Source organism: Halomonas sp. 25-S5 (assembly GCF_029889845.1).
GTDB lineage: Bacteria > Pseudomonadota > Gammaproteobacteria > Pseudomonadales > Halomonadaceae > Halomonas.
In genome coordinates, this window is record NZ_JARANV010000004.1 from 170,685 (window position 1) to 218,015 (window position 47,331).

Consider the following 47,331-nt stretch of genomic DNA (forward strand, 5'->3'; position numbering starts at 1 on the left):
GAAGGAGCGCAGCCGCTCCAGGTCACCGGCCAGGGCCTCACGGGAGTACTCGTCGCTGGAGAACCAGCCGAAGAACCAGCCCGGCTTATCCTCCAGCTCGAAGACCTCGCGCAGCTCGTCATCGGCGAAGTCACGGTTGCCGACGATGTTGATCTGGCGGATCTTGGCCACCGCCCCCTCATCGATGTCGATGTTGACCTGGACCTGGCCCTCGCCGACTTCCTCGACGGAGGTGTCGATCCGCGCGCTGTAGCGCCCCTGGGATTGATAGACCCCCTCCAGTTCGCGCTGGATCTCCTCGAGGGTGGAGAGCTGCAGCACCTGCCCCTCATCCAGCCCGGCCTGCTTGAGGCCGTTGCGCAGGTCCTCGTCGGCGATCTGCTTGTTGCCCTCGATGTTGAGGCGCGCGATGGTCGGGCGTTCGACCACCTGGATGATCAGGACGTCGCCCTCGCGGGCCAGGCTGACGTCCTCGAAGAGGCCCGTGGCGAAGAGCGACCGGGCCGCCTCGGCCAGTTCGCGCTCGTCGACCCGGTCGCGGGCGCTGACAGGAAAGGCATTGAACACGGAGGCGGGCGAGACCCGCTGCAGCCCCTCTACCCTTATGTCGGAAACGTCGAAAGGTTCCGCCAGTGCCGCCTGGGCACCTACGAGCAGCAGCGCCGCCAGTCCGATGGTCTTGATTTTCATGCAGTCGATTCGCTCGCGTTGATCTGCCGTCCTGTCCAGACAGGCACCTTATACATTTGTACTGGCCACTGACAAGCCAGCGCCCGACTACCAGAGCCGCATCAGGTCGAAATACAGCGCCATCAGCATCAGGGTGCCGACCAGCGCCAGGCCGATGCGCAGGCCCACGGCCTGGACCTGTTCGGACACCGGACGACCGCGCACCACCTCGACCAGGTAATAGAGCAGATGGCCGCCGTCGAGCACCGGGATCGGCAGCAGGTTGAGCACCCCCAGGCTGATCGAGAGGTAGGCCAGGAAGCTGACGAAGCTCTCGAGGCCACTGCGCGCCGACTCGCCGGCAATCCGGGCGATGGTGATGGGCCCGGAGAGGTTCGACGGCGAGATCAGCCCTACCACCATCTTGCGGATGGCGCCCAGGGTCAGCACCGTCATCTCGCCGGTGCGCGCCAACGACTGCCCCACGGCGGCCAGCGGGCCGTAACGGATCTCGCGACGGTACTCGTCGGGCCAGCCGACGGCCTCGACGCCGGCGCCGATGTAGCCGATGGACACGCCCTCCTCCAGCTGGTTGCGGCCGGGAGTGACGGTGATCTCGCGGCGCTCGCCGTCGCGCAGCACCTCGAGGGTGAGGGGTCGGCCGGGACTGGCGCGGACCCGGTCGACGAAGGCCATCCAGTCCGCCACCGGCTCACCGTCCACCGCAACGACCTCGTCGCCCACCTGCAGGCCGGCCTCGGCGGCCGCTTCGCCCTCGACCAGCTGGCCCAGCACCGCCGGGATCTCGGGCTGCCAGGGGGTCAGCCCCAGGCTCGGCAGCGGCCGGGGCGGATCCTGGCGCACCAGCCACTCCTCGACCGGCAAGCGATAGGTCCGCGGGTCGGCGGTGGCCTCGTCGCGGGCCTTGACCTCGAGCTCGCCGCTCTCGCCGATGGCCGCGATCAGCTTGAGGTTGATCTCGTCCCAGGAGCGCACCACCTCACCGCGGACCGCGGTGATCTCCTGGCCTGTCTCGAGGCCGCCGCGGCTGGCCGGGGAGTCCGGCGCCACGCTGCCGATCACCGGCGCCACCGTGGTAGTGCCGGCCACGAACAGCGCCCAGTAGGCGACGATGGCCAGCAGGAAGTTGGCCAGCGGCCCGGCCGCGACGACGGCGATGCGCTGCCAGACCGTCTTGTTGTTGAAGGCCTGCGACCGCTCGGCGGGATCGACGGGCCCCTCGCGCTCGTCGAGCATCTTCACGTAGCCGCCCAGCGGGATCGCGGCCACCACGAACTCGGTGCCGTGGCGGTCGACGCGGGACCAGATCGGCTTGCCGAAGCCCACCGAGAAGCGCAGCACCTTCACGCCGCAGCGCCGGGCCACCCAGAAGTGGCCGAACTCGTGGAAGGTGATCAAGAGGCCGAGCACCACGATCACGGCCAGCACGTTCTGGATCAGGCCCAAGGCAATCTCCTTGCAGTCAACAATGTAAAGGCGCGCGCATCATTGCCGCGCCAGCCAGGCGTGTGCCGCGCGCCGGGCGAGGACATCGGCCTCGAGGATGGTCTCGAGGTCCCCGGCCGGTGCGACCAGGCGCTCATCGCGCACCCGAGCCACTAGGTCACCGATGCCGGTGAAGCCGAGGCGGCCGGCCAGGAAGGCCTCCACCGCCACCTCGTTGGCGGCATTGAGCACCGCCGGCGCGGTACCGCCCGCGGCCATGGCCTCCCGGGCCAGGCGCAGGCAGGGAAAGGCCGCCTCGTCGGCGGGCTCGAAGTCGAGTCGCGCGACCCGGAAGAGGTCCAGCGCCTCCACCCCGGCGTCGATACGCTCCGGCCAGGCCAGCCCGTAGGCGATGGGGGTCCGCATATCCGGGTTGCCCAGCTGGGCGATCACCGAGCCGTCGCTGTAGGCCGCCATGGAGTGGATCACGCTCTGGGGGTGCACCACCACCTGAATCTGGTCGGGGCGAGCATCGAACAGCCAGCACGCCTCGATCAGCTCGAGTCCCTTGTTCATCAGGGTGGCGCTGTCCACCGAGATCTTGCGCCCCATGGACCAGTTGGGGTGGGCGCAGGCCTGGTCCGGGGTCACGCGGGCCAGGGCATCTCGCGACCAGCCGCGGAAGGGGCCGCCCGAGGCGGTCAGCAGCAGCTGCGTCACCCCGTGGCACCTCAGGCCACCGCGATGCTCGACGGGTAGACACTGGTAGATGGCATTATGTTCGGAATCGATGGGCAGGAGGGTCGCGCCATGGCGCGTCACGGCGTCCATGAACAGCGCCCCGGACATCACCAGGGCCTCCTTGTTGGCCAGCAGGACGCGCTTGCCGGCCTTCACCGCGGCTAGCGTCGGCAGCAGGCCGGCGGCACCGACGATGGCCGCCATCACGGTATCGACCTCGCGGGCCTCGGCTACCTCGACCAGCGCCTCCCGGCCGGCCCGCACCTCGGTGGCGAGCCCCGCCTCGGCCAGCTGCCCGCGCAGCCAGGAGGCGTCCTCCTCGGCATCGAGCACGGCCACTGCTGGCCGGTGGCGCCGACACTGGGCCAGCAGCGCTTCTCGTGAGCGGTGGGCGGTCAGGGCGTGCACCCGGTAGCGTTCGGGGTGGCGGCCGAGGACGTCCAGGGTGCTGGTGCCGATGGAGCCGGTGGCGCCGAGCACGGTCACGCGGCGCAGGGTCACAGCAGCCCCCCGTGCAACAGCGCGAACAGCGGCACCGCCGCGGTCAGGCTGTCGACTCGGTCGAGCACCCCGCCATGGCCCGGCAATAGCTGGCTGGAGTCCTTGATGCCGCGATGGCGCTTGAGCATGCTCTCGAGCAGGTCGCCCAGCACCGAGGCCAGGGTCACCACCGCCGTCGCCAGCAGCAGCATCAGGCCACCGGCGACTCCGAGGCCCTGCCAGGCGGCGAAGCCGACCGCCAGCAGCGAGGTGACGGCCAGGCCGCCAGCCACGCCCTCCCACGTCTTGCCGGGGCTGACGCTGGGGGCCAGCTTGTGTCGGCCGAGGGCCCGGCCGACGAAGTAAGCACCGATGTCGGCGCCCCACACCAGCAACAGCACGAACAGCAGCCAGACGGCACCGCCCTCGCGCAGCACGCTGAAGCCCACCCAGGTCGGCAGCAGCACCCAGAGCCCCATGGCCAGGCGCATGCCGGTCGAGCGCCACTGCGCCAGGCGCGCTGGATAGCCGGTCACCCAGTAGAGGTTGGCCAGCCAGCCCAGCGCGCCCAGCCACAGCGGCCAGGTCGACAGCACGGCCCCGGTCGCCCAGCACAGCGCCATCAGCACGGCGAGGCCCACCACCGGGAGCAGGCGACGGCTCGGCGGGCTGATGCCGGCGAGGTTGGCCCACTCCCAGGCGGCGAGCAGCACGATGGCGGCGGTGAATAACTGGAACCCCTCACCCTCCAGGCCGAACAGGCCCAACAGGGCCAGAGGGAGCAGCCAGGCCGCGGTGAGGATCCGTTGTCTAAGCACCCTGTGCCTCGATCTGTTCGTCGGTCATGCCGAAGCGCCGCTGCCGTCCCTGAAAGTCGGCCAGCGCACGGTCGAAGGCGGCGCCATCAAAGTCGGGCCACAATACGGGGGTGAAATGCAGCTCGGCATAGGCCATCTGCCAGAGCAGAAAGTTGGAGATGCGCCGCTCACCACTGGTGCGGATACACAGATCCACCGGCGCATCCCCGGACAGGCTCACCTCCTCGTCGAGGGCCCGCTCGTCGATCGCCGCGGGGTCGAGCTCGCCGGCGGCGACCCGCTCGGCCAGCCGCCGGGCAGCACCGGCGATGTCCCAGCGCCCCCCGTAGTTGGCCGCGATCACCAAGTGCAGGCCGGAGTTGTCCCGCGTCAGCGCCTCGGCGCTGGCGATATGCTTCTGGATCGAAGCGGAGAAGCCGCTGCGGTCACCGATCACCGACAGGCGGATGCCGTGCCGATGGAGCTTCCTGACCTCGCGCTTGAGCGCCATGAGGAAGAGCTCCATCAGGGCATTGACCTCGCTGGCAGGCCGCTTCCAGTTCTCGCTGGAGAAGGCGAACAGCGTGAGGGTCTCGATGCCGCGCTCGGCGGCACGGCGGATGACGGCGCGCACCGCCTCGACGCCGGCATGATGGCCACGCACGCCGGACAGGCCACGCGCCTTCGCCCAGCGGTTGTTGCCGTCCATGATGATGGCCACGTGGCGCGGCAGGGGCGCCTCGCCGGCGGTAGGCCCGTCGTCGGGGGTGGCCCCGGAACGGGGAGAGTGCGGTGACGTCATGATGTCTCGCATGGCGGGTAAGAGCGTGTAAGCCGGCGAACCGCGGACGCCTCACCCGCGGTTCGCCGAGGGGCGATCCGTCGCCGGCGGCGCCGTTCGCCGGTGCCGCCCGCCGTCCTCAGACCTGAATCAGGTCGTGTTCCTTGGACTCCAGCGCCTTGTCGATCTCGGCGATGATGCTGTCGGTGAGCTTCTGGATGGCCTCCTCGGCCTGGTGCTGCTCGTCCTCGGTGATCTCCTTCTCCTTGAGCAGCGACTTGAGGTCGCCGTTGGCATCGCGACGCACGTTGCGCACCGCCACCCGGGCATGTTCGGCCTCCTGGCGGGCCTGCTTGATGTAGCCCTTGCGCGTCTCCTCGGTGAGCATCGGCATGGGCACGCGGATCACGTTGCCGGCGCTTGCCGGGTTGAGGCCGAGATCGGAGGTCATGATGGCCTTCTCGATCTTGGGCACCATCTGCTGCTCCCAGGGCACCACGGCCAGGGTCCTGGCGTCCTCGACGTTGATCGAGGCCACCTGATTGAGCGGCACCTGGCCACCGTAGTAGTCCACGGTCACCGCATCCAGGATGCTGGAGTGCGCCCGACCGGTACGGATCTTATTGAAGTTCTGGTGAAGGCCCTCAAGGCTCTTCTTCATGCGACTCTGCGCATCCTTCTTGATGTCATCGATCACTGTCTCACCCTCTGTCAATCAGCGTGCCTTCCTTGCCACCCACCACCAGGTTCAGCAGGGCACCCGGCTTGTTCATGTTGAAGACCCGCACCGGCATGTCATGGTCCCGCACCAGGCAGATGGCGGTCAAATCCATCACCCCGAGCTTCTGGTCGAGCGCATCATCATAGGACAGCTGCTCGTACTTGACCGCCTCGGGGTGCTTGACCGGGTCCTTGTCGTAGACCCCATCGACCTTGGTGGCCTTGACCACCACGTCGGCGTCGATCTCGATGCCGCGCAGGCAGGCCGCGGAGTCCGTGGTGAAGAAGGGATTGCCGGTGCCGGCCGAGAACAGTACCACGTCGCCGGACGTCAGGTAGCGGATGGCGGTCCGGCGGTCGTAATGCTCCACCACGCCACTCATCGGAATCGCCGACATCACCCGCGAACGAATGTTGGAGCGCTCCAGGGCATCGCGCATGGCCAGGGCGTTCATCACCGTGGCCAGCATGCCCATGTGGTCACCGGTGACCCGATCCATGCCCGCCTCGTGCAGGGCCGCCCCGCGGAAGAGGTTGCCGCCGCCGACGACGATGCCGACCTGGACGCCGATCCCCACCAGCTGGCCGATCTCCAGCGCCAGGCGATCCAGCACCTTGGGGTCGATGCCGAACTCGGCATCGCCGGTCAAGGCCTCGCCGGAGAGCTTGAGCAGGATACGCTTGTATTTCGACACCTCGGCGCGGGTCTTCTCGGGCTTGCTGGGGGCGGGCTGATCGGCACTGGTCATGGGGTATCTCCCGGGTTCTCGACGCATGGTGGTGGATGGCCGGATTCACCGGCCGGATACACGAAGGCGTGCGCTCGCGCGCACGCCATCTTCACACTGGAACCTGTGACCTCAGCTGCGCTTGGCCTGTTCCATCACTTCCTTGGCGAAGTCGACATCTTCCTTCTCGATGCCCTCGCCCACCTCGAAACGGGTGAAGCCGACCACCTCGCCGCCGGCCGCCTTGACGAACTCGGCCACGGACTGGTCCGGGTTCTTGACGAAGGGCTGCTCGGTCAGGCTGTTCTCGGCCAGGTACTTCTTCAGGCGGCCCTGGACCATCTTCTCGGCGATCTGCTCGGGCTTGCCGGCCATGTCGGGCTGGGCCAGGATAATCGCCTTCTCGGCGTCCAGCTGCTCCTGGGGCATGTCCTCGGGACGCGCCACGGCCGGGCTGATGGCGGCGACATGCATGGCGACGTCCTTGGCTACCTCGGCGTTGCCGCCCTGGAGCACCGTCAGCACGCCGATGCGGCCGCCATGGACGTACTCGCCGACCAGCTTGCCGTCGCCGGCCTCGACGACGACGCAGCGACGCACGCCGATGTTCTCGCCGATCTTCTGCACCAGCTGCTCGCGGGCGGTCTCGAGCTCACCGGCCATGACGGCGGTCACGTCCTCGCTCTTGGCGGCGAAGAAGGTGTCGGCGATCTTCTCGGCGAAGGCCTTGAAGTTGTCGTCACGGGCGACGAAGTCGGTCTCGGAGTTGATCTCGACCATCACGCCGTAGCTGCCGTCCTCGGCCACGCGGGTGACCACGACGCCCTCGGCGGCGGTGCGGCCGGCCTTCTTGGCGGCCTTGAGGCCGGAATTCTTGCGCAGGTTCTCGATGGCCTGCTCGATGTCACCATCGGTCTCGGTGAGGGCCTTCTTGCACTCCATCATGCCGAGCCCGGTACGCTCGCGCAGTGCCTTGACCTGGGAGGCGCTGATAGCTGCCATGGGTGTCACCTCTGAATATCTCGGGAAGTGGACCGGACCCTCGCAGCGGAGAATCCGGTGAATTCGTAGAAGAAAGGGGGCCGCGGCCCCCTTCTCGTCTAACCGGCATCGATGGCATCGGCATGACAGGCCGCCCACAGCCGCCGATCAGACGGGCCGCGATCACTCGGCGGCGCTGTCGCTTTCCTGAGCGGCGGCCTCTTCGGTCACCTCGACGAACTCGTCGGGGCGACCTTCCTTGGCACGGGCGCAGGCGTCGGCGACGGCCTTGACGTAGATCTGGATGGCACGGATGGAGTCATCGTTGCCCGGGATCACGTAGTCGACGCCATCGGGATCGGAGTTGGTGTCCACCACGCCGATAACCGGGATGCCCAGCTTGTTCGCTTCGTTGATGGCGATGCGCTCATGGTCGACGTCGATCACGAAGAGGGCATCGGGCAGGCCGCCCATGTCCTTGATACCACCCACGGACCGCTCGAGCTTGTCCTGCTCGCGGGTCGCCATCAGCACTTCCTTCTTGGTCAGCTTCTCGAAGGTGCCGTCCTCGTGCATGGCCTCGAGTTCGCGCAGGCGCTTGATGGAGACGCGGATGGTCTTGTAGTTGGTCAGCATGCCGCCGAGCCAGCGGTGGTTGACGAACGGCTGGCCGACGCGATTGGCGTCTGCCTTGATGATCTTGCTCGCGCTGCGCTTGGTGCCGACGAACAGGATCTTGTTGTTGGCCGCGGCCATCTTCTCGACCACATCGATGGCCTCGTTGAGGGCCGGCAGGGTGTGCTCGAGGTTGATGATGTGGATCTTGTTGCGAGCGCCGAAGATGAACTTGCTCATCTTCGGGTTCCAGTACTTGGTCTGGTGACCGAAGTGAGCACCTGCTTTGAGCAGGTCACGCATGTTGACGTGTGCCATGGATGACTCCTGAAAAATCGGGTTAGGCCTCCACGCACCCCATGGATCCGACCGCCGCGTCATCGTGAGATGACCACGACAGCACCCGGGACCATGTGACGGTGCATGTGTGATTTCAAGGCATTGCATTGATTAAGCGCACTTCCCGACCTCGCCGAGGCGCCGAGGGGTCGGCAGGGCTCCGCGATTGCAGGAAAGCGCGCAGATTTATACCATGGATGACCTCTGAGATGAAGTCGTCCGATGTTCGAGCCCGCCGTTGTCCGGGCGACACCACCCCCGATTCGAGATTCCATGAACGTACCCATCAAGACGCCCGACGAGATCGAGAAGATGCGCGAGGCGGGCCGCCAGGCCGCCAGCGTGTTCGAGATGATCCTCCCCCACGTGACGGCCGGCGTGAGCACCGGCAAGCTGGACCGGCTGTGCCACGACTACATCGTCGACGAGCTGGGTTCCACCCCGGCGCCGCTCGACTATCACGGCTTCCCCAAGTCGATCTGCACCTCGATCAACCACGTGGTCTGCCACGGCATCCCGGATGACGCCAAGAAGCTCAAGAAGGGCGACATCATGAACATCGACATCACCGTGAAGACCGCCGACGGCTATCACGGCGACTCCAGCATGATGTTCATCATCGGCGAAACCATCCAGGGCGAGCGCCTGTGCCGAGTCACCCAGGAGTGTCTGTACCGCAGCATCGCCCTAGTGCGCCCGGGCGTGCATCTCTCCGAACTGGCCCGCGCCATCCAGTCCCACGCCGAGGCCAACGGCTATTCGGTGGTGCGCGACTTCTGCGGGCACGGCATCGGCGCCGGCTTCCACGAGGATCCGCAGGTCCTGCACTACGACGGCTACGCCCCCGAGGCCGACATCGCCCTCGAGGAGGGCATGTGCTTCACCATCGAGCCGATGATCAACGTTGGCGACCATCGCACCAAGGTGCTGCGCGACGGCTGGACCGCCGTGACCAAGGACAGGAGCCTGACCGCCCAGTGGGAGCACACCCTGCTGGTCACCGCGACGGGCGTGGAGGTGCTCACCGCCCGTGGCGACGAAGACCTCTCCTTCCTCGACCGCTGAGTCGACCGCCATGCTCCTGCACCACTACCGCTTCGTCCCCGACGGCAGCCTCTTCGACGTCGAGGCCTTCCGCGCCGAGCTCGCCGGCGAGCGCTCGCCGATCACCCCCTTCAAGGCCGCGCTGCGCGGCCTCCAGGCCCGCCTCGACGAGCGTTTCCGCGCCGGCGCCGACATCCGCGACCTGGTGCACGGCCGGGCCTGGTGCCTGGATCGCCTGCTGGCCATCGCCTGGGAGCAACACACCTGGCCCGATGACGGGGTAACCCTGCTCGCCGTGGGCGGCTACGGCCGCGGCGAGCTGCACCCCCACTCCGACATCGACCTGCTGCTGCTGCTCGAAGAAGACGACGACACGCCGTATCGCGAGCCGCTGACGGCCTTCATCACCTTCCTGTGGGACATCGGCCTGGAGATCGGCCACAGCGTGCGCTCGCTCGCCGACTGCGAGCGCGAGGCCGAGGCCGACGTGACGGTGATCACCAACCTGCTCGAGACCCGTACCCTGGCCGGGCCCGACGGCCTGCGCGAGGCGATGCAGGCGCGCCTTTCCACCGACCGGCTATGGCCGGCGGACCGCTTCTTCGAGGCCAAGTGGCAGGAGCAGATCAGCCGTCACTACCGCTACAACAACTCCGAGTACCACCTCGAGCCCAACATCAAGAGCTCGCCCGGCGGGCTGCGCGACATCCAGATGATCGGCTGGGTGGCCAAGCGCCACTTCGGCACCCAGCGCTACGAGGACCTGGTCGCCGGCGGCTTCATGAACGACCCGGAGCTGCGCATCCTCAGCCAGGGCCAGGCCTTCCTGTGGCAGGTGCGCTACGCCCTGCACATGCTCACCGACCGCGCCGAGGACCGCCTGCTGTTCGACCACCAGCGCACCATCGCCGAACTGTTCGGCTACCGCGACACCCCGGAACGCCTGGCCGTGGAGCAGTTCATGAAGCGCTACTACCGCCATGTCACGGCGCTGGCCGGGCTCAACGACATGCTGCTGCAGCACTTCGACGAGGGGATCCTGCACGCCGGCGAGGCGCTCACCACCCTCCCCCTCAACGAGCGCTTCGAGATCAAGGGAGGCTATATCCAGGCGCGCTCGCGCCATGTCTTCCGCAAGCGTCCCTCGGCGCTGCTCGAGCTCTTCCTGCTGATGGCCGAGCACCCGGAGATCGAGGGGGTACGCGCCGACACCATCCGCCTGATCCGCGACCACCGCCACCAGATCGACGATCTCTATCGCGACGACCTGCGTCACCAGAGCCTGTTCATGGCCCTGCTGCGCTCCGGCGGCAACGTGGCCCGCCAGCTGCGGCGCATGAACCGCTACGGCGTGCTCGGCAAGTACCTGCCCGAGTTCGGCCAGGCGGTGGGGCTGATGCAGCACGACCTCTTCCACATCTACACGGTGGACGCCCATACGCTGCGCCTGCTCAAGTGCATCCACGGCTTCCGCAAGCCCGAGGCCAAGGAGGAGTTCCCGGTCGCCGCCAACCTGATCCACCAGCTGCCCAAGCTGGAGCTGTTGTGGATCGCCGGGCTCTACCACGACATCGGCAAGGGACGCGGCGGCGACCACTCCACCCTCGGCGCCCGGGATGCCGAGGCCTTCTGCGAGCGCCACGGGCTCTCCAGCCGCGACACGCGCCTGGTCAGCTGGCTGGTGGAGCACCACCTGATGATGTCCATGGTCGCCCAGAAGCGCGACATCACCGACCCCGACGTGATCGCCGACTTCGCGCGCCTGGTCGGCGACGAGACCCGGCTCGACTACCTCTACGTGCTGACGGTGGCCGACATCAACGCCACCAACCCGACCCTGTGGAACGGCTGGCGGGCCTCGCTGCTGCGCCAGCTGCACAGCGAGACCAAGCGCGCCCTGCGCCGCGGCCTCGAGAACCCCCTGGAACGCGACGACTGGGTGCGGGAGACGCGCAGTGAGGCCCACTCGCTGCTCGCCTCGGTGGGCGCCGACATGGCCCGGGTCGACCGGCTCTGGGAGTCGCTGGGCGAGGACTACTTCCTCCAGTACGCGCCCAGCGAGATCGTCTGGCAGACCCAGGGCATCCTCGGCCATGGCGACAGCCAGCTGCCGCTGATCCTGATCAACGCCCCCATCGACGACATGGCCGAGGGCGGCACCAAGGTCTTCATCCACACCCGCTCGGTGGACGACCTCTTCGCCGCCACCGCCGCCGCCATGGACCAGCTGGGGCTATCGATCCATGACGCCCGCATCGCCACCTCCAGCAACGACTGGACGCTGAACACCTTCATCGTGCTGGACGACCACGGCCAGGCGATCCGTGACCGCGAGCGCATCGAAGAAATCCGCCGCCACCTCGTGGAGGAGCTCGACGACCCGGACGACTACCCGCAGATCGTCACCCGGCACACCCCGCGCCAGCTCAAGCACTTCCGCGTGCCCACCGAGGTCAGCATCGAGCAGGACCCGGCCAACGAGCGCACCCTGCTCGAGCTGGTCGCGCCCGACCGCCCCGGCCTGCTGGCCCGGGTGGGACGCATCTTCATGGAACAGGACATCGCGCTGTCGGCGGCCAAGATCGCCACCCTGGGCGAGCGGGTCGAGGACGTCTTCTTCATCACCGACAAGGCCGGTGCGCCGCTCACCGACCCGGGACGCCAGCAGCGCCTGCGCGAGCGCCTCATCGAGGTCCTGGCCATCCCCGGCTGACGCCGCCCGACGGACGCGCGGGCGGGCCAGCGTTTGAGGCCGCCCCGGGGCTTCCCTATAATCGACGCCCTGCCCGCCCGCGCGCCGCCGGCATGCGGGCCATTACCGACAACCACGCCGGACGCTGGCTTCTGTCCCAGGCGCATCTGGACACCCATGAACCCCGACCTCGACGCCCTCAAGTCCTACCCCTTCGAGAAGCTCGCCGCCCTCAAGGCCGGCGTGACGCCGCCCGCGGGGCTCTCGCACATCCCGCTGACCATCGGCGAGCCGCAGCATGCGCCCTTCGCGGCGGCCCTCGAGGCGCTCACGGCTCACCGCCAGGGCTTCGCCCGCTACCCGGCCACCGCCGGGACGGCCGAACTGCGCGCGGCGATCGCCGGCTGGGCGATACAACGCTTCGGGCTGGCGGGGCTCGACGCCGACGACCAGGTGCTGCCGGTGAACGGCACCCGGGAGGCAATCTTCGCCTTCGTCCAGGCCGCGCTGGATCGCACTCGCCCGGCGAAGGTGGCGATCCCCAACCCCTTCTATCAGATCTACGAGGGTGCCACCCTGCTCGCCGGCGGCAAGCCGCTCTATCTGGACGCCACGGCCGAGAACGGCTTCCGGCCGGACCTGGACAGCGTGCCCGCCGAGACCTGGCGCGACGTCCAGCTGGTGTTCCTCTGCTCGCCGGCCAACCCCAACGGGGCGGTGACGCCGTTGGCCGAATTCGAGAAGCTTATCGCCCTCGCAGATGAGCACGATTTCCTGATCGCCTCGGACGAGTGCTACTCGGAGCTCTACCTGGACGAGGCCGCCCCGCCGCCGGGGCTGCTCGAGGCCTGTGCGCGCCTCGGCCGCCACAGCTACCGGCGCTGCCTGGTGTTCCACTCCCTCTCCAAGCGCTCCAACCTGCCGGGGCTGCGTTCCGGGTTCGTCGCCGGCGATGCCGCGCTGATCGCCCCCTTCAAGCGCTACCGCACCTACCACGGCTGCGCCATGTCGCTGCCCGTCCAGCAGGCCTCGATCACCGCCTGGCACGACGAGGCGCACGTGCGCGCCAACCGCGACGCCTACCGCGAGACGTTCGCCGCGGTCACCGAGGTCCTCGCCCCGGTGATGGACTTTCCCACCCCCCGGGCCGGCTTCTACCTGTGGCCGGCGGTGCCCGGCGGGGACGACGCGGCCTTCACCCGCGCGCTCTACGCCGAGACCAACGTCAGCGTGCTGCCCGGCCGCTACATGGGCCGGGTCGGCAGCAGCGGCACAAACCCCGGCAGCGGCCGGCTGCGCCTGGCGCTGGTCGCCGAGGTCGAGGCCACGGTGGAGGCCGCCTGGCGCATCCGCCGCTTCATCGAGAGGAGTCCCCGATGCTGACGCTCTACGTGATCAAGAACTGCGACACCTGTCGCCGCGCCCGCAAGGCGCTGGACGGCAAGGGCATTCCCTACCAGGTCCATGACTTGCGCGAGGACGGGCTTTCCGAAATGCTGCTGGAGCACATCCTGCACCGCGTGCCGGTCATGGAGGTGCTCAACAAGCGCAGCACCACCTGGCGTCAGCTCGATGACGAGGAGAAGGCCGACATCGACGCCAACACGGCGCGCGAGCTGATGCTGGCCCACCCCACCCTGCTCAGGCGCCCGCTGCTCGATACCGGCGACGAGATCCTCGTCGGTTACCGCGACGGCGACTACGACTCACGCTAGGGCCTGCCAAGCCCTCCCCACGCTTCCAGAGGACACCTTCCCATGCTGAGCTTTGCACTCGGAATCGGCACCCAGAACACCCAGGGCGACTGGCTGGAAATCTATTATCCGGCCCCGCTGCTCGACCCCGACGCTGGCCTGGTAGCCGCCGCTGCCAAGGTGCTCGACGCCCCCGCCGGCAACGCCGCGGTCAGCTTCCTGCCCGAGCAGTGCGGCGAGCTGGCCGGCGCGCTGAAGACCGCCGGCCACGAGGAACAGGCCGAACTGGCCGAGTCCCTGGCCGTGAGCCAGCGCCCGCTGGTGGCCATGTTCCTGGACGTGGACACCCCGCCCCAGAGCGCCCCGGAGGTCTACCTCAAGTTGCACCTGCTCTCCCACCGCCTGGTGAAGCCCCACGGCCTGGACCTCACCGGCATGTTCGGCCTGCTGCGCAACATCGCCTGGACCGGTGAAGGGGCAATCGACATCGAGGAGCTGCCGGCCCGCCGCCTCAAGGCTCGCCTGGAAGGGCGCCCCCTCTCCGTGGACTGCGTCGACAAGTTCCCCAAGATGACCGACTACGTGGTGCCCGCCGGCGTGCGCATCGGCGACACCGCCCGGGTACGCCTGGGCGCCTACCTCGGCGAGGGCACCACGGTGATGCACGAGGGCTTCGTCAACTTCAACGCCGGCACCGAGGGGCCAGGCATGATCGAGGGCCGCATCTCCGCTGGCGTGATGGTCGGCAAGGGCTCGGACCTCGGCGGCGGCTGCTCCACCATGGGCACCCTCTCCGGCGGCGGCAACATCGTCATCAAGGTGGGCGAGGGCTGCCTGATCGGTGCCAATGCCGGCATCGGCATCCCGCTGGGCGACCGCTGTACCGTGGAGTCCGGCCTCTACATCACCGCCGGGGCCAAGGTCACCCTGCTCGACGACCAGGGCCAGGAGGTCAAGACCGTGGCCGCCCGTGAGCTGGCCGGTCAGGACGACCTGCTGCTGCGCCGCAACTCGCAGAACGGGCGCATCGAGTGCCTCACCAACAAGAGCGCCATCGCGCTCAACGAGGCGCTGCATGCCAACAATTGAGCCGCCCGCGCTCTCCCCGACCCTGGCCCTCGCCTTCAAGCTGATCCGGCGTCCCTCGGTGACGCCGGATGACCTGGGCTGCCAGGACCTGATGATCGAGCGCCTCGAGGCGCTCGGCTTCCAGGTTGAGCGCCTGCCCTTCGGCGACGTGGAGAACTTCTGGGCGACCCGCGGCCACCATGGGCCACTGCTAGCCTTCGCCGGCCACACCGACGTGGTGCCCAGCGGCCCCCAACCCCGCTGGGACTCCCCGCCCTTCGAGCCGTGCCTCGACGAGGACGGCATGCTGCGGGGGAGAGGGGCCGCCGACATGAAGGGCAGTCTGGCGGCGATGGTCACCGCAGTGGAGCGCTTCGTCGCGGCCCACCCGGATCACCACGGGCGGATCGGCTTCTTGATCACCTCCGACGAGGAGGGCCCGGCGGTGGATGGCACCCGCGCCGTGGTCGAGCACTTGCGCGAGACCCACGAGCGGCTCGACTACTGCATCGTCGGCGAGCCCTCCTCCACCGACCGGCTCGGCGACGTGATCAAGAACGGTCGACGCGGCTCGCTGGGCGGGGTGCTGCATGTCAGGGGCATCCAGGGCCATGTGGCCTACCCACACCTGGCGCGTAACCCTATCCACCAGGCGCTGCCGGCGCTGGACGCCCTGGCGCGGGAGCACTGGGACGCCGGCAACGCCTTCTTCCCCGCCACCAGCTTCCAGGTCTCCAATATCCGCTCGGGGACCGGCGCCACCAACGTCATCCCCGGCGACATCGAGGTGGTGTTCAACTTCCGCTTCTCCACCGAGGTGACCCACGAGCAGCTGAAGCAACGCACCGAGGCGCTGCTGAATGCCCATGGCCTCGACTATCACCTGGACTGGACCCTCAACGGTGACCCCTTCCTCACCGCCGAGGGCGAACTAGTGGAGGCCGCCGTTTGCGGCGTGGAAGATGCCCTGGGGCACCGCCCCGAGCTCTCCACCGCTGGCGGCACGTCAGATGGTCGCTTCATTGCCACCCTGGGCAGCCAGGTGGTCGAGCTCGGCCCCTGCAATGCCACCATCCACCAGGTCAACGAGCGGGTGCTGGCCTCGGATCTCGATGAGCTGAGCCGCGTCTACGAGGCGATCCTCGCCAGACTCTTCGTCAATGGCACGGCCCGGCCCTGAGGCGCCCATGCAAACCTATCCCGATATCGAGATCTACCTGGCACACTGCGACATCGCGCGTCTGGATGCCTGGCTCCGGCAGGCCATCGGCGCCGAGCCGCTGTCGCCCGCGGGCAAGCGCCAGTGGCGCACCCTCGGCCACGCCGCTGCCGGTGAGGTGCCAATACTGGTGGTGGAGAAGGCCGCCGACGGCTTCGCGAGCCTGTGGCTCGACAGCCCGGAGACGCCCTGGGAGACCGACGCGGCCTGTGCCCGGGAGGCCGCCCGGCGGCTCGAGTGCGAGGTGCGCTGCTCGCTGGGCGGCTGGCAGCCCGGCGACGACCCGGACCGCTTCCTGCAGGTGCTGCCCGACGGCACCGAGCAGGCGATCGACTGGCCCGACTCCGGCCAGTGACCCCGAAACGACATCGCCCCGCAGGTGCGGGGCGATGTCGTTGGCAGTGAGATAACGCGCCGAGCGCAGGCGCTTCGATTCAAGTAATCACGGTGACGTCGTCGGCCTGCAGCCCCCGCTCGTTCTGGATGACGTGGTAGCGCACCTTCTGGCCCTCGGCCAGGGTGCGATGCCCCCGCCCACGGATGGCCCGGAAGTGCACGAAGACATCCTCGCCATCGTCACGGGTGATGAAGCCGTAGCCCTTGTTGACGTTGAACCACTTGACCTCGCCGATCTCGCGATCGTCGTCCTCGACCTCGGCCAGGTTGACCAGCTGGGGCGTCAGGGCGTTGACCGCCAGGGTGGCGACCAGCAGTACCAGGAAGACCGCGGCGGCGGCGGCGAAATAGACCACGGCCACGCCGCCGACCTGGAGGCTTTCAAACAGCTCACGGGACAGCACGCCGCCGGTGAGATGGACGAACAGGGCAATCAGCAGCGGGGCCGGCGCGGCCAGCAGCAGGCTGATGAGACTGCAACGAAACACGACCTTTCGATTCATGGACCTGTAAGACTCTCTTGTCGGGGGTGAAAGGAAGGAAGAAACCATCATGATCATGAAGGCGCCACGATGAACAGCGACACCCAGCGCGAGGATTCTACCATGAGCACCGATACGACGCCTGCCGAGCTGGCACGGCGCTTCGAGGCCCTGGAGAGCCGTATCGCCTACCAGGAGCACTGGCTCGACACCCTGGACGCGGCCGTGGCCGGCCAGGAGCAGCGGCTGTCACGACTCGAACGCCTCAATTCGCTGATGCAGGAACGACTGCGCGACCAGCAGCGGGCGCTGCACGACAACGACACGACGACGCCTGGTCCCGAGGACGAGGTGCCGCCGCATTACTAGCCGCTTCGCGGCAGCTGGAAGCTGGAAGCCGTAAGCCGTAAGCCGTAAGCCGTAAGCCGTAAGCCGTAAGCCGTAAGCCGTAAGCCGTAAGCCGTAAGCCGTAAGCCGTAAGCCAACGCAATGTGGCACCACCAAGGCTTACGGCAAGGGTTTTTCTTACAGCTTAAAGCTTATAGCTTACAGCTCCCGGCGAAGCCGGGTCAGAGCTCGTCGAGATAGCGCTCGGCGTCCAGCGCGGCCATGCAGCCGGTGCCGGCGGAGGTCACGGCCTGGCGGTAGACATGATCCATGACGTCGCCGGCGGCGAACACGCCCGGCACGCTGGTCGCGGTGGCATTGCCGTCGAGACCGGACTGGACCCGGATATAGCCGCCGGCCATCTCGAGTTGGCCCTCGAAGATGCCGGTATTGGGGCTGTGGCCGATGGCGATGAACAGCCCCGGGGCGGCGATCTCCTGGGTCTCGCCGGTCTCGGTGGACTTGAGGCGCACGCCGGTCACGCCGCTGTTGTCGCCCAGCACCTCGTCCAGGGTCTGGTTCCATTCCAGCACCACGTTGCCGTTCTCGGCCTTCTCGAACAGCTTGTCCTGGAGGATCTTCTCGGCACGCAGGCTGTCCCGGCGGTGCACCAGGGTCACCTTGGAGGCGATGTTGGAGAGGTAGAGCGCCTCCTCCACGGCGGTATTGCCGCCGCCCACCACGACCACCTCCTGGTTGCGGTAGAAGAAGCCGTCGCAGGTCGCGCAGGCCGAGACCCCCTGCCCCATGAACTGCTGCTCCGACTCGAGGCCCAGGTAGCGGGCACTGGCGCCGGTGGCGATGATCAGGGCGTCACAGGTGTAGGTGCCGTTGTCGCCCTTGAGCGTGAAGGGGCGATTGCGCAGCTCCACCTCGTGGACATGGTCGAAGAGCACCTCGGTGTCGAAGCGCTCGGCATGGCGCTTCATGCGCTCCATCAGCTCGGGACCCTGGACGCCGGACTCGTCCCCCGGCCAGTTGTCCACGTCGGTGGTGGTGGTCAGTTGGCCGCCGGCCTGGATGCCGGTGATCAGCAGGGGCTTCAGGTTGGCCCGGGCCGCGTAGACGGCCGCGGTGTAGCCGGCGGGGCCGGAGCCCAGGATAATCAGGCGTTCGTGACGCGCGTCGCTCATGAGATGACCTCGTGAAGTCGGGAATGGCGCAGTGGACTGGGCAATGCCGACACGCGCCGGCATGGCGCAGCCCGCGGCGAGGGTCCAGGGCGGGTTGCCGTCAGGCGAGGCGGGGCGCGGGCCCGAATCTCGCGGGTCGTGCCATGCTAGAGCACATCGTCATCACGCCCCAGGTCGAGGGAGACCAGCTCGCCGCTGGCCGGCGACACCTCGATGCGCAGCTGGATCGGCGCACAGCACTGCGGGCAATCCTCCCAGGTGGCATGGCTGCCCTGGGAGAGGTCGACCAGCAGCTCGAACGGGGTATCGCAGTAGGGGCAATGCACGGCCCGCGACTCGAGTGCTTCCTCGTGCATCCAGACCTCCCGTGACCATAATGCCGTATTGCAGCAATATGAGGGGGCGGGGGCGGCATTTCAAGGGCATCGACCGTCACGCTCCCCGGGCGGCGCTTGAAAAGGCCAACTATCATGACCATGTCATCAGCAAGGTACCAGGATGGTGCCCTCACTCCCCGCGATGCGAAAGGAGGACAGACAGCATGAGCAACGAATCCACACCGGATACCCTGCAGACGCTGGACGCCGGCGGCACGACCTACCACTACCACAGCCTGGCGAAGGCCGCCGACGCGCTGGGCAACATCGACCGCCTGCCCAAGACCCTGAAGATCCTGCTGGAGAACCAGCTGCGCTTCGCCGATGACGAGAGCGTCTCCCGCGAGGACATGCAGGCGCTGGTCGACTGGCAACAGCAGGGACACTCCGACCGCGAGATCGGCTATCGCCCGGCGCGGGTGCTGATGCAGGATTTCACCGGCGTGCCCGGGGTCGTCGACCTGGCCTCCATGCGCGCCGCGGTGGAGACGCTGGGCGAGGATCCGGCCCGCATCAACCCGCTGTCGCCGGTGGACCTGGTCATCGACCACTCGGTGATGGTCGACAATTTCGGCAACCCCACGGCGTTCAAGGACAACGTGGCCATCGAGATGGAACGCAACCACGAGCGCTACGAGTTCCTGCGCTGGGGCCAGCAGGCCTTCGACAACTTCCGCGTGGTACCGCCCGGCACCGGCATCTGCCACCAGGTCAACCTCGAGTATCTGGGCAGGACCGTCTGGACGAAAGAGCAGGACGGCAGGACCCTGGCCTATCCGGACACCCTGGTGGGCACCGACTCCCACACCACCATGATCAACGGCCTGGGCGTGCTCGGCTGGGGCGTGGGCGGTATCGAGGCCGAGGCCGCCATGCTGGGCCAGCCGGTCTCGATGCTGATCCCCGAGGTGGTGGGCTTCAAGCTCACCGGCAAGCTGCGCGAGGGCATCACCGCCACCGACCTGGTGCTGACGGTGACCCAGATGCTGCGCAACCACGGCGTGGTGGGCAAGTTCGTCGAGTTCTACGGCGACGGCCTCAAGGACCTGCCGCTGGCCGACCGCGCCACCATCGCCAACATGGCCCCGGAGTATGGTGCTACCTGCGGCTTCTTCCCGGTGGACGACGAGACGCTGACCTACATGCGCCTCACCGGCCGCGACGACGCCCAGCTGGCGCTGGTGGAGGCCTACAGCAAGGCCCAGGGGCTGTGGCGCGAGCCCGGCGACGAGCCGGTCTTCAGCGACACCCTGGCGCTGGACATGACCGAGGTCGAGGCCAGCCTGGCCGGCCCCAAGCGGCCCCAGGACCGGGTGGCGCTCAAGGACATGACGACGGCCTTTGCCAAGGTCATGGAGGATGACGGCAACCCCCTCTCCACCACCGAGAACGGCAAGCTGATGTCCGAGGGCGGCCAGACCGCCGTGGGCGTCGATGAGAGCTACGAGCACCACGACAGCCAGGACGTGGACCTCGACGGCGAGGCCTTCCGGCTGAACCCGGGGGCCGTGGTGATCGCCGCCATCACCTCCTGCACCAACACCTCCAACCCCAGCGTGATGATGGCCGCCGGCCTGCTGGCGAGGAAGGCCCGCGAGAAGGGCCTGCACACCAAGCCCTGGGTCAAGACCTCCCTGGCGCCGGGCTCCAAGGTAGTCACCGACTACCTGGTCGCCGGCGGCGTGCAGGAGGACCTCGACGCCCTGGGCTTCAACCTGGTCGGCTACGGTTGTACCACCTGCATCGGCAACTCCGGTCCCCTGGCGGGCCCCATCGAGGAGGCCATCGAGGAGGGCGACCTGACGGTGGCCTCGGTGCTCTCGGGCAACCGCAACTTCGAGGGCCGGGTGCACCCGCTGGTCAAGACCAACTGGCTCGCCTCGCCGCCGCTGGTGGTGGCCTATGCCCTGGCCGGCAATGTCCAGCTCGACCTGACCCGTGATCCCCTGGGCACCGACCGTCACGGCAAGCCGGTCACCCTCAAGGACCTCTGGCCCAGCCAGGCGGAGATCGCCGAGGCCGTGGAGCAGGTCAACACCGAGATGTTCCGCAAGGAGTACGCCGAGGTCTTCGACGGCGACGAGGTCTGGAAGGCCATCGAGGTGCCGCAGAGCAAGGTCTACCAGTGGTCGACGGACTCCACCTACATCCAGCATCCGCCCTTCTTCGAGGGCATGGGGCGCACGCCTCCCGCCATCGAGGACGTCAAGGACGCCCGGGTACTGGCCCTGCTGGGCGACTCCGTGACCACCGACCATATCTCCCCGGCCGGGGCCATCAAGCCCGACAGCCCCGCCGGGCGCTACCTGCAGGAGCGTAGCGTGAAGCCGGTGGACTTCAACTCCTACGGCTCACGGCGCGGCAATCACGAGGTGATGATGCGCGGCACCTTCGCCAACGTGCGCATCAAGAACGAGATGCTCGATGGCGTGGTCGGCGGCGAGACCCGCCACGTGCCCTCCGGCGAGCAGATGGCGATCTACGACGCCGCCATGACGTACCAGCAGGAAGGCACGCCGCTGGTGGTGATCGCCGGCAAGGAGTACGGCACGGGCTCCTCCCGCGACTGGGCCGCCAAGGGCACCCGCCTGCTCGGCGTGCGAGCGGTACTGGCCGAGTCCTACGAGCGCATCCACCGCTCCAACCTGATCGGCATGGGCGTAGTCCCGCTGCAGTTCCCGGAAGGCGAGAGCCGCAAGACCCTGGGCCTGACCGGCGACGAGACGGTCTCCATCGACGGCCTCAGTGAGCTCACCCCGGGGGGCAAGGTCAAGGTGACCATCGCCTCCGACAAGGGCGAGAAGACGCTCGAGGTGCTGTGCCGCATCGATACCGCCAACGAACTGGAGTACTACCGCCACGGCGGCATCCTCCACTACGTGCTGCGCAAGATGATCGGGTCAGCCTGACAGGACGGCCTGACCAGAGCACGCAAGAGTGCTTTGAAATGTTTCTACCGTAGGCCCGGTAAGCGCCAGCGCACCGGGCGGAGCGCCTCCGGCTTATCTGGCTTACCTGAAGAAGCTTTGTAGAGGCTCTCCCAACGAAGCCCCCGCTGGTTACCCAGCAGGGGCTTCTTTATGAGTTTCGTGCCGCCATATCGCGCGGCTCACAGCTCGTGACTTAGAACGAGCGGCGGCGATAGCGCCGGTACGCCGGCGTCCAACTGCCGCGCTCGATGGCCTCGCGCAGCTTGATGCCGTTGGTCTTCAGCGCCACGCCCTCGCCCTGGGCCTGGGCGGCCACGTCGAAGGCGATCGCCTTGGAGAGCTCGCGGATCTTGGAGAGCGGCGGCAGCAGCGCCCCCTCCCCGTGCTTGACCAGCGGTGCCTCGCGGGCCAGCGCCCGGGACGAGGCCATCAGCATGGCATCGGTGACCCGCCTTGCCCCAGCGGCCACCACGCCCAGACCGATCCCCGGGAAGATGTAGGCGTTATTGCACTGGGCGATGGGGATGTGGCGGCCGCCGTATTCCACCGGCGGGAAGGGGCTGCCGGTGGCCACCAGGGCCTGGCCGTCGGTCCAGCGGATCACGTCCTCCGGCACCGCCTCGGCCCGGGAGGTGGGATTGGAGAGCGGCATGATCAGCGGCATCTCGCAGCCCGCGTGCATGGCACGTACCACCTCCTCGGTGAAGATGCCCGGCTTGCCGCAGACCCCGATCAGCACCGTGGGCTCGATGCGTCGCACCACCTCGAGCAGCGACTGGCCGTCCCAGCCGGCCACCCGCCCGGGGTCGTGGGCCAGGCGGCCCTGGAAGTCGCGCAGCCAGGCCTGCTCGGAGGTGACCAGCCCCTCGCGGTCGACCATATAGATGCGCGAGCGCGCCTCCCGCTCGGTCAGGCCCTCGGCCTGCATGGCCACCACCACCTGCTCGGCGATGCCGCAGCCGGCCGACCCGGCCCCCACAAATACCACCCGCTGCTGGCCGATGCCCTCGTCACGGGCCTGGCAGGCGGCCATCAGGGTGCCCACCACCACCGAGGCGGTCCCCTGGACGTCGTCGTTGAAGCAGCACAGCTCGTCGCGGTAGCGATCGAGCAGCGGCAGGGCATTGGCCTGGGCGAAGTCCTCGAACTGCAGCAGCACCCCCGGCCAGCGGCGCTTCACCGCGGCGATGAACTCCGCCATGAAGGCATCGTACTCCTCCTGGGAGACGCGCCGGTGGCGCCAGCCCATGTACATGGGGTCGTCGAGCAGCGCCTGGTTGTTGGTGCCCACGTCGAGCATGATCGGCTGGGTGTAGGCCGGACTGATGCCGCCGCAGGCGGTATAGAGCGCCAGCTTGCCGATGGGAATCCCCATGCCGCCGATGCCCTGGTCGCCGAGCCCCAGGATGCGCTCGCCGTCGGTGACCACGATCACCTTGACCTTGTCCTTGGTGGAGCTGCGCAGGATGTCATCCATGCGGTCGCGGTCCGGGTAGGCGATGAACAGCCCCCGGTGGTTGCGGTAGATGTTGGAAAACTCTTCGCACGCCTTGCCGACCGTGGGGGTGTAGATGATCGGCAGCATCTCCTCAAGGTGCTCCGAGACCAGCCGGTAGTAGAGGGTCTCGTTGTCGTCCTGAATGGCGCGCAGGTAGATGTGCTTGTCCAGGTCGCTCTGGCACTGCCGGTACTGGCGATAGGCCCGTTCCGCCTGCTCCTCGATGGTCTCCACATTCTGCGGCAGCAGGCCAATCAGGTTGAACTCCAGACGCTCTTCGCGGGTGAAGGCACTGCCCTTGTTGAGCAGCGGCATCTCGAGCAGCGGCGGGCCGGCATAGGGGATGTAGAGGGGACGCTTTTGGTCGATGGTCATCTCTCGCCTCGATACGGTGACTGGAACGGGCCGTTGGCGCTCTGTCGGCACCTTGCCGCCAACTCTAGCACGCCGCACACGAGGACGCCCCGGCCTGGGCCGGGGCGCGGATCACGCGGTAATCACGCGGCTCAGCAACCCTTCGCCGCGGGCCGCCGGCCCGCCTTGCCCTCGAAGAAGAAGGGACGCAGCTTCACCCCGAGCATGTTGCCGGCAAAAGCGGCCACCAGCCACACCCAGCCATGCAGGCTGCCGGAGGCGATCCCGCTGAAGTAGGCGCCGATGTTGCAGCCGAAGGCCAGGCGGGCCCCGTAGCCGAGCATCAGGCCGCCGATCACCGCCGCCAGCACGGAGCGAGCCGGGATACGGAAGTTGGGGGCGAACTTGCCCGCCAGCGACGCCGCCACCAGTGCCCCGACCAGGATGCCGATGTTCATCACGCTGGTGATGTCGCGCCAGAGGGTGGCCTCCAGGGCGGCCGCATTCCACGAGGACTGCCAGTAGCCCCACTGGCTGACGTCGCCGCCGAGGGCCTCGAAGCCCTTGGCGCCCCACAGCGCGAAAGCGGAGGTGATCCCCCAGGGACGACCGGCCAGCGCCAGGGTGGTGAAGTTGAGAAGGGCCAGGCCCACGGCCCCGGCCAGCAGCGGCCAGGGGCCGGTGAGCCAGCGACGGTTGCCGGCATCGATGGTCGGGGCCCGCTCCAGCTCGCCGTGGCGACGCCTCTCCATCACCACGGTGAAGGCGGCAATGGCAGCGAAGAGCGCCAGGCTGATGGCGATCCCGCCCCCGGTGCCGACGGTCTTGACCAGCGACACCGGCTGGAAGGCGGGCAGGCCCTGCCACCAGCTGAAGTGGGCGGTGCCGATCAGCGAGCCGACGATGAAGAACAGCAGGGTGATCAACATGCGGGCGTTGCCGCCGCCGGCGGTGAACAGGGTGCCGGAGCCGCAGCCGCCGCCGAGTTGCATGCCGATGCCGAACAGGAAGGCGCCGACCACCACCGAGATGCCAATCGGGGCCACGAAGCCGTAGACCGACTGGCCGAAGAGACTGCCCGCGCCCAACGCCGGGAAGAACAGCAGCACGGCGAGGGTCAGCATCACCATCTGGGCGCGCAGGCCGCGGCCGCGCCGTTCGGTGATGAAGACCCGCCAGGCGGCGGTGAAGCCGAAGGCGGCATGGTAGAGCACCATGCCCAGCAGGCCCCCCACCACCATCAGGGCACCGAGGCGTGCGCCGAAGGCGGCACCCACGGCCAGGGCACCTAGCAGCAGGGCACCGGCCGCCACGGCGGAGACGGAGAGTCGGGGGCGTCGGGTCAGGGCGAGTTCACTCATGGCGGACTCTCTTCGTTGTCAGGGACGATGCCATCAGCAAGCATGATAATGATTTTCTTGGAGGACACAAAAAGCATTTAAATACAGTTTTATATGCCATTAAAGAATAAAAACGCTGATGCTACCTGATGGTCCTTTTGTCGCCCGCAAGCGAGCCCGCTTACATCGGCTGCATCAGATAAAGCGCCCGAGCCCCACCGCCTGACGCAGGCGGTCCATGAAGGGTGCCGCCTCGGCACGGGCCCGTTCGGCCCCCTTGATCAGCACCTGCTCGATGTGACCGGGGTCCTCCATCAGCGCCTGGTAGCGTTCGCGGGGTTCGCGCAGCTGCTCGTTGAGCAGCTCGAAGACGCGGTTCTTGGCCTCGCCCCAGCCGATGCCATTGGCGTACTCGGTGCGCATGGCCTCGGTCTCGTCGGCCGTGGCGAAGGCCGAGTAGATCTGGAACAGGGTACAGCTCGACGGGTCCTTGGGGTCGCCGGGCTCCAGGGAGTTGGTCTTGATCTTGCGGACCAGCTTCAGCAGCTTCTTCTCGGAGACGAACAGCGGGATGGTGTTGTGGTAGCTCTTGGACATCTTGCGGCCATCCATGCCATTGAGGACCTCCACCCGCTCGTCCACTACCGCCTCGGGCTGGGTGAAATATTGCCCCTTGTAGAGGTGGTTGAAGCGTCCGGCGATGTCGCGGGCCATCTCGATGTGCTGGATCTGGTCGCGGCCCACCGGCACCTTGTTGGCGTTGAACATCAGGATGTCGGCGGCCATCAGCACCGGGTAGCCGAACAGCCCCATGGTGATGCCCTTGTCCGGGTCCTGGTTGCCGGCGATCTCATTCTCGGCCACCGCCGCCTTGTAGGCATGGGCGCGGTTCATCAGCCCCTTGGCGCAAACGCAGGAGAGCATCCAGGTCAGCTCGGGGATCTCGGGCACGTCCGACTGGCGATAGAAGATGGCGTTGTCGGTATCCAGGCCCAGCGCCAGCCAGGTCGCCGCGATCTCCAGGCGTGACTCCTGCACCCGGCGCGGGTCCTGGCACTTGATCAGCGCATGCAGGTCGGCGAGGAAATAGTAGGACTGGACGTTCGGATCCTGGCTAGCGGCGATGGCGGGCTTGATCGCCCCCACGTAGTTGCCCAGGTGAGGGGTGCCGGTGGTGGTGATGCCGGTGAGAACGCGGGTCTTCTCGGGAGCTGCACTCATGGGGAAAGCGGACTCTACTGTGCGGAAATGGCCGCTATGGTAACGCGAGGCCCCGATCAAGGCGACCGGAGCCCGCTCCAGAGCTATCGCAGCCAGCTCAGCTGCGATAGCGAAAGGCGCCGGGGACAGGCCGAAAAGGGGGTCCTACGCCAGGGGTGAGGAGCATTGCTCCGAACGGGCTGGCCATGGATGGCCAGCACCGGCCCTGCAAGCGGAGCAGGACGCGAGAGCGAAGCAGGGCGTCGGTAGCGCCCAGGGAGGGGTTCACAGCGCCTCCTCGACGGTCCGGCGCTCCGGGGCCTGTCGCCGGGAAAGCCTTGAGCGGTGTTGCCATCGGCGATCGTCCTGGGCTTGTCCACTACCCCAGCAGATCGGCAGGCTCGACAAAATCGAGACCGAAGGCCTCGGCCACGGCCTGGTAGGTCACCTGTCCGGCGTGGACGTTGAGGCCGGCGGCGAAGTGGGCGTCGTCGGCCAGCGCCTGCTGCCAGCCCTTGTCGGCCAGGGCGATCACGAACGGCAGAGTGGCGTTGGTCAGCGCCTGGGTGGAAGTGCGCGCCACGGCGCCCGGCATGTTGGCCACACAGTAGTGCACGATCCCGTCGACGATATAGGTCGGGTCGGTATGGGTGGTGGCCCGGCTGGTCTCGAAGCAGCCGCCCTGGTCGATGGCCACGTCCACCAGCACGCTGCCGGGCTTCATCTCGGCGAGCATCTCGCGGGTGATCAGCTTGGGCGCGGCGGCCCCCGGGATCAGCACGGCACCGACGATCAGGTCGCATTCGCGCACCGCCTCGTCGATGGCATCAGCGGTGGAGAAGACCGTCTTCATGCGGCCCTGGTAGCGGTCGTCGAGGGTCTCGAGGCGCGGGATCGACTTGTCGAGTACCGTGACCTCGGCACCGAGGCCCAGCGCCATGCGGGCGGCATTCTCGCCCACCACGCCGCCGCCGATCACGGCCACCCTGGCCGGGGCCACCCCGGGCACCCCGGGCAGCAGCACGCCGGCGCCGCCCTGGGCCTTCTCCAGGCTGTGGGCGCCGGCCTGAATGGCCATGCGCCCCGCCACGGTGCTCATCGGCGCCAGCAGCGGCAGGCCGCCCTGGCGGTCGGTGATGGTCTCGTAGGCGATGCAGGTGGCGTCGCTGGCCATCAGGCCGCGGGTAAGGGTCTCCTCGGCGGCCAGGTGCAGGTAGGTGAAGAGCGTCTGGCCGGCCTTGAGACGCGCGACCTCCTCGGCCTGCGGCTCCTTGACCTTGAGGATCAACTCGGCGCCGTCCCAGACCCTGGCCACATCGGCCTCGAGGCGCGCCCCAGCGGCCTCATAGGCGACGTCCGCGAAGCCAGCGCCCTCGCCGGCCCCGGCCTGCACCGTGACCGTATGGCCACGGCCGACCAGCTCCCGGGCGCCGGTAGGGGTCAGGGCGACACGGTACTCGTGGTTCTTGATTTCCTTGGGCACGGCGATCTGCATGACTTGCTCCTGCACACTGTTGTTGGGTGGCTTTCCTCCCCATTACAGCACAGGCAGTCCATACATGAAGAGCCCACGCAGAAGAACGGAAAATATCAGTACAAGAGGGCTTTCTTGCCCGAAATTCTTCTTCCAGCCATTACCCCTGCAGGAAAGCCTACCAGGACGGCCGAGGAGGTGGCCCGGCTAACGATCTCGCTCAGGAAGACGTGGCCAGGCCCCGGCCCGCCTCAGGGCTCTCGGTGGGTACCACAGTTCCAGCAGGTGTCGAAGGCGCCCTCGAGGCGCTCCCCGCATCCCGGACAGGTCCAGGCCGGGCGTTCGCTCGTGCCTTCCAGGGCCTGGCGGATCAGGACCTCGGCGCGCGCGAAGTTGTGGGGCGCCACCCATACCTCCGGCTCACACTCCCCCAGCGGCAGCTCACCGGCGCCACCGCCCAGGGTCAGGTTACGCAGCTCCGCGGGAATGCCGGCCGCGGTCAGCACGTTGTGCACGTGGCTGACCAGCAGCGCATTGGAGTGGGCGAAGGCGCGAACGTAGCCGGGGAGCATCGCGCGCTAGTCCCGGAAGACGCGCACGCCCAGGGCCTTGAGGTAGGACGTCTCGGGGATCGCCGGATGGACCGGGTGATCCGGTCCCTGGTGGCCCTGGAAGAGGATCTGCCCCTGGCGGTCCTGGTGACGCACCGCGCCACGCACCACCTCGACCAGGCGCTCCGGCGCCAGGTGCATGGAACAGGAGGCCGAGAGCAGCAGGCCGTCGCGTCCCAGCAGGCGCATTGCCTCGCGGTTGAGCTTGCCGTAGGCGCGTTCGCCGTTGGGGATATCCTTGCGCTTGCGGATGAAGGCGGGCGGATCGAGGATCACCACGTCGAACTCCTCGCCTTCGGCCTTGAGGGCCGCCAGGACTTCGAAGGCGTCGCCCTCGCCCACCGCCACCCGCTCGTGTAGCCCGTTCAGAGCGGCGTTCTCGGCGACCCGCTCCAGCGCCGGACCGGAGGCATCCACGCAGAGCACTTCGCTGGCACCGTTGGCCGCGGCCTGCACGCCCCAGCCCCCCACGTAGCTGAACAGGTCCAGCACCCGCTTGCCGGCCACCAGGCCGTTGAGCCAGGCTCGATTGACCCGATGATCATAGAACCAGCCGGTCTTCTGGCCGTCGAGCACCGGGGCGACGAACTGCACGCCGTTCTCCTCCAGCAGCACCCGGTCGGGCAGCGTGCCCTTCACCACCTCGACGCCGGCCTCGAGGCCCTCCTGACGGCGACCGCTGGTGTCGTTGCGCAGCACCACCGCCGACAGCGACAGCACCTTGTCCAGGGCGTCGAGCAGTTCGGGCAGCACGGCCTGCATGCCGGCCGTGTTCACCTGCACGACCAGCACGTCACCGAAGCGGTCGATGATGAGCCCCGGCAGCAGGTCGCCCTCGCCATGCACCAGCCGATAGAAGGGCTTGTCGAAGAGCCGCTGGCGCAGCGCCAGTGCCTGGTTGAGGCGGTGGACCAGCAGCGAACGGTCGAGCCCCTGCGCCGGGTCGCGGGAGACCATCCGCGCGCAGATCAGCGAATGCGGATTAACGTAGGCCACGCCCATGGCCTTGCCATTGGCGGCCTCGACCACCACCTGTGCCCCGGCCTCGATGTCCTTGAGCGGCGTGGCCTGGATGTCGATCTCGTTGGAGTAGAGCCACAGGTGGCCGGCCTTGAGGCGACGGTCGGCGTTCTTCTTCAGGCGCAGGGTGTGCTGGGTCATGGGGGGTCTCGCAGGGGAAAGAGGGGATCGTTCAAGTCTGGCACTGGCCGCAGAACACGCTGGCCCGCTGGCCCAGGGTCACCAGGCGCAGCTCGGAGCCGCAGCGCCGGCAGGGCTGGCCATCACGCCCGTAGACGTTGAGGCGCTGCTTGAAATAACCGGGCTCGCCGGTGCCGCCGACGAAATCGCGCAGGGTGGTGCCACCCTGGGTGATGGCGGCCGCCAGCACCTCGCGCACCGCCGCCGCGAGGCGGTCATAGCGCCGCCGGGCGATGCGCCCGGCGGCGCGACGCGGGTCGATGCCGGCCAGGAACAGCGCTTCGGCGGCGTAGATGTTGCCCACGCCCACCACCACGGCGTTGTCCATCAGGAAGGGCTTGACCGTGAGCCGACGGCGGCGGGACAGGTCGAAGAGCCGGGCGCCATCGAAGGCGTCAGACAGCGGTTCCGGCCCCAGCCGGGCGAGGCGCGCATCCGGCGCCGGGCCCTCGGCCAGCCAGTCGACGAAGCCGAAGCGGCGCGGGTCGTGGTAGCGCAGGATGCCGCCATCGTCGAGCACCAGGTCGACGTGGTCGTGCTTCTTCGGCAGCTCGCCCAGGCGGGCGATGCGCAGGCTGCCGGACATGCCCAGGTGCCAGAGCAGGGTACCGCCGCCCTCGCCTTGCCCCGGCCGTGAGAGCGGCAGCAGCAGGTACTTGGCACGCCGGGCGAGCACGCCGATGCGCGCCCCGACCAGCCGCTCGACGAGGTCCGCCGGCACCGGCACGCGCAGGCGGGCCTGGCGCACGATCACCTCGACGATCTCGCGGCCTTCCACATGGGGGGCGATGCCCCGGCGGGTGGTCTCGACTTCGGGCAGCTCGGGCATAGTCTCGTCCGGCGGGGCAACGATACGCAAGAACCCGACCATCGGGCCGGGTTCAGGCTGACAGGCTCCTGCCTGCGGCGGAAGCGACCAAGGCTTACTTGATCTTGCCTTCCTTGTACATCACGTGCTTGCGGACGACCGGGTCAAACTTCTTCATCTCGAGCTTGTCCGGGGTATTCCGCTTGTTCTTGTCGGTGGTGTAGAAGTGACCGGTACCGGCACTGGATATCATTCTGATCTTGTCGCGCATGACGGTTATCTCCCGTGATAAATCGCTTAGACGGCTTCGCCGCGCTTGCGGATGTCGCCGAGCACCGCCTCGATGCCCTTCTTGTCGATGATGCGCATGCCCTTGGAGGAGACGCGCAGCTTGACGAAGCGCTTCTCGGCCTCCACCCAGAAACGGTGGGAATGCAGATTCGGCACGAAACGACGGCGCGTCTTGCGCTGGGAGTGTGAAACGTTGTTACCAGTCACCGGGCGCTTGCCGGTAACCTGACATACTTTGGACATGAGAGCCTCCAACCGCTTGGCCAGGTGTTTAGACCTGAGTGTTCAAAACCTGTCGGGCAAACCGGGATGACCCCGTTGTCATTTGACCCAAGGGAATTCAAAGGCTGCACTTTATACCAGAGACCACCGCCTTCGGCAAGCGATGCGCCGTTTTCCCCAGGGCTATCGCAGATAGCGGTATCGCTCGGGGCTAATCCGTCGACAGGCCCCGGAGTGCCGGACCATCGAGGAGGCGCTGTGAACCCCTCCCTGGGCGCTACCGACGCCCTGCTTCGCTCTCGCGTCCTGCTCCGCTTGCAGGGCCGGTGCTGGCCATCCATGGCCAGCCCGTTCGGAGCAATGCTCCTCACCCCTGGCGTAGGACCCCCTCTACGACCTGTCCCCGGCGCCCCTCGTCAGATCCAACTGCGATAGCCCTGTCGTTTTCCCATCACGCATGCCGGTTTCACAACCACCCCCGTTCCGCGAAGGAGACCACCTCGCCATCGCCCACCACGAAGTGGTCCAGCACGCGCACCTCGAAGAGCCCGAGCGCCTCGCGCAGGCGCTCGGTGATGCGCCGGTCGGCGTCACTGGGCTCGGCCACGCCGGAGGGGTGGTTGTGGGCGAAGATGATGGCGCCGGCGCCCAGCTCCAGGGCACGGCGAGCCACCTCGCGAGGGTAGACCGAGGCACTGTCCAGGGTGCCGCGGAACAGCGACTCGTAGCGGATCACGCGGTGCTGGCTGTCGAGGAAAAGCGCGGCAAACTCCTCGTGGCCGAGATGGCGCAGCTGGGCGGCGAGGTAGGCACGCACCAGCGAAGGCGAGGTCAGCGCATCGCCCCGGCTCAGCTGGCTGGCGAGATGCCGCCGCGACAGCTCCAGGGTGGCCTGGAGTTGGACATACTTGGCCATGCCCATGCCGTGCTCGGCGCAGAAGCGAGCCTGGTCGGCCTCCAGCAGCTGGCGAAGCCCGCCGAAGGCCGACAGCAGGTCCCGGGCCAGGTCCACCGCCGAGCGCCCCTCCACACCGACGCGCAGGAAGATCGCCAGCAGTTCGGCATCGGAAAGCGCCTCCACGCCCAGCGCCAGCAACTTCTCCCGGGGGCGCTCCCCCTCCGGCCAGTCTCGAATCGACATCCCTGCCTCCCTGCCTGACATCCGTGACTGTCAGTGTAGTCGGTCCAGCGGCTACGCAAGGTCGGGCACCGGTGGTAAGGTAGACGACCCGATTTTCGCTCGGATACCGCCATGTCGACACTCTCCCGCCGACGCGTACTGCTCGGCATCAGCGCCGGCATCGCCGCCTACAAGAGCGCCCAGCTTGCCCGCCTGCTCACCCAGGCCGGCTGCGAGGTGCGCGTGGTGATGACCGAGGGCGCCCAGGCCTTCATCACGCCCTTGACGCTGCAAGCCCTGACGGGTGAAGCCGTACGCACCTCGCTGCTCGACCCCCAGGCCGAGGCCGGCATGGGGCATATCGAGCTGGCCCGCTGGGCCGACACCATCCTGATCGCCCCGGGCACCGCCGACCTGATGGCGCGCCTCGCCCAGGGCCTGGCGGACGACCTGCTGACCACCCTGTGCCTGGCGAGCGAGGCCGAGACGGTGATGGCCCCGGCCATGAACCAGGCCATGTGGCGCCATCCGGCCACGCAGCGCAATGCGCGCCAGCTGGCCGAGGACGGCTGGCAGCTGCTGGGGCCGGAGAGCGGCGACCAGGCCTGCGGCGACGTGGGACCGGGGCGCATGCTGGAGCCCGAGGCGATCGTGGCGGCGCTGCTCCCTATGGCACCCGCCTCAAAGGAGGCCGACGGTCTGACCGTCACCATCACCGCCGGTCCGACCCGGGAGCCGCTCGATCCGGTGCGCTACCTCTCCAACCACAGCTCCGGCAAGATGGGCTTCGCCCTGGCCGCCGCCGCCGCCGCGCTGGGGGCGCGGGTGCGGCTGATCAGTGGCCCGGTCGCCCTGCCGACACCGGCTGGCGTCGAGCGCATCGACGTGGAGACCGCCCGGGAGATGCACGAGGCCGCCCAGCGGCTGGCCGCCGACAGCGATCTCTTCATCGGCTGCGCCGCCGTGGCCGACTACCGGGCCGAGACGGCCGCCGAGCACAAGATCAAGAAGGTCGAGGGCGAGGAGGGCCTCACCCTGCGCCTGGTGAAGAATCCCGACATCATCGCCTCCGTGGCCGCCCTGCCCGAGGCGCAGCGCCCGCTGGTGGTGGGGTTCGCCGCCGAGACCCGCGACCTGGAGGCCTATGCCCGGGACAAGCTGGCCCGCAAGGGACTCGACATGATCGTCGCCAACGACGTCGCCCGGGCCGGGCTCGGCTTCGGCAGCGACGACAACGCCGCCCTGCTGCTGTGGCGGGAAGGCGACAGGGAAGGCAGCGAGAGTCTCGCCCCCCAGCCCAAGTCGCAACTCGCCCTGGCGGTGGTGCGCCGCGCCCTGGCCTGCCTGTCGCCCCGCCACGCCCCTTGACACCGAACACTCGAGGATCCCCGATGCCCACCCTCCCCGATCGCCCGCGCCTCGCCGTCAAGCTGCTCGACGAGCGCCTGCGCGATCATCTGCCTCACTACGCCACCCAAGGATCCGCCGGCATGGACCTGCGCGCCCTGCTCGATGCCCCCCTGACTCTGGCGCCCGGGCAGTGCGAGCTGGTGCGCACCGGGCTTGCCATCCACATCGCCGACCCGGCCCTCGCCGGGATGATCCTGCCCCGCTCGGGCCTGGGCCATAAGCACGGCATCGTGCTGGGCAACCTGGTGGGCCTGATCGATTCCGACTACCAGGGCGAGCTGATGATCTCCACCTGGAACCGTGGCGACGCGCCCTTCACCATCGAGCCCTTCGAGAGGCTGGCACAGTACCTGCTCGTGCCGGTGGTGCAGGCCGAGCTCGAGGTCGTCGAGGACTTCGACGCCAGCCACCGGGGCACCGACCAGCGTGGCACCGGTGGGTTCGGCAGTTCCGGCCGGCACTGAGACGGCACCCAGCCACTCGAACCTCCACACAGGACGGACCCCATGACCCAAGAAGTGAGCCAGGCAGTCCCCGCCTCGATCTTCCGCGCCTACGACATCCGCGGCATCGTCGACGACACCCTGACCGAGCCAGGTGTCGAGCAGATCGGCCGCGCCATCGGCAGCGAGGCCCGGTCGCGCGGCGAGTCCACCGTGGTGGTGGCCCGCGACGGCCGCCTCTCCGGCCCGCGCCTGCTGGCCGCCCTGACCCGCGGCCTGCTGTCGTCGGGTTGCGACGTCGTCGACATCGGCATGGTCCCCACGCCGGTACTCTACTTCGCCACCCACGTGCTCGAGGGCACGGCCTCGGGCGTGATGGTCACCGGCAGCCACAACCCGCCGGACTACAACGGCTTCAAGATCGTGCTGGGTGGCGAGACGCTCTCCGGTGATGCCATCACCGCCCTGCACACCCGCCTGGCCAGCGGCGAGCTCAGCGAGGGCCAGGGCAGCGTGCGCCAGGAGGACGTGCGTGACGCCTACCTGGCGCGCATCCTCGGCGACGTCACGCTTGCCCGCCCGCTCAAGGCGGTGGTTGACTGCGGCAACGGCGTGGCCGGCGAACTGGGCCCGGCGCTGGTCGAGCGCCTCGGCGCCGAGACCCTCCCGCTGTTCGCCGAGATCGACGGCACCTTCCCCAACCACCACCCAGACCCGGGCAAGCCCGAGAACCTCCAGGACCTGATTCGCACCGTGCAGGAGACCGGCGCGGACATCGGCCTGGCCTTCGATGGCGACGGCGACCGCCTCGGCGTAATCACGCCAAGTGGCACGCTGATCTACCCCGACCACCTGCTGATGGCCTTCGCCGAGGACATGCTGTCACGCAATCGCGACGCCCGCGTGATCTTCGACGTCAAGTGCACCGGCAACCTGACCCGGGTGATCGAGGACGCCGGCGGGACGCCGGAGATGTGGCGCACCGGGCACTCGCTGATCAAGGCGCGCATGAAGGAGACCGGCGCCCTGCTGGCCGGCGAGATGAGCGGCCATATCTTCTTCCAGGAGCGCTGGTACGGCTTCGACGACGGCCTCTACGCCGCCGCCCGCCTGCTGGAGATCCTGTCGAAGCAGGCCGACGATGCCGATACCTTCTTCGCTCGCTACCCCCAGGACGTCGGCACCCCGGAGATCAACATCACGGTCACCGACGCGACCAAGTTCGCGCTGGTGGACCGGCTGGCCCGGGAGGGCGACTTCGGCGAGGAGGGCGTCAAGACGACCCTGGACGGCATCCGCGTCGACTACCCGGACGGCTGGGGCCTGTGCCGCGCCTCCAACACCACGCCGGTGCTGGTGCTGCGCTTCGAGGGCAAGAACGACGCCGCCCTGGCCCGCATCCGCGGCCGCTTCACCGACGCCCTCACCCAGGTGTCACCCGACCTCGCGTTGCCCCTGTGAGGGGCGGTTCGCCGCATAGACAGGAGAGGGAACCCGACCGATGACCGAACAGACCCGCGACCCGCGCCTGGTGGTGGAGGTGCTCTCCGAGGCACTGCCCTACATCCAGCGCTTCTCCGGCAAGACCGTGGTGGTGAAGTACGGCGGCAACGCCATGACCGAGGACACCCTGATCGACTCCTTCGCCCGCGACATGGTGCTGATGAAGGAGGTCGGCATCAATCCGGTGGTGGTGCACGGCGGCGGCCCGCAGATCGGCGACCTGCTCGCGAAGCTCAACATCGAGTCGCGGTTCGTCAACGGCATGCGGGTGACCGATGCCGAGACCATGGACGTGGTGGAGATGGTACTGGGCGGCTTGGTCAACAAGGGCATCGTCAACCTGATCAACCAGTGCGGCGGCAAGGCCATCGGCCTGACCGGCAAGGACGGCGCGCAGATCCGCGCCCGACAGCTCAAGGTGGAACACCAGAGCCCGGAGATGACCGCGCCGGAGATCATCGACATCGGCCACGTGGGGGAGGTGGAGCACATCTCCACCGACCTCCTCGAGATGCTCGCCGCCCGCGACTTCATCCCGGTGATCGCCCCCATCGGCGTGGACGCGAAGGGTCGCAGCTACAACATCAATGCCGACCTGGTGGCCGGCAAGATAGCCGAGGCCCTGGATGCCGAGAAGCTGATGCTGCTGACCAACGTCGCCGGCCTGATGAACGCCGAGGGCGAGGTGCTCACCGGGCTGACCACCGAGCAGGTGGATGCCCTGATCGCCGACGGCACCATCCATGGCGGCATGCTGCCGAAGATCCGCTGCGCCCTGGACGCCGTGAAGGGCGGCGTCGCGAGCGCCCACATCATCGATGGCCGGGTGCCCCATGCCACCCTGCTGGAGATCTTCACCAACGCCGGGGTGGGCACCCTGATCACCGACATTCCCCAGGACCCGAACGCCGGCTGAGCCCCCCGGCCCGATCCACCGAACCGACAAGAACATAACGACATGACGCAGGAAACACCAACCCCCAGTCGCCGCGAGCAGATTCTGCAGGGCCTCGCCCTGATGCTGGAGGAGGACAGCGGCAAGCGCATCACCGTGGCCGCCCTGGCCCGCCAGGTCGGCGTCTCGGAGGCGGCGCTCTATCGCCACTTCCCCAGCAAGGCACGGATGTTCGAGGGGCTGATCGCCTTCATCGAGGAGGCCCTCTTCGAGCGCATCGGCCGCATCCTCGAGGAGGTGCCGGAGGCGGTGCCGCGCTGCGGCCAGATCCTCACCCTGGTGCTGGCCTTCGCCGAGAAGAACCCGGGGCTGTCGCGCCTGCTGGGCGGCGACGCCCTGACCGGCGAGACGGCACGGCTGCGCCTTCGCATCCACCAGCTCTTCGAGCGCCTCGAGACCCAGCTCAAGCAGGTGCTGCGCGAGGCGGAGCTACGCGAGGGGCGGCGCCCCTCGCTGCCGGTCTCGGCGGCTGCCAACCTGCTGCTGGCCCACCTCGAGGGGCAGATCTCGCGCTACGTGCGCAGCGACTTCCGCCACCGTCCCACCGAGCACTGGGACGACCAGTGGGCGCTGCTCTCGGCCCAGCTGCTGCGGGAGAGCCCGCAGACGGCATAACAGGGGCAAGCGAACAGCAGGCCCCAAACGAGGAACCCCCTAAGGGCGAGACCTTCGGGGGTTCCTTGCAGCTTGGCGCTTGAAGCTCGGCGCTACCGGCGGTCACGCCACCAGGGCATCCCCGATCTGCAGGCGGATCTTCTTCATGGCGTTCTTCTCGAGCTGGCGGATGCGCTCGGCGGAGACGCCGTAGACGTCGGCCAGCTCGTGCAGGGTGGCCTTGTCGTCCCCCAGCCAGCGACGCTGAAGGATGTCCCGGGAGCGCTCGTCGAGGGCCTCCAGGGCCTGCTGCAGGCGATGGGTGGCATCCTGCTCCCAGTCGCTGTCCTCGAGCTGGGTGGCCGGGTCGGCGCTGGCATCATCGAGGAAGTGCACCGGCGCCTGGTAGGCGGACTCGTCGTCCTCCCCCGGCGAGGCATCGAAGCCGGCGTCATGGGCCGACAGGCGACCTTCCATCTCGCGTACCACCTCGGGCTTGACGTCCAGGTCCTTGGCGATGGCCTCCACCTCGTCGCTGTTCAGCCAGGCCAGGCGCTTCTTGGCGCCGCGCAGGTTGAAGAACAGCTTGCGCTGGGCCTTGGTCGTGGCGATCTTGACGATGCGCCAGTTGCGCAGCACGAACTCGTGGATCTCGGCCTTGATCCAGTGCACGGCGAAGGAGACCAGCCGCACCCCCTGGTTGGGGTCGAAGCGCTTGACGGCCTTCATCAGGCCGACGTTGCCTTCCTGGATGAGGTCGGCCTGGGGCAGGCCGTAGCCGGAGTAACTGCGCGCGATGTAGACGACGAAGCGCAGATGCGAGAGCACCAGGCGTCGTGCCGCCTCGAGGTCCCCCTCGTCGTGCAGCCGGTACGCCAGATCCCGCTCCTCGTCGACGGTCAGCATGGGAATGCTGTTGACCGCCTGGATGTAACCGTTCAGGTCATGACCCGGGGAGAGCTGACCCACCGGCAGAAGACTGGTGCTCATGTGCAGGTTGTCTCCTTCGAAGCCCATAGTGCTGTTCATGGTGGCTGAATACGACGGCAAAGGCCGTGGAAAGTTCCGTATGTAGCCAGATGAGGCGAAGAATCGTCCAACCACCCGCCTCAGCGCGGCCGGATCTCCGCCAGGTGCCGATTCACGGCGATCCAGGCACCCAGCCAGCCAAGCAGTGTACTACAGGCAAGCAATATTGTAGACCCCTCGGCGCCCAGCCGCGGCAGGTGGAAGCTGGCCCCATAGCTCGCCGCCAGGGCCGAGACCGGCGCCGAGAGCCAGTCGCTGCCCAGGGTCAGCAGGCCCCAGGCCAGCAGGCCGCCGCCCAGCCCGAACCAGGCCCCACTGTAGAGGAAGGGGCGACGCACGAAGGCGTGGGTGGCGCCGATCAGGGTCACCACCTCGATCTCCTGGCGGCGATTCTCCACGGCGAGCCGGATGGTGTTGCCCACCACCAGCAGCACGCCCAGCCCGAACAGCACGCCCAGCGCCAGGGTGACCCGCTGGCCCAGCTCGGCGAGGTGGCGCAGGCGCTCGAGCCAGGCGAGATCCAGGCGCACCTCGTCGACCCCGGGGACGGCCTCGAGGGCCTCGGCGAGCCGTCGCACCGCCTCCGGATCGGGGTTCCCGGGGCGCACCACCACGCTGGCCGGCAGGGGATTGCCCTCGAGCCGGGCCAAGGCATCGCGCAGCCCCAGCGCCTGCTGGAACTCGGCCATGCCCTCGGCGGCGGTGATCAACCGGGTCGCCGCGACGCCGGCCTGGGCGGCCAGCGCCTCTTCGATGCGACCGGCCTCGCCCTCCCCGATCCCGGTGGCCAGGTAGGCGGTGAGGGTGGCGCTCTCCTCCAGCTCGGCGTCGAGCAGGCGGGCGCTGTCCAGGGTCAACCAGAGCCCCGCGGGTAGCACCAGGGCGATGGCGATGGCCAGCATGGTCAGCAGGCTGCCCAGTGGCCGGCGCAGCAGGCGGCGCGCACTATCGAGGGCCATGACGCGATGGTGACGCGCCCAGGACCGCCAACGGACGCCGCCTGCCGACCGGTGGGTGCGTGCGCCACGGGGCGAGGGAGCGGATTCGCGACTCATACGACCTCCTCGTCGGCCACCAGGCGCCCCTCGTGGAGCCGCAGGGTGCGGTGACGCAGACGGGCGATCAACGCCAGGTCGTGGCTGGCGACCATCACCGTGGTGCCGATGCGGTTGAAGTCCTCGAACAGCGCCATGATGTCGGCGGAGAGCTGGGGGTCGAGGTTGCCGGTGGGTTCGTCGGCGAGCAACAGCGCCGGCTTGTTGACCACCGCCCGGGCGATGCCCACCCGCTGCTGCTCGCCGCCAGAGAGCTCGATGGGCAGCGCGGCCTCGCGGTGCAACAGCCCCACCTTGTCCAGCGCCGCTCGTACCCGCCGCGCCGCCTCGCGGTGCTCGACCCCCTGGATCTCCAGCGGCAAGGCCACGTTGTGATAGATCGAGCGGTCGAAGAGCAGCTGGTGGTCCTGGAAGACCACGCCGATCTGGCGCCGATAGAAGGGAATCTGGCTGTGGTGCAGGCGGTCGATGTCATGGCCCGCCACCCGCACCTTGCCGCGACTGGGTCGCTCCAGGCGCATGATCAGGCGCAGCAGCGAGCTCTTGCCCGCGCCGGAGTGGCCGGTGAGGAAGACCATCTCGCCGCGCCGCACTCGGAAGTCGATGTTGGCGAGCGCATCATAGCGCCCTCCATAGCGCTTGCCGACGTGCTCGAAGGCGATCATGACTCGGGCGACACCGGCTCGCGGTCGAACAGGGCAGCGACGAACTCACTGGCCGCGAAGGGGCGCAGGTCATCCAGCGACTCGCCGACACCGATGAAGCGGATCGGCGTGCCGAGCTGGCGCGCCAGGGCAAAGATGATGCCGCCCTTGGCGGTGCCGTCGAGCTTGGTCAGGGTGATGCCGGTGACTGGCACCGCCTCGTTGAAGGTCGAGGCCTGGGCGAGGGCGTTCTGGCCGGTCCCGGCATCGAGCACCAGCATCACCTCATGGGGAGCACTGGCGTCGAGCTTGCCCATCACCCGGTGGACCTTCTTGAGCTCCTCCATGAGGTGGGCCTTGTTGTGCAGGCGGCCGGCGGTGTCGGCGATCAGCACGTCGACGCCACGCGCGCGGGCGGCGGAGAGGGCATCGAAGATCACCGAGGCGCTGTCGGCCCCGGTGTGCTGGGCGATCACCGGCACGTCATTGCGTTCGCCCCACACCTTGAGCTGCTCCACCGCCGCTGCCCGGAAGGTGTCGCCGGCGGCCAGCATCACGCTGCGGCCCTCGCGCTGGAAGCGCTGGGTCAGCTTGCCGATGGTGGTGGTCTTGCCCACGCCGTTGACCCCCACCACCAGGATCACGAAGGGGCCTGCGCCCTTGGGCGGCAGCGCCAGCGGCCGGGTGACCGGTTCGAGCATCGCCGCGAGTTCCTCCTGCAGGGCACGGTAGAGCGCCGGGGGCTCCTTGAGCTCCTTGCGCGAGACCCGGTCGGTGAGCCGGTCGATGATCTCGGTGGTGGCCTCGATGCCCACGTCCGCCATCAGCAGCTGGGTCTCGAGCTCCTCCATGAGATCGTCGTCGATCTGCTTGCGGCCCATGAAGAGGTCGGCCAGACCATCGGTGAGGTTGGCGCGCGTCTTGCCGAGCCCGGCGCGGATACGCGCGAACCAGCCCGTCTTCTCGGCGACCGGCTTCTCCTGCAGGGCCGCCCTGGGCGGCGCAGGCTCGGGTTCGGGGGCCGGCATCTCGGGTGCCGCTTCTGGCTCGGCGGCCGTGTCCCGGGCCGGTTCGTCGACCTCGTCGGTAGCCTCCGCCGGCGGCGCGGTCTCGGTGACGTCGTCTGCCGCTTTCTCTTCCGACCGGCGCTCGGCCTCCTGCTCTTCCGACCGGCGCTCGGCCTCCTGCTCTTCCGACCGGCGCTCGGCCTCCTGTTGCGGTGTCGTCTGCCGCTCTTCCTGCTGCTTCTTGCGCTTGAAAATACCGAACATGGGGGGATCACGCCTCACGGATGAACGAATCGCCTCATCCTACCATCGCGCACCATGACTGTGGACAAGCCGGCGGTTACAATCCGCCCCCATGACACGACGCCGCCCCGCCTCTCGAAAGCCCCACCGATCGGCCGCTACACCCACCAAGGGTCCCGGCCGCCAGAACGCCGGCCGCCGGGCCCCCGGACGGCTGCGCCTGATCGGCGGCGAGTACCGGCGCCGCCAACTGCCGGTGCTCGACCGCCCGGGGCTGCGCCCGACCCCCGACCGGGTGCGCGAGACGCTGTTCAACTGGCTCGCCGCCACCACGCCCGGGGCACGGGTCCTCGACCTCTTCGCCGGCACCGGGGCGCTCGGCCTGGAAGCTCTCTCGCGGGGCGCCCGGCAGGCGGTGTTCGTCGAGCACGACGCCCGGGTGGCGCGCCAGCTGGCCGACAACCTCGCGACCCTGGGGGCCACCGAGCGCGGACGCCTGGTCACCGCCGATGCCCTGGCCTTCCTCACCGGCGACCCCGTCCCTTTCTCCTTGGTGTTCCTCGACCCACCCTTCCGCCAGGGGCTCGCCGAGGCCTGCTGCGATGCCCTGGAGGACGGCTGGCTCGCCGAGGATGCGCTGATCTACGTGGAAACCGAGTCGGTGCTCACTCCCGAGGTGCCCGTCAGCTGGCAACTGCACCGCGAGGTGCGCGCCGGCGACAGCACCGGGCGGCTCTACCGCCGGCATCCGCCTGGCGCGAGGTCGCCCGACGGCGACGCTTGCTGAGCCCCGAGCGCGGCGTTACGCTGCGCGCTGAAGGAACCCCATCGGGCACGCCCCACCAGCAGGATGTCGTCAGGAGAACAGGATGAGTATCGAACTCTTCAACCAGCTCGAACAGAAGGTCACCAGCGCCGTCGAGGCCCTGGAGTTGATGAGGATGGAAGCCGAGGAGCTGCGCGAGGAAAACGCCCGCCTGAAGCAGGAGCGCGAGGAGTGGGAGCGTCGCCTCTCCGCCCTGCTGGGCAAGTTCGACGAGGTCGAGACGACCGCCAGCAGTTGAGGCAGCATCAGGCCAGCGGGCGCGACATCAGCAGCGCATCCTCCCGCTGGCCGCCGAGGCGCGCCGGGTAGTAGCCACGGCGCCGGCCGTCCTCGCCGAATCCCGCACGCCGGTAGAGCGCCAGGGCCGCCTCGTTGCCCGCCCTGACCTCCAGCAGCAGGCGCTCGCTGCGCCAAGTCCGCGCCTGCTCGATCCCCGCCGCCAGCAAGCGCCCCGCCGCTCCCTGGCGACGCGCCTCCCGGACCACCAGGATCGCCTGCAGCTCCGCATCGAAGGGCAGCCGCACCACCACCACATGGCCGACCAGGCACGCCCCATGCTCGATGCCGAACACCCGGGTATCGGAATCGACCAGCGCCGCCTGCAGCTGGTGTGGCGTCCAGGGGTCGGGGCTGGCGGCCTGCTCCAGCGCCGACAGCATCGCCAGGTCGGCCGGCACCAGCCGGCGCAAGGTTTCAGTCGGCCTCACGACCCGCTCGCCAGGCATCGCGCCAGCCTGCCATCTGCGGCCAGAGGACGCGCTTGGCCTCGGCACTACCGGCCAGCTCGCCCAACGCAGGCCCCTGCCAGGCCGGCATTGCCAGCAGCGGGCAGTGGCCCTCGGAGAGAGTCAGCAGCTTGGCGAGGGTCTCGTCTTCCCCGAACACCAGCAGCCGTTCCGGTACCCAGCCTCGCCGCTGCCGGCCGGCCAGGAAGGCCTGGAGCCCCTCCCGGGCCTCCTCCAGCGGCGCCTCCACCGGCAATCCTTCCACCTGAGGCCAGCGGAAGGCCTCGAAGGCCGGCATCTGCTCGGGCACCACGCCAGCGGCCTGCAGCAGATGGCGCAACAGGCGCAACTCCACGCCGCCGGGCGGTGCCTCCCCGGGCAGCAGCACCAGCCAGCGGCCATCCAGGCAGGCCACCTGCAGGGTGAAGCGCAGCGCCTCCCCGCGGTGACGCACGGGGCCTGGGCTCACCGCCTCGGGCGTGGCCCCCGGTTCGTCGCTGGGCGCCAGGTCACCGAGCAGCGCGCGGGCCCTGCCGGCCGCGGGACGATGGCGCGGTTCGGGCTCGGCGGGGGCCGCTCGTGGGGCGGCGACCTGCGCCTCCACGGCCTCGTCGAGCAGCGCATGCAGCCGCTCCCCCGGGGCGCGGCGGACCTCGGCCACCGGCGCGGCGGCCTCCCACTCACAGGCCTGCGTGGGTAGGGCATTGGGCAGGCGATAGCGGGAGGCCCAGGCCGTCAGGCCCATGGCCTCCAGGTACTGCAGGCGCTGCGGCTCCGGGGTCACGACCGGTCGCCGCCCCGGCAGTCGGGGGAGTCGGGGCGGGAGCGGCCGCTGGCCTCCCACTCCTCGGGCGTGAAGAGGTGCAGGGCCAAGGCGTGGACGGGGCCGGCGAGCTCGTCGGCGAGCAGCGCATAGATCTGCTGGTGCCTCTTGACCGGCATCAGCCCCTCGAAGCGGGAGGCGGCCAGGGTGACCTTGAAGTGGGTCTCGGAATTCGCCGGCACGTTATGCCGATGGCTCTCGTTCTCCACCGCCAGGAAGGCGGGCTCAAGGGCCCTGAGCTTGTCTTCGATGGTGGCCTGGATGCTCATGTCGGGGTTCCGATGCTGAGTGAGTGATGGGCCCATTGTACGCCTTCAGTCCGGGTCCGACGACGCCCGCCGCGGCTCGGTACGGCGCGCCTCGCGCTGGGCCCGCCCGGCCAGCGACACCCGCCCCAGGCTCGCCGCGAGCGACAACCCACAGGCGCCCGCCCCGGCCCAGAGGGTCGCCTGCACTGGCGCCCCGGCGGCCAGGAAGGCCCCCACCAGGGCGACGCCCAGCGACTGGCCCACCGTGCGGGCCGTGCTCATCACGCCGGACGCCCTGGCACTGCGCTCGCGGGGCACGCTGGCCATCATTTCGCGATTGTTGGGCGGCTGGAAGAGCCCGAAGCCCAGCCCGCAGAGCGCCGTGCGCCACAGGCTGTCCGCCACTCTGGCGTCGGCGTCGAGCCCGGCCAGGGCCGCCAGTCCCAGCAGCAGCAGCACCAGGCCGCCGCTGGAGAGCAGGCTGGGGTTGACCCGGTCGGCCAGCTGCCCGGCCAGGGGGCCCACCAGCATGATCGCCAGCGGCCAGGGCGTGAACATCCAGGCGGTCTCCAGCGGCGTGAAGCCCATCTCCTGCTGATAGAGGAAGGAGAGTGCCACGAAGGCCAGGCCCTGGCCGACGAAGGCGAGCCCCGAGGCCGAGACCGCCAGCGTGAAGCGTCGCTCGTCGAAGAGCGAGAGCGGCAGCAGCGGATGGCGGGCCCGGCGCTGGCGCTGCACGAAGAGCACGGCACTGAGCAGGCTCAGTGCCAGCCAGGCGAGCACCTGCCAGGCCGGCGCTCCGTGGCCGACACCGTCCAGGCCGAGGAAGAGCCCGGCCAGCATGGCCACCGAACACAGCGCGCCGCGCCAGTCGAAGCCATCGCGCCGCCCCGCCTCCCGGGGCAGCGCCCGCCAGGCCAGCCAGGACGCGCAGAGTCCCAGCGGCACGTGCAAGGCGAATAGCCAGGGCCAGTTGGCCACCGAGAGCACCAGCCCACCGAGAGTCGGTCCCGCGGCGTAGCCACCGGCCACCACCAGGGCGGAGAGCCCCAGGGCGCTGCCGAGCAGCCGCGAGGGAAAGATCGAGCGGTAGAGCGACGGGCCGATGGACAGGGTCGCCGCTGCCCCGAGGCCCTGCAGGGCACGGAAGAGCAACAGAATTTCCAGGTTCGGTGCCAGGGCGCTGCCCAGGGCCGCCAGGGTGAACAGCGCCACCCCGGCGACATAGAGTCGCCGGCGGCTGACCAGCTCGCTGAGGGCGGCAAAGACCAGCAGGAAGGCGGCACAGACGACCTGGAAGAGGTTGGTGACCCAGACCACCCGGGAGGCGGAGACCCCGAGGTCGGCCGCCATGGAGGGCAACGCGATGTTGACCATGGTGGTGTCCACCACCGCCATCAGGGTACCGACGACCAGCGCCAGTACCGCCAGGCGCCGCTCGGGGCCCGGCAGGCCGTCGTCGCCGGGGCGGGTCGTGAAGAGTCGACTCATCCTGCTTCCATCACTGCGGGGTCCATAACGAGGAAACCGGCCGAAGCCGGTTTCCCATGATCGCTGTCGGGCAGGAGGGTCAGTCCTGGTCCGTCTCCAGGAGGAGGGCGTCATCCACCTCGGAGATCTCCAGTGCCGCCTCGTTGTCGAGGTCGATGGCCAGGTAGCTGTGCTCGACCTGCAGGAAGCGCTGGAACAGCGCCCAGTCCAGGGCCTCCGGCCACTGGCGCTCGTCCTCTTCCCAGGCGCGCAGCTCGGTCTCCAGGATCTCGAGGTAGCGCTCGCGCACGAAGGCCTCCAGGGCCTCGGGCGCGTCCATCTCCGGGATCAGGTAGACGGTGCTTTCGTGTTCGACGTCGGCCAGGGTCAGGTCATCACCCTCCATCGTGGGTTCGAGCGCATTGACCCAATCCACGAAATGCCGGGTCGGCCTGACGCTCAGGGCGGAGCGGTTGAGCAGTTTCATCACGGTCTCCTCGACGTCGAAACGACGACCATTATGGGTACTCGGGCCGCCCCTTGCCAACACTTCCGATCATAGACACGCTGGGGCGGGGCTGATCCGGCGGAAGGCCTACGAGGAGGCGCTGTAAACCCCTCCCTGGGCGCTACCGACGCCCTGCTTCGCTCTCGCGTCCTGCTTCGCTTGCAGGGCCGGTGCTGGCCATCCATGGCCAGCCCGTTCGGAGCAGTGCTCCTCACCCCTGGCGTAGGACCTCCTCTTCGACCTACCTCCGGCGCCCCTCAACGTATCACCTGTCAATCGACTTCCGGGCGCATCGCCGGAAAGAGCAGCACGTCTCGAATGGAAGCGCTGTCGGTGAACAGCATCACCAGCCGGTCGATGCCGATGCCCTCGCCGGCGGTGGGCGGCAGACCAACCTCCAGCGCCCGCACGTAGTCGGCGTCGAAGTACATCGCCTCCAGGTCGCCGGCCTCCTTCTCCGCGGCCTGGGCGCGGAAGCGCTCGGCCTGGTCCTCGGCGTCGTTGAGCTCCGAGAAGCCGTTGGCGATCTCACGGCCGCCGACGAAGAACTCGAAGCGCTCGGTGACGAAGGGGTTCGCGTCCTTGCGCCGCGCCAGCGGGCTCACCTCGGTGGGGTACTCGGTGATGAAGGTGGGCTGCTGGAGACGGTGCTCCACCGTCTTCTCGAAGATCTCGATCTGGACCTTGCCCAGCCCCCAGCCATCCTTGACGTCGATGTCCAGGCGCTCGGCGATCTGGCGCGCGGCGGACGCGTCGGCCAGCGCCTCGGCGTAGATCTCCGGGTTGAACGCGAGGATGGCATCGAACACCGTGATGCGCCGCAGCGGCTGGCCGAAGTCGTACTCGAAGGTCTCCAGCACCTCGCCCTCGCCGTTGCGCACGGTATTCACCACCATGGTGGTGCCCAGCACCTTCTGGGTCACGCTGCGCAGCATCTCCTCGGTGAGGTCCATCAGGTCATTGTGGTCCGCATGGGCCTGATAGAACTCGATCATGGTGAATTCGGGGTTGTGGCGGGTGGAAAGCCCTTCATTCCTGAAGTTGCGGTTGATCTCGAAGACCTTCTCGAAGCCGCCCACCACCAGGCGCTTGAGGTAGAGCTCCGGGGCGATGCGCAGGTACATGTCGATGTCCAGCGCATTGTGGTGGGTGACGAAGGGGCGTGCCGTGGCGCCGCCGGGAATCGGCTGCAGCATGGGGGTTTCCACTTCCATGAAGCCGCGATCCTCGAAGAAGCGTCGCATGGCGCTGATCACCCCGGCGCGGGTCTCGAACACCTGGCGCGAGTCGGGGTTCATGATCAGGTCGACGTAGCGCTGGCGGTAGCGCGCCTCCATGTCGGTGAGGCCGTGGAACTTGTCGGGCAGCGGGCGCAAGCTCTTGGTGAGCAGCCTGGCCTCCACCATCATCACGTAGAGGTCGCCCTTGCCCGACTTGTGCACCGGCCCCCGGGCCGCCACGATATCGCCGATATCCCAGCCCTTGACGTCCTCCAGCACCTCGGCCGGCAGCCCCTTCTTGTCGACATAGAGCTGGATCGTCCCGGACGGGTCCTGGATGACGATGAAGGGCCCGCGCTTGCGCATGATCCGCCCGGACACGGCGGCTCGACGGTCCAGCGACTCCAGGTCGGCCTTCTCACGGTCGCCAAGCTCATCGATCAACTCGGCCGCCAGGCTGTCGCGACGGAAGTCGTTGGGAAAGGCGCTTTCCCCGGTCTCGGCGGCACGCTCGCGGCGAGCGGCCAGCTTGGCACGACGCTCCGCAATCAGGCGGTTCTCGTCGTTCTGCGGGCTATTCTGTGAAGGGCTATCCGGAGAGGAGCTTTCGTTCGCCATTTCGCTACCTGTTGGAAATCTTTGATACGAAGTCGGGGACACGCCTGACGCCGTGCGGACCTTGATAGGGGTCGGGAAGGCTTAGCCTCCCCGCCCTCCGAACCGTGCGTGCGGTTCTCCCGCACACGGCTCTCCAGTTGATGGTTTCCTCATCGGGATTGGCTCGCGTGCTG

At 68.5% G+C, this 47,331-nt stretch carries 48 protein-coding genes (1 of these 48 cut by a window edge); 16 read left to right on the forward strand and 32 right to left on the reverse strand.

Translation table 11 applies throughout. The annotated features are described in order from the left end of the window. From bamA to rpsB, 9 genes are all read right to left on the reverse strand, one after another. On the reverse strand, positions 1 to 690 hold the 5' end (the start) of the coding sequence (gene bamA / locus OP498_RS05125) for an outer membrane protein assembly factor BamA (RefSeq protein WP_280552830.1). It extends 1,650 nt beyond the left edge of the window; 690 of the gene's 2,340 nt are visible here — the first part of the coding sequence; its start codon is at positions 688 to 690; its stop codon lies beyond the left edge, outside the window. Positions 691 to 777: 87 nt separating this feature from the next. Then, positions 778 to 2,136 carry a sigma E protease regulator RseP gene (gene rseP / locus OP498_RS05130; RefSeq protein ID WP_280552831.1) on the reverse strand — a complete coding sequence of 453 codons (1,359 nt, stop codon included), beginning with the start codon at positions 2,134 to 2,136 and terminating at the stop codon, positions 778 to 780. Positions 2,137 to 2,175: 39 nt separating this feature from the next. After that, positions 2,176 to 3,351 (reverse strand): 1-deoxy-D-xylulose-5-phosphate reductoisomerase, encoded by a 1,176-nt coding sequence (gene ispC, locus OP498_RS05135; protein ID WP_280552849.1) that lies wholly within the window; start codon positions 3,349 to 3,351, stop codon positions 2,176 to 2,178. Positions 3,352 to 3,353: 2 nt separating this feature from the next. Then, positions 3,354 to 4,154 carry a phosphatidate cytidylyltransferase gene (locus OP498_RS05140; RefSeq protein WP_280552832.1) on the reverse strand — a complete coding sequence of 267 codons (801 nt, stop codon included), beginning with the start codon at positions 4,152 to 4,154 and terminating at the stop codon, positions 3,354 to 3,356. Beyond that, complete coding sequence (gene uppS / locus OP498_RS05145) at positions 4,147 to 4,935, reverse strand: polyprenyl diphosphate synthase (RefSeq protein WP_280546371.1); 789 nt, start codon at positions 4,933 to 4,935, stop codon at positions 4,147 to 4,149. The genes OP498_RS05140 and uppS overlap by 8 nt, the downstream gene beginning before the upstream one ends. 118 nt (positions 4,936 to 5,053) lie before the next feature. Further along, positions 5,054 to 5,611, reverse strand: a complete 558-nt coding sequence (gene frr / locus OP498_RS05150; protein ID WP_280546372.1) for a ribosome recycling factor — start codon at positions 5,609 to 5,611, stop codon at positions 5,054 to 5,056. Positions 5,612 to 5,615: 4 nt separating this feature from the next. Further along, positions 5,616 to 6,383, reverse strand: a complete 768-nt coding sequence (pyrH, locus tag OP498_RS05155; RefSeq protein WP_280546373.1) for a UMP kinase — start codon at positions 6,381 to 6,383, stop codon at positions 5,616 to 5,618. A 111-nt stretch (positions 6,384 to 6,494) separates the two neighbouring features. Then, the gene (gene tsf, locus OP498_RS05160) at positions 6,495 to 7,364 is read right to left on the reverse strand and encodes a translation elongation factor Ts (RefSeq protein WP_280546374.1); all 870 of its coding nucleotides are present in this window, start codon (positions 7,362 to 7,364) and stop codon (positions 6,495 to 6,497) included. Between the two features lie 162 nt (positions 7,365 to 7,526). Continuing rightward, positions 7,527 to 8,276, reverse strand: coding sequence for a 30S ribosomal protein S2 (rpsB, locus tag OP498_RS05165; RefSeq protein ID WP_280546375.1), 750 nt, complete (start codon positions 8,274 to 8,276; stop codon positions 7,527 to 7,529). 294 nt (positions 8,277 to 8,570) lie between these two features. Here rpsB and map point away from each other — a divergent pair, with 294 nt between their 5' ends. The 7 genes from map (at position 8,571) to OP498_RS05200 (ending at position 16,369) form a co-directional block, all read left to right on the forward strand. Then, the gene (map, locus tag OP498_RS05170) at positions 8,571 to 9,362 is read left to right on the forward strand and encodes a type I methionyl aminopeptidase (RefSeq protein ID WP_280546377.1); all 792 of its coding nucleotides are present in this window, start codon (positions 8,571 to 8,573) and stop codon (positions 9,360 to 9,362) included. Positions 9,363 to 9,372: 10 nt separating this feature from the next. Further along, positions 9,373 to 12,054 carry a [protein-PII] uridylyltransferase gene (locus OP498_RS05175; protein WP_280546379.1) on the forward strand — a complete coding sequence of 894 codons (2,682 nt, stop codon included), beginning with the start codon at positions 9,373 to 9,375 and terminating at the stop codon, positions 12,052 to 12,054. A 156-nt stretch (positions 12,055 to 12,210) separates the two neighbouring features. Beyond that, positions 12,211 to 13,416, forward strand: a complete 1,206-nt coding sequence (gene dapC, locus OP498_RS05180; RefSeq protein ID WP_280546380.1) for a succinyldiaminopimelate transaminase — start codon at positions 12,211 to 12,213, stop codon at positions 13,414 to 13,416. Then, entirely contained in the window at positions 13,410 to 13,748 is a 339-nt protein-coding gene (locus OP498_RS05185; RefSeq protein WP_280546381.1) for an arsenate reductase, read from the forward strand. The genes dapC and OP498_RS05185 overlap by 7 nt, the downstream gene beginning before the upstream one ends. Before the next feature lie 42 nt (positions 13,749 to 13,790). Next, a complete protein-coding gene (gene dapD, locus OP498_RS05190) occupies positions 13,791 to 14,816 on the forward strand; it encodes a 2,3,4,5-tetrahydropyridine-2,6-dicarboxylate N-succinyltransferase (RefSeq protein ID WP_280546382.1) in 1,026 nt (341 codons plus the stop codon). Beyond that, positions 14,803 to 15,975 (forward strand): succinyl-diaminopimelate desuccinylase, encoded by a 1,173-nt coding sequence (dapE, locus tag OP498_RS05195; RefSeq protein WP_280546383.1) that lies wholly within the window; start codon positions 14,803 to 14,805, stop codon positions 15,973 to 15,975. Before dapD ends, dapE begins: the two co-directional genes overlap by 14 nt. Positions 15,976 to 15,982: 7 nt before the next feature. Continuing rightward, positions 15,983 to 16,369, forward strand: coding sequence for a hypothetical protein (locus tag OP498_RS05200; protein ID WP_280546384.1), 387 nt, complete (start codon positions 15,983 to 15,985; stop codon positions 16,367 to 16,369). A gap of 79 nt (positions 16,370 to 16,448) precedes the next feature. Here OP498_RS05200 and OP498_RS05205 read toward each other — a convergent pair whose 3' ends face one another. Next, positions 16,449 to 16,913, reverse strand: a complete 465-nt coding sequence (locus OP498_RS05205; RefSeq protein ID WP_280546385.1) for a cold-shock protein — start codon at positions 16,911 to 16,913, stop codon at positions 16,449 to 16,451. A gap of 102 nt (positions 16,914 to 17,015) precedes the next feature. Between OP498_RS05205 and OP498_RS05210 the strand changes: the two genes are divergently transcribed. Beyond that, complete coding sequence (locus tag OP498_RS05210) at positions 17,016 to 17,261, forward strand: SlyX family protein (protein ID WP_280546386.1); 246 nt, start codon at positions 17,016 to 17,018, stop codon at positions 17,259 to 17,261. 200 nt (positions 17,262 to 17,461) lie between these two features. Here the strand turns inward: OP498_RS05210 and trxB are convergent, their stop codons facing one another. Together trxB and OP498_RS05220 are read right to left on the reverse strand one after the other, a co-directional pair. Then, positions 17,462 to 18,412 carry a thioredoxin-disulfide reductase gene (gene trxB / locus OP498_RS05215; protein WP_280550658.1) on the reverse strand — a complete coding sequence of 317 codons (951 nt, stop codon included), beginning with the start codon at positions 18,410 to 18,412 and terminating at the stop codon, positions 17,462 to 17,464. A gap of 146 nt (positions 18,413 to 18,558) precedes the next feature. Next, on the reverse strand, positions 18,559 to 18,768 hold the full coding sequence (locus OP498_RS05220) for a CPXCG motif-containing cysteine-rich protein (protein WP_280550655.1): 210 nt from the start codon (positions 18,766 to 18,768) through the stop codon (positions 18,559 to 18,561). Between the two features lie 185 nt (positions 18,769 to 18,953). Here OP498_RS05220 and acnA point away from each other — a divergent pair, with 185 nt between their 5' ends. Further along, positions 18,954 to 21,698, forward strand: a complete 2,745-nt coding sequence (acnA, locus tag OP498_RS05225) for an aconitate hydratase AcnA (protein WP_280552833.1) — start codon at positions 18,954 to 18,956, stop codon at positions 21,696 to 21,698. Positions 21,699 to 21,912: 214 nt separating this feature from the next. On the opposite strand, the gene OP498_RS05230 is transcribed toward acnA, so the two are convergent. The 10 genes from OP498_RS05230 to radC all read right to left on the reverse strand — a co-directional run bounded on the left by OP498_RS05230 (position 21,913) and on the right by radC (position 31,858). After that, on the reverse strand, positions 21,913 to 23,592 hold the full coding sequence (locus tag OP498_RS05230; RefSeq protein WP_280552834.1) for an NAD-dependent malic enzyme: 1,680 nt from the start codon (positions 23,590 to 23,592) through the stop codon (positions 21,913 to 21,915). Between the two features lie 131 nt (positions 23,593 to 23,723). Further along, positions 23,724 to 24,932 carry a YeeE/YedE family protein gene (locus OP498_RS05235; protein ID WP_280550649.1) on the reverse strand — a complete coding sequence of 403 codons (1,209 nt, stop codon included), beginning with the start codon at positions 24,930 to 24,932 and terminating at the stop codon, positions 23,724 to 23,726. A gap of 174 nt (positions 24,933 to 25,106) precedes the next feature. Beyond that, the gene (gene trpS / locus OP498_RS05240) at positions 25,107 to 26,132 is read right to left on the reverse strand and encodes a tryptophan--tRNA ligase (RefSeq protein WP_280552835.1); all 1,026 of its coding nucleotides are present in this window, start codon (positions 26,130 to 26,132) and stop codon (positions 25,107 to 25,109) included. A gap of 358 nt (positions 26,133 to 26,490) precedes the next feature. Continuing rightward, on the reverse strand, positions 26,491 to 27,606 hold the full coding sequence (ald, locus tag OP498_RS05245) for an alanine dehydrogenase (RefSeq protein WP_280552836.1): 1,116 nt from the start codon (positions 27,604 to 27,606) through the stop codon (positions 26,491 to 26,493). A gap of 230 nt (positions 27,607 to 27,836) precedes the next feature. Then, positions 27,837 to 28,157 (reverse strand): DUF2007 domain-containing protein, encoded by a 321-nt coding sequence (locus OP498_RS05250; RefSeq protein ID WP_280552837.1) that lies wholly within the window; start codon positions 28,155 to 28,157, stop codon positions 27,837 to 27,839. Between the two features lie 6 nt (positions 28,158 to 28,163). Then, a complete protein-coding gene (locus OP498_RS05255) occupies positions 28,164 to 29,357 on the reverse strand; it encodes a class I SAM-dependent rRNA methyltransferase (RefSeq protein WP_280550748.1) in 1,194 nt (397 codons plus the stop codon). 31 nt (positions 29,358 to 29,388) lie between these two features. Next, positions 29,389 to 30,225 carry a bifunctional DNA-formamidopyrimidine glycosylase/DNA-(apurinic or apyrimidinic site) lyase gene (mutM, locus tag OP498_RS05260; protein WP_280550745.1) on the reverse strand — a complete coding sequence of 279 codons (837 nt, stop codon included), beginning with the start codon at positions 30,223 to 30,225 and terminating at the stop codon, positions 29,389 to 29,391. A 94-nt stretch (positions 30,226 to 30,319) separates the two neighbouring features. Then, complete coding sequence (gene rpmG / locus OP498_RS05265) at positions 30,320 to 30,475, reverse strand: 50S ribosomal protein L33 (RefSeq protein ID WP_089712818.1); 156 nt, start codon at positions 30,473 to 30,475, stop codon at positions 30,320 to 30,322. A gap of 26 nt (positions 30,476 to 30,501) precedes the next feature. Beyond that, on the reverse strand, positions 30,502 to 30,738 hold the full coding sequence (rpmB, locus tag OP498_RS05270; protein WP_089712820.1) for a 50S ribosomal protein L28: 237 nt from the start codon (positions 30,736 to 30,738) through the stop codon (positions 30,502 to 30,504). Positions 30,739 to 31,183: 445 nt separating this feature from the next. Further along, entirely contained in the window at positions 31,184 to 31,858 is a 675-nt protein-coding gene (gene radC / locus OP498_RS05275) for a DNA repair protein RadC (RefSeq protein ID WP_280550098.1), read from the reverse strand. Between the two features lie 111 nt (positions 31,859 to 31,969). On the opposite strand from radC, the gene coaBC reads away from it, so the two are divergent. From coaBC to slmA, 5 genes are read left to right on the forward strand one after another with little or no spacing between them, the layout of a single operon-like run. Continuing rightward, the gene (coaBC, locus tag OP498_RS05280; protein WP_280552838.1) at positions 31,970 to 33,205 is read left to right on the forward strand and encodes a bifunctional phosphopantothenoylcysteine decarboxylase/phosphopantothenate--cysteine ligase CoaBC; all 1,236 of its coding nucleotides are present in this window, start codon (positions 31,970 to 31,972) and stop codon (positions 33,203 to 33,205) included. A 23-nt stretch (positions 33,206 to 33,228) separates the two neighbouring features. Further along, entirely contained in the window at positions 33,229 to 33,711 is a 483-nt protein-coding gene (dut, locus tag OP498_RS05285; protein ID WP_280550094.1) for a dUTP diphosphatase, read from the forward strand. Positions 33,712 to 33,753: 42 nt separating this feature from the next. Then, positions 33,754 to 35,151 carry a phosphomannomutase/phosphoglucomutase gene (locus OP498_RS05290; protein ID WP_280552839.1) on the forward strand — a complete coding sequence of 466 codons (1,398 nt, stop codon included), beginning with the start codon at positions 33,754 to 33,756 and terminating at the stop codon, positions 35,149 to 35,151. Positions 35,152 to 35,191: 40 nt separating this feature from the next. Continuing rightward, a complete protein-coding gene (argB, locus tag OP498_RS05295; RefSeq protein WP_280552840.1) occupies positions 35,192 to 36,109 on the forward strand; it encodes an acetylglutamate kinase in 918 nt (305 codons plus the stop codon). Positions 36,110 to 36,151: 42 nt separating this feature from the next. After that, positions 36,152 to 36,763 (forward strand): nucleoid occlusion factor SlmA, encoded by a 612-nt coding sequence (slmA, locus tag OP498_RS05300; protein ID WP_280550087.1) that lies wholly within the window; start codon positions 36,152 to 36,154, stop codon positions 36,761 to 36,763. A 102-nt stretch (positions 36,764 to 36,865) separates the two neighbouring features. Here slmA and rpoH read toward each other — a convergent pair whose 3' ends face one another. The 4 genes from rpoH to ftsY all read right to left on the reverse strand — a co-directional run bounded on the left by rpoH (position 36,866) and on the right by ftsY (position 40,741). Further along, positions 36,866 to 37,732 (reverse strand): RNA polymerase sigma factor RpoH, encoded by an 867-nt coding sequence (gene rpoH, locus OP498_RS05305; protein ID WP_280550085.1) that lies wholly within the window; start codon positions 37,730 to 37,732, stop codon positions 36,866 to 36,868. A gap of 119 nt (positions 37,733 to 37,851) precedes the next feature. Then, entirely contained in the window at positions 37,852 to 38,826 is a 975-nt protein-coding gene (gene ftsX / locus OP498_RS05310) for a permease-like cell division protein FtsX (protein ID WP_280550083.1), read from the reverse strand. Continuing rightward, positions 38,823 to 39,491: a cell division ATP-binding protein FtsE gene (gene ftsE, locus OP498_RS05315; RefSeq protein WP_280552841.1), complete on the reverse strand. Its 669-nt coding sequence runs from the start codon at positions 39,489 to 39,491 to the stop codon at positions 38,823 to 38,825. The genes ftsX and ftsE overlap by 4 nt, the downstream gene beginning before the upstream one ends. After that, positions 39,488 to 40,741, reverse strand: a complete 1,254-nt coding sequence (ftsY, locus tag OP498_RS05320) for a signal recognition particle-docking protein FtsY (RefSeq protein WP_280552842.1) — start codon at positions 40,739 to 40,741, stop codon at positions 39,488 to 39,490. The genes ftsE and ftsY overlap by 4 nt, the downstream gene beginning before the upstream one ends. A gap of 91 nt (positions 40,742 to 40,832) precedes the next feature. Between ftsY and rsmD the strand changes: the two genes are divergently transcribed. Beyond that, positions 40,833 to 41,507: a 16S rRNA (guanine(966)-N(2))-methyltransferase RsmD gene (gene rsmD, locus OP498_RS05325; protein ID WP_280552843.1), complete on the forward strand. Its 675-nt coding sequence runs from the start codon at positions 40,833 to 40,835 to the stop codon at positions 41,505 to 41,507. Positions 41,508 to 41,589: 82 nt separating this feature from the next. Next, complete coding sequence (locus OP498_RS05330; RefSeq protein ID WP_106231375.1) at positions 41,590 to 41,784, forward strand: cell division protein ZapB; 195 nt, start codon at positions 41,590 to 41,592, stop codon at positions 41,782 to 41,784. A gap of 7 nt (positions 41,785 to 41,791) precedes the next feature. Here the strand turns inward: OP498_RS05330 and OP498_RS05335 are convergent, their stop codons facing one another. The 6 genes from OP498_RS05335 to lysS form a co-directional block, all read right to left on the reverse strand. After that, positions 41,792 to 42,253, reverse strand: coding sequence for a GNAT family N-acetyltransferase (locus OP498_RS05335; protein ID WP_280552844.1), 462 nt, complete (start codon positions 42,251 to 42,253; stop codon positions 41,792 to 41,794). Beyond that, positions 42,240 to 43,055, reverse strand: coding sequence for a hypothetical protein (locus OP498_RS05340; RefSeq protein WP_280552845.1), 816 nt, complete (start codon positions 43,053 to 43,055; stop codon positions 42,240 to 42,242). The genes OP498_RS05335 and OP498_RS05340 overlap by 14 nt, the downstream gene beginning before the upstream one ends. Then, positions 43,052 to 43,363: a BolA/IbaG family iron-sulfur metabolism protein gene (locus tag OP498_RS05345; protein WP_280550077.1), complete on the reverse strand. Its 312-nt coding sequence runs from the start codon at positions 43,361 to 43,363 to the stop codon at positions 43,052 to 43,054. The genes OP498_RS05340 and OP498_RS05345 overlap by 4 nt, the downstream gene beginning before the upstream one ends. 45 nt (positions 43,364 to 43,408) lie before the next feature. Beyond that, entirely contained in the window at positions 43,409 to 44,833 is a 1,425-nt protein-coding gene (locus tag OP498_RS05350; RefSeq protein ID WP_280552846.1) for an MFS transporter, read from the reverse strand. A 79-nt stretch (positions 44,834 to 44,912) separates the two neighbouring features. Further along, positions 44,913 to 45,299, reverse strand: coding sequence for a hypothetical protein (locus OP498_RS05355; protein ID WP_280550075.1), 387 nt, complete (start codon positions 45,297 to 45,299; stop codon positions 44,913 to 44,915). Between the two features lie 293 nt (positions 45,300 to 45,592). Continuing rightward, complete coding sequence (gene lysS, locus OP498_RS05360; RefSeq protein WP_280550074.1) at positions 45,593 to 47,158, reverse strand: lysine--tRNA ligase; 1,566 nt, start codon at positions 47,156 to 47,158, stop codon at positions 45,593 to 45,595. Between the last annotated feature and the right edge of the window lie 173 nt (positions 47,159 to 47,331).

Bases quoted from the DNA above. Each gene is read 5' to 3' on its own strand.
- OP498_RS05345 (WP_280550077.1), bottom strand. From the start codon at position 43,363: ATGAGCATCCAGGCCACCATCGAAGACAAGCTCAGGGCCCTTGAGCCC.
- ald (WP_280552836.1), bottom strand. From the start codon at position 27,606: ATGCAGATCGCCGTGCCCAAGGAAATCAAGAACCACGAGTACCGTGTC.
- rpmG (WP_089712818.1), bottom strand. From the start codon at position 30,475: ATGCGCGACAAGATCAGAATGATATCCAGTGCCGGTACCGGTCACTTC.
- OP498_RS05230 (WP_280552834.1), bottom strand. From the start codon at position 23,592: ATGACCATCGACCAAAAGCGTCCCCTCTACATCCCCTATGCCGGCCCG.
- dapC (WP_280546380.1), top strand. From the start codon at position 12,211: ATGAACCCCGACCTCGACGCCCTCAAGTCCTACCCCTTCGAGAAGCTC.
- OP498_RS05205 (WP_280546385.1), bottom strand. From the start codon at position 16,913: ATGAATCGAAAGGTCGTGTTTCGTTGCAGTCTCATCAGCCTGCTGCTG.
- coaBC (WP_280552838.1), top strand. From the start codon at position 31,970: ATGTCGACACTCTCCCGCCGACGCGTACTGCTCGGCATCAGCGCCGGC.
- OP498_RS05185 (WP_280546381.1), top strand. From the start codon at position 13,410: ATGCTGACGCTCTACGTGATCAAGAACTGCGACACCTGTCGCCGCGCC.
- rpsB (WP_280546375.1), bottom strand. From the start codon at position 8,276: ATGGCACACGTCAACATGCGTGACCTGCTCAAAGCAGGTGCTCACTTC.
- uppS (WP_280546371.1), bottom strand. From the start codon at position 4,935: ATGACGTCACCGCACTCTCCCCGTTCCGGGGCCACCCCCGACGACGGG.
- lysS (WP_280550074.1), bottom strand. From the start codon at position 47,158: ATGGCGAACGAAAGCTCCTCTCCGGATAGCCCTTCACAGAATAGCCCG.
- mutM (WP_280550745.1), bottom strand. From the start codon at position 30,225: ATGCCCGAGCTGCCCGAAGTCGAGACCACCCGCCGGGGCATCGCCCCC.
- OP498_RS05255 (WP_280550748.1), bottom strand. From the start codon at position 29,357: ATGACCCAGCACACCCTGCGCCTGAAGAAGAACGCCGACCGTCGCCTC.
- OP498_RS05235 (WP_280550649.1), bottom strand. From the start codon at position 24,932: ATGAGTGAACTCGCCCTGACCCGACGCCCCCGACTCTCCGTCTCCGCC.
- radC (WP_280550098.1), bottom strand. From the start codon at position 31,858: ATGTCGATTCGAGACTGGCCGGAGGGGGAGCGCCCCCGGGAGAAGTTG.
- trpS (WP_280552835.1), bottom strand. From the start codon at position 26,132: ATGAGTGCAGCTCCCGAGAAGACCCGCGTTCTCACCGGCATCACCACC.
- OP498_RS05220 (WP_280550655.1), bottom strand. From the start codon at position 18,768: ATGCACGAGGAAGCACTCGAGTCGCGGGCCGTGCATTGCCCCTACTGC.
- OP498_RS05330 (WP_106231375.1), top strand. From the start codon at position 41,590: ATGAGTATCGAACTCTTCAACCAGCTCGAACAGAAGGTCACCAGCGCC.
- acnA (WP_280552833.1), top strand. From the start codon at position 18,954: ATGAGCAACGAATCCACACCGGATACCCTGCAGACGCTGGACGCCGGC.
- slmA (WP_280550087.1), top strand. From the start codon at position 36,152: ATGACGCAGGAAACACCAACCCCCAGTCGCCGCGAGCAGATTCTGCAG.
- OP498_RS05200 (WP_280546384.1), top strand. From the start codon at position 15,983: ATGCAAACCTATCCCGATATCGAGATCTACCTGGCACACTGCGACATC.
- map (WP_280546377.1), top strand. From the start codon at position 8,571: ATGAACGTACCCATCAAGACGCCCGACGAGATCGAGAAGATGCGCGAG.
- dapD (WP_280546382.1), top strand. From the start codon at position 13,791: ATGCTGAGCTTTGCACTCGGAATCGGCACCCAGAACACCCAGGGCGAC.
- OP498_RS05250 (WP_280552837.1), bottom strand. From the start codon at position 28,157: ATGCTCCCCGGCTACGTTCGCGCCTTCGCCCACTCCAATGCGCTGCTG.
- argB (WP_280552840.1), top strand. From the start codon at position 35,192: ATGACCGAACAGACCCGCGACCCGCGCCTGGTGGTGGAGGTGCTCTCC.
- ftsE (WP_280552841.1), bottom strand. From the start codon at position 39,491: ATGATCGCCTTCGAGCACGTCGGCAAGCGCTATGGAGGGCGCTATGAT.
- pyrH (WP_280546373.1), bottom strand. From the start codon at position 6,383: ATGACCAGTGCCGATCAGCCCGCCCCCAGCAAGCCCGAGAAGACCCGC.
- tsf (WP_280546374.1), bottom strand. From the start codon at position 7,364: ATGGCAGCTATCAGCGCCTCCCAGGTCAAGGCACTGCGCGAGCGTACC.
- rpmB (WP_089712820.1), bottom strand. From the start codon at position 30,738: ATGTCCAAAGTATGTCAGGTTACCGGCAAGCGCCCGGTGACTGGTAAC.
- dut (WP_280550094.1), top strand. From the start codon at position 33,229: ATGCCCACCCTCCCCGATCGCCCGCGCCTCGCCGTCAAGCTGCTCGAC.
- OP498_RS05290 (WP_280552839.1), top strand. From the start codon at position 33,754: ATGACCCAAGAAGTGAGCCAGGCAGTCCCCGCCTCGATCTTCCGCGCC.
- OP498_RS05350 (WP_280552846.1), bottom strand. From the start codon at position 44,833: ATGAGTCGACTCTTCACGACCCGCCCCGGCGACGACGGCCTGCCGGGC.
- trxB (WP_280550658.1), bottom strand. From the start codon at position 18,412: ATGAGCGACGCGCGTCACGAACGCCTGATTATCCTGGGCTCCGGCCCC.
- ftsY (WP_280552842.1), bottom strand. From the start codon at position 40,741: ATGTTCGGTATTTTCAAGCGCAAGAAGCAGCAGGAAGAGCGGCAGACG.
- OP498_RS05210 (WP_280546386.1), top strand. From the start codon at position 17,016: ATGAGCACCGATACGACGCCTGCCGAGCTGGCACGGCGCTTCGAGGCC.
- rpoH (WP_280550085.1), bottom strand. From the start codon at position 37,732: ATGAGCACCAGTCTTCTGCCGGTGGGTCAGCTCTCCCCGGGTCATGAC.
- OP498_RS05175 (WP_280546379.1), top strand. From the start codon at position 9,373: ATGCTCCTGCACCACTACCGCTTCGTCCCCGACGGCAGCCTCTTCGAC.
- dapE (WP_280546383.1), top strand. From the start codon at position 14,803: ATGCCAACAATTGAGCCGCCCGCGCTCTCCCCGACCCTGGCCCTCGCC.
- OP498_RS05355 (WP_280550075.1), bottom strand. From the start codon at position 45,299: ATGAAACTGCTCAACCGCTCCGCCCTGAGCGTCAGGCCGACCCGGCAT.
- ftsX (WP_280550083.1), bottom strand. From the start codon at position 38,826: ATGAGTCGCGAATCCGCTCCCTCGCCCCGTGGCGCACGCACCCACCGG.
- rsmD (WP_280552843.1), top strand. From the start codon at position 40,833: ATGACACGACGCCGCCCCGCCTCTCGAAAGCCCCACCGATCGGCCGCT.